The organism is Belnapia arida, from assembly GCF_016773205.1.
Classification (GTDB): domain Bacteria; phylum Pseudomonadota; class Alphaproteobacteria; order Acetobacterales; family Acetobacteraceae; genus Belnapia; species Belnapia arida.
In genome coordinates this window covers 1-53,853 of record NZ_JAETWB010000001.1, presented here as the reverse complement: position 1 = coordinate 53,853, position 53,853 = coordinate 1, and the positions used below count along the sequence as shown (strand labels likewise).

59 protein-coding genes (1 of these 59 only partly in view) are annotated in these 53,853 nt (G+C 70.8%); 19 read left to right on the top strand and 40 right to left on the bottom strand.

The window, feature by feature from the left end; translation table 11 throughout:
- The 7 genes from JMJ56_RS00290 to JMJ56_RS00265 form a co-directional block, all read right to left on the bottom strand.
- On the bottom strand, positions 1-639 hold the 5' portion of the coding sequence (locus JMJ56_RS00290) for a cytochrome c oxidase subunit 3 (RefSeq protein ID WP_202829621.1). The gene continues 213 nt to the left of window position 1, outside the view; 639 of the gene's 852 nt are visible here — the first part of the coding sequence; the start codon lies at positions 637-639; the stop codon falls past the left edge of the window.
- A gap of 86 nt (positions 640-725) precedes the next feature.
- The gene (locus JMJ56_RS00285) at positions 726-1,343 is read right to left on the bottom strand and encodes a cytochrome c oxidase assembly protein (RefSeq protein ID WP_202829620.1); all 618 of its coding nucleotides are present in this window, start codon (positions 1,341-1,343) and stop codon (positions 726-728) included.
- Positions 1,344-1,347: 4 nt separating this feature from the next.
- Positions 1,348-1,476, bottom strand: a complete 129-nt coding sequence (locus tag JMJ56_RS34700; RefSeq protein ID WP_268884915.1) for a hypothetical protein — start codon at positions 1,474-1,476, stop codon at positions 1,348-1,350.
- Positions 1,476-2,399 carry a heme o synthase gene (locus JMJ56_RS00280; protein WP_202829619.1) on the bottom strand — a complete coding sequence of 308 codons (924 nt, stop codon included), beginning with the start codon at positions 2,397-2,399 and terminating at the stop codon, positions 1,476-1,478. The genes JMJ56_RS34700 and JMJ56_RS00280 overlap by 1 nt, the downstream gene beginning before the upstream one ends.
- A gap of 84 nt (positions 2,400-2,483) precedes the next feature.
- Entirely contained in the window at positions 2,484-4,079 is a 1,596-nt protein-coding gene (gene ctaD, locus JMJ56_RS00275; RefSeq protein ID WP_202829618.1) for a cytochrome c oxidase subunit I, read from the bottom strand.
- Positions 4,080-4,110: 31 nt separating this feature from the next.
- On the bottom strand, positions 4,111-5,025 hold the full coding sequence (coxB, locus tag JMJ56_RS00270) for a cytochrome c oxidase subunit II (RefSeq protein WP_202829617.1): 915 nt from the start codon (positions 5,023-5,025) through the stop codon (positions 4,111-4,113).
- Between the two features lie 192 nt (positions 5,026-5,217).
- Positions 5,218-5,544 (bottom strand): ArsR/SmtB family transcription factor, encoded by a 327-nt coding sequence (locus JMJ56_RS00265; protein WP_202829616.1) that lies wholly within the window; start codon positions 5,542-5,544, stop codon positions 5,218-5,220.
- A 136-nt stretch (positions 5,545-5,680) separates the two neighbouring features.
- Here JMJ56_RS00265 and JMJ56_RS00260 point away from each other — a divergent pair, with 136 nt between their 5' ends.
- Together JMJ56_RS00260 and JMJ56_RS00255 are read left to right on the top strand one after the other, a co-directional pair.
- Positions 5,681-6,991, top strand: coding sequence for an Nramp family divalent metal transporter (locus JMJ56_RS00260; RefSeq protein ID WP_202829615.1), 1,311 nt, complete (start codon positions 5,681-5,683; stop codon positions 6,989-6,991).
- Between the two features lie 165 nt (positions 6,992-7,156).
- Positions 7,157-7,816, top strand: a complete 660-nt coding sequence (locus tag JMJ56_RS00255; protein WP_202829614.1) for a lytic transglycosylase domain-containing protein — start codon at positions 7,157-7,159, stop codon at positions 7,814-7,816.
- Positions 7,817-7,825: 9 nt separating this feature from the next.
- On the opposite strand, the gene JMJ56_RS00250 is transcribed toward JMJ56_RS00255, so the two are convergent.
- The 9 genes from JMJ56_RS00250 to JMJ56_RS00210 all read right to left on the bottom strand — a co-directional run bounded on the left by JMJ56_RS00250 (position 7,826) and on the right by JMJ56_RS00210 (position 16,830).
- Complete coding sequence (locus JMJ56_RS00250) at positions 7,826-9,559, bottom strand: ABC transporter ATP-binding protein (RefSeq protein WP_202829613.1); 1,734 nt, start codon at positions 9,557-9,559, stop codon at positions 7,826-7,828.
- 8 nt (positions 9,560-9,567) lie between these two features.
- Positions 9,568-10,254 (bottom strand): class I SAM-dependent methyltransferase, encoded by a 687-nt coding sequence (locus tag JMJ56_RS00245; protein ID WP_407927886.1) that lies wholly within the window; start codon positions 10,252-10,254, stop codon positions 9,568-9,570.
- A 103-nt stretch (positions 10,255-10,357) separates the two neighbouring features.
- Positions 10,358-11,224, bottom strand: coding sequence for a DMT family transporter (locus JMJ56_RS00240; RefSeq protein WP_202829611.1), 867 nt, complete (start codon positions 11,222-11,224; stop codon positions 10,358-10,360).
- A gap of 116 nt (positions 11,225-11,340) precedes the next feature.
- On the bottom strand, positions 11,341-11,787 hold the full coding sequence (locus JMJ56_RS00235; RefSeq protein WP_202829610.1) for a GcrA family cell cycle regulator: 447 nt from the start codon (positions 11,785-11,787) through the stop codon (positions 11,341-11,343).
- Positions 11,788-11,917: 130 nt separating this feature from the next.
- Complete coding sequence (locus JMJ56_RS00230; protein ID WP_202829609.1) at positions 11,918-12,637, bottom strand: LrgB family protein; 720 nt, start codon at positions 12,635-12,637, stop codon at positions 11,918-11,920.
- Positions 12,634-12,975 (bottom strand): CidA/LrgA family protein, encoded by a 342-nt coding sequence (locus tag JMJ56_RS00225; RefSeq protein WP_202829608.1) that lies wholly within the window; start codon positions 12,973-12,975, stop codon positions 12,634-12,636. Before JMJ56_RS00225 ends, JMJ56_RS00230 begins: the two co-directional genes overlap by 4 nt.
- Positions 12,976-13,047: 72 nt before the next feature.
- Positions 13,048-14,655: an ABC transporter substrate-binding protein gene (locus JMJ56_RS00220; protein ID WP_202829607.1), complete on the bottom strand. Its 1,608-nt coding sequence runs from the start codon at positions 14,653-14,655 to the stop codon at positions 13,048-13,050.
- A 118-nt stretch (positions 14,656-14,773) separates the two neighbouring features.
- Positions 14,774-16,399, bottom strand: a complete 1,626-nt coding sequence (locus JMJ56_RS00215) for an ABC transporter substrate-binding protein (protein WP_202829606.1) — start codon at positions 16,397-16,399, stop codon at positions 14,774-14,776.
- Between the two features lie 32 nt (positions 16,400-16,431).
- On the bottom strand, positions 16,432-16,830 hold the full coding sequence (locus JMJ56_RS00210; RefSeq protein WP_202829605.1) for a VOC family protein: 399 nt from the start codon (positions 16,828-16,830) through the stop codon (positions 16,432-16,434).
- Positions 16,831-16,886: 56 nt separating this feature from the next.
- On the opposite strand from JMJ56_RS00210, the gene rph reads away from it, so the two are divergent.
- Both rph and JMJ56_RS00200 read left to right on the top strand, forming a co-directional pair.
- Complete coding sequence (gene rph / locus JMJ56_RS00205; RefSeq protein ID WP_202829604.1) at positions 16,887-17,609, top strand: ribonuclease PH; 723 nt, start codon at positions 16,887-16,889, stop codon at positions 17,607-17,609.
- Positions 17,566-18,210, top strand: coding sequence for a non-canonical purine NTP pyrophosphatase (locus JMJ56_RS00200; protein ID WP_456318774.1), 645 nt, complete (start codon positions 17,566-17,568; stop codon positions 18,208-18,210). Before rph ends, JMJ56_RS00200 begins: the two co-directional genes overlap by 44 nt.
- A 29-nt stretch (positions 18,211-18,239) precedes the next feature.
- Here the strand turns inward: JMJ56_RS00200 and JMJ56_RS00195 are convergent, their stop codons facing one another.
- The 14 genes from JMJ56_RS00195 to JMJ56_RS00130 all read right to left on the bottom strand — a co-directional run bounded on the left by JMJ56_RS00195 (position 18,240) and on the right by JMJ56_RS00130 (position 32,321).
- Entirely contained in the window at positions 18,240-19,262 is a 1,023-nt protein-coding gene (locus JMJ56_RS00195) for an amino acid ABC transporter substrate-binding protein (RefSeq protein ID WP_202829603.1), read from the bottom strand.
- Positions 19,263-19,344: 82 nt separating this feature from the next.
- Positions 19,345-20,052, bottom strand: coding sequence for an ATP-binding cassette domain-containing protein (locus JMJ56_RS00190; protein ID WP_202829602.1), 708 nt, complete (start codon positions 20,050-20,052; stop codon positions 19,345-19,347).
- Complete coding sequence (devC, locus tag JMJ56_RS00185) at positions 20,052-21,335, bottom strand: ABC transporter permease DevC (protein ID WP_202829601.1); 1,284 nt, start codon at positions 21,333-21,335, stop codon at positions 20,052-20,054. The genes JMJ56_RS00190 and devC overlap by 1 nt, the downstream gene beginning before the upstream one ends.
- Entirely contained in the window at positions 21,332-22,372 is a 1,041-nt protein-coding gene (locus JMJ56_RS00180) for an HlyD family efflux transporter periplasmic adaptor subunit (protein WP_202829600.1), read from the bottom strand. The genes devC and JMJ56_RS00180 overlap by 4 nt, the downstream gene beginning before the upstream one ends.
- Positions 22,369-22,584, bottom strand: coding sequence for a hypothetical protein (locus tag JMJ56_RS00175; RefSeq protein ID WP_202829599.1), 216 nt, complete (start codon positions 22,582-22,584; stop codon positions 22,369-22,371). The genes JMJ56_RS00180 and JMJ56_RS00175 overlap by 4 nt, the downstream gene beginning before the upstream one ends.
- Complete coding sequence (locus JMJ56_RS00170) at positions 22,581-23,162, bottom strand: TetR/AcrR family transcriptional regulator (RefSeq protein ID WP_202829598.1); 582 nt, start codon at positions 23,160-23,162, stop codon at positions 22,581-22,583. The genes JMJ56_RS00175 and JMJ56_RS00170 overlap by 4 nt, the downstream gene beginning before the upstream one ends.
- A 68-nt stretch (positions 23,163-23,230) precedes the next feature.
- The gene (locus JMJ56_RS00165) at positions 23,231-24,094 is read right to left on the bottom strand and encodes a lysophospholipid acyltransferase family protein (protein WP_202829597.1); all 864 of its coding nucleotides are present in this window, start codon (positions 24,092-24,094) and stop codon (positions 23,231-23,233) included.
- Position 24,095: 1 nt separating this feature from the next.
- Positions 24,096-25,085: a tetraacyldisaccharide 4'-kinase gene (lpxK, locus tag JMJ56_RS00160; protein ID WP_202829596.1), complete on the bottom strand. Its 990-nt coding sequence runs from the start codon at positions 25,083-25,085 to the stop codon at positions 24,096-24,098.
- Positions 25,086-25,103: 18 nt separating this feature from the next.
- Positions 25,104-26,417, bottom strand: coding sequence for a 3-deoxy-D-manno-octulosonic acid transferase (locus tag JMJ56_RS00155; protein ID WP_202829595.1), 1,314 nt, complete (start codon positions 26,415-26,417; stop codon positions 25,104-25,106).
- Positions 26,414-27,103, bottom strand: coding sequence for a lysophospholipid acyltransferase family protein (locus JMJ56_RS00150; RefSeq protein WP_202829594.1), 690 nt, complete (start codon positions 27,101-27,103; stop codon positions 26,414-26,416). The genes JMJ56_RS00155 and JMJ56_RS00150 overlap by 4 nt, the downstream gene beginning before the upstream one ends.
- 147 nt (positions 27,104-27,250) lie before the next feature.
- Positions 27,251-27,436 (bottom strand): hypothetical protein, encoded by a 186-nt coding sequence (locus JMJ56_RS00145; RefSeq protein WP_202829593.1) that lies wholly within the window; start codon positions 27,434-27,436, stop codon positions 27,251-27,253.
- Positions 27,437-27,569: 133 nt separating this feature from the next.
- Complete coding sequence (locus JMJ56_RS00140) at positions 27,570-28,517, bottom strand: TIM44-like domain-containing protein (protein ID WP_202829592.1); 948 nt, start codon at positions 28,515-28,517, stop codon at positions 27,570-27,572.
- Between the two features lie 62 nt (positions 28,518-28,579).
- The gene (locus tag JMJ56_RS00135) at positions 28,580-29,911 is read right to left on the bottom strand and encodes a TldD/PmbA family protein (protein WP_202829591.1); all 1,332 of its coding nucleotides are present in this window, start codon (positions 29,909-29,911) and stop codon (positions 28,580-28,582) included.
- Positions 29,912-29,978: 67 nt separating this feature from the next.
- The gene (locus JMJ56_RS00130; RefSeq protein ID WP_202829590.1) at positions 29,979-32,321 is read right to left on the bottom strand and encodes a xanthine dehydrogenase family protein molybdopterin-binding subunit; all 2,343 of its coding nucleotides are present in this window, start codon (positions 32,319-32,321) and stop codon (positions 29,979-29,981) included.
- Positions 32,322-32,436: 115 nt separating this feature from the next.
- Between JMJ56_RS00130 and JMJ56_RS00125 the strand changes: the two genes are divergently transcribed.
- Positions 32,437-33,699 carry an NAD(P)/FAD-dependent oxidoreductase gene (locus JMJ56_RS00125; RefSeq protein ID WP_202829589.1) on the top strand — a complete coding sequence of 421 codons (1,263 nt, stop codon included), beginning with the start codon at positions 32,437-32,439 and terminating at the stop codon, positions 33,697-33,699.
- Between the two features lie 17 nt (positions 33,700-33,716).
- Entirely contained in the window at positions 33,717-34,307 is a 591-nt protein-coding gene (locus JMJ56_RS00120; RefSeq protein WP_202829588.1) for an NADPH-dependent FMN reductase, read from the top strand.
- Between the two features lie 10 nt (positions 34,308-34,317).
- On the opposite strand, the gene JMJ56_RS00115 is transcribed toward JMJ56_RS00120, so the two are convergent.
- Genes JMJ56_RS00115 through JMJ56_RS00105 form a run of 3 tightly spaced genes read right to left on the bottom strand, consistent with a single transcriptional unit; the run spans position 34,318 to position 35,891 of the window.
- Positions 34,318-35,085 carry an SIR2 family NAD-dependent protein deacylase gene (locus tag JMJ56_RS00115; RefSeq protein WP_202829587.1) on the bottom strand — a complete coding sequence of 256 codons (768 nt, stop codon included), beginning with the start codon at positions 35,083-35,085 and terminating at the stop codon, positions 34,318-34,320.
- Positions 35,086-35,088: 3 nt separating this feature from the next.
- Positions 35,089-35,679 (bottom strand): DUF938 domain-containing protein, encoded by a 591-nt coding sequence (locus JMJ56_RS00110; protein WP_202829586.1) that lies wholly within the window; start codon positions 35,677-35,679, stop codon positions 35,089-35,091.
- Positions 35,676-35,891 carry a hypothetical protein gene (locus JMJ56_RS00105; protein ID WP_202829585.1) on the bottom strand — a complete coding sequence of 72 codons (216 nt, stop codon included), beginning with the start codon at positions 35,889-35,891 and terminating at the stop codon, positions 35,676-35,678. The genes JMJ56_RS00110 and JMJ56_RS00105 overlap by 4 nt, the downstream gene beginning before the upstream one ends.
- Positions 35,892-36,033: 142 nt before the next feature.
- Between JMJ56_RS00105 and JMJ56_RS00100 the strand changes: the two genes are divergently transcribed.
- The 6 genes from JMJ56_RS00100 to JMJ56_RS00075 all read left to right on the top strand — a co-directional run bounded on the left by JMJ56_RS00100 (position 36,034) and on the right by JMJ56_RS00075 (position 42,553).
- Positions 36,034-36,198 carry a hypothetical protein gene (locus JMJ56_RS00100; protein ID WP_202829584.1) on the top strand — a complete coding sequence of 55 codons (165 nt, stop codon included), beginning with the start codon at positions 36,034-36,036 and terminating at the stop codon, positions 36,196-36,198.
- Positions 36,199-36,209: 11 nt separating this feature from the next.
- The gene (gene thrC / locus JMJ56_RS00095) at positions 36,210-37,610 is read left to right on the top strand and encodes a threonine synthase (protein ID WP_202829583.1); all 1,401 of its coding nucleotides are present in this window, start codon (positions 36,210-36,212) and stop codon (positions 37,608-37,610) included.
- A gap of 82 nt (positions 37,611-37,692) precedes the next feature.
- On the top strand, positions 37,693-38,955 hold the full coding sequence (locus JMJ56_RS00090; RefSeq protein WP_202829582.1) for a M16 family metallopeptidase: 1,263 nt from the start codon (positions 37,693-37,695) through the stop codon (positions 38,953-38,955).
- Between the two features lie 124 nt (positions 38,956-39,079).
- A complete protein-coding gene (locus JMJ56_RS00085) occupies positions 39,080-40,039 on the top strand; it encodes a sugar-binding protein (RefSeq protein ID WP_202829581.1) in 960 nt (319 codons plus the stop codon).
- A 1-nt stretch (position 40,040) separates the two neighbouring features.
- Positions 40,041-41,567 carry a sugar ABC transporter ATP-binding protein gene (locus JMJ56_RS00080; protein WP_328702214.1) on the top strand — a complete coding sequence of 509 codons (1,527 nt, stop codon included), beginning with the start codon at positions 40,041-40,043 and terminating at the stop codon, positions 41,565-41,567.
- Positions 41,567-42,553, top strand: coding sequence for an ABC transporter permease (locus tag JMJ56_RS00075; protein WP_202829579.1), 987 nt, complete (start codon positions 41,567-41,569; stop codon positions 42,551-42,553). The genes JMJ56_RS00080 and JMJ56_RS00075 overlap by 1 nt, the downstream gene beginning before the upstream one ends.
- Here the strand turns inward: JMJ56_RS00075 and JMJ56_RS00070 are convergent, their stop codons facing one another.
- Positions 42,554-43,720: an acyl-CoA dehydrogenase family protein gene (locus JMJ56_RS00070; RefSeq protein WP_202829578.1), complete on the bottom strand. Its 1,167-nt coding sequence runs from the start codon at positions 43,718-43,720 to the stop codon at positions 42,554-42,556.
- A 129-nt stretch (positions 43,721-43,849) separates the two neighbouring features.
- Here JMJ56_RS00070 and JMJ56_RS00065 point away from each other — a divergent pair, with 129 nt between their 5' ends.
- From JMJ56_RS00065 to JMJ56_RS00040, 6 genes are read left to right on the top strand one after another with little or no spacing between them, the layout of a single operon-like run.
- Positions 43,850-44,134, top strand: a complete 285-nt coding sequence (locus JMJ56_RS00065; protein WP_202829577.1) for an acyl carrier protein — start codon at positions 43,850-43,852, stop codon at positions 44,132-44,134.
- Positions 44,135-44,138: 4 nt separating this feature from the next.
- Entirely contained in the window at positions 44,139-44,591 is a 453-nt protein-coding gene (locus JMJ56_RS00060; RefSeq protein ID WP_202829576.1) for a 3-hydroxyacyl-ACP dehydratase FabZ family protein, read from the top strand.
- Positions 44,588-45,715: a beta-ketoacyl-ACP synthase gene (locus JMJ56_RS00055; RefSeq protein WP_202829575.1), complete on the top strand. Its 1,128-nt coding sequence runs from the start codon at positions 44,588-44,590 to the stop codon at positions 45,713-45,715. The genes JMJ56_RS00060 and JMJ56_RS00055 overlap by 4 nt, the downstream gene beginning before the upstream one ends.
- Positions 45,715-46,950, top strand: a complete 1,236-nt coding sequence (locus JMJ56_RS00050) for a beta-ketoacyl synthase N-terminal-like domain-containing protein (RefSeq protein WP_202829574.1) — start codon at positions 45,715-45,717, stop codon at positions 46,948-46,950. The genes JMJ56_RS00055 and JMJ56_RS00050 overlap by 1 nt, the downstream gene beginning before the upstream one ends.
- Before the next feature lie 11 nt (positions 46,951-46,961).
- Positions 46,962-47,969, top strand: a complete 1,008-nt coding sequence (locus JMJ56_RS00045; protein WP_236037362.1) for a zinc-binding dehydrogenase — start codon at positions 46,962-46,964, stop codon at positions 47,967-47,969.
- Between the two features lie 2 nt (positions 47,970-47,971).
- Positions 47,972-48,847: a lipid A biosynthesis lauroyl acyltransferase gene (locus JMJ56_RS00040; RefSeq protein WP_202829572.1), complete on the top strand. Its 876-nt coding sequence runs from the start codon at positions 47,972-47,974 to the stop codon at positions 48,845-48,847.
- 119 nt (positions 48,848-48,966) lie between these two features.
- Here the strand turns inward: JMJ56_RS00040 and JMJ56_RS00035 are convergent, their stop codons facing one another.
- From JMJ56_RS00035 to JMJ56_RS00015, 5 genes are all read right to left on the bottom strand, one after another.
- Positions 48,967-49,107 (bottom strand): hypothetical protein, encoded by a 141-nt coding sequence (locus tag JMJ56_RS00035; protein ID WP_202829571.1) that lies wholly within the window; start codon positions 49,105-49,107, stop codon positions 48,967-48,969.
- Between the two features lie 116 nt (positions 49,108-49,223).
- On the bottom strand, positions 49,224-49,877 hold the full coding sequence (locus JMJ56_RS00030) for a hypothetical protein (RefSeq protein ID WP_202829570.1): 654 nt from the start codon (positions 49,875-49,877) through the stop codon (positions 49,224-49,226).
- A 76-nt stretch (positions 49,878-49,953) separates the two neighbouring features.
- Entirely contained in the window at positions 49,954-50,181 is a 228-nt protein-coding gene (locus tag JMJ56_RS00025; RefSeq protein WP_202829569.1) for a hypothetical protein, read from the bottom strand.
- A gap of 70 nt (positions 50,182-50,251) precedes the next feature.
- Positions 50,252-50,650, bottom strand: a complete 399-nt coding sequence (locus JMJ56_RS00020; RefSeq protein WP_202829568.1) for a hypothetical protein — start codon at positions 50,648-50,650, stop codon at positions 50,252-50,254.
- Between the two features lie 76 nt (positions 50,651-50,726).
- Positions 50,727-51,623: an SDR family oxidoreductase gene (locus tag JMJ56_RS00015; RefSeq protein WP_202829567.1), complete on the bottom strand. Its 897-nt coding sequence runs from the start codon at positions 51,621-51,623 to the stop codon at positions 50,727-50,729.
- 59 nt (positions 51,624-51,682) lie between these two features.
- Here JMJ56_RS00015 and JMJ56_RS00010 point away from each other — a divergent pair, with 59 nt between their 5' ends.
- On the top strand, positions 51,683-52,327 hold the full coding sequence (locus JMJ56_RS00010; RefSeq protein ID WP_202829566.1) for an HD domain-containing protein: 645 nt from the start codon (positions 51,683-51,685) through the stop codon (positions 52,325-52,327).
- Between the two features lie 124 nt (positions 52,328-52,451).
- On the opposite strand, the gene JMJ56_RS00005 is transcribed toward JMJ56_RS00010, so the two are convergent.
- On the bottom strand, positions 52,452-53,853 hold a 1,402-nt coding region (locus JMJ56_RS00005), incomplete at its 5' end, for a DUF4214 domain-containing protein (RefSeq protein WP_236037361.1).

The window sequence follows — 53,853 nt, the reverse complement described above, 5'->3', positions numbered from 1 at the left end:
GAAGGTCGAGGGATAGACGCCGCCGGTGAACTTGAAGGGCGCCTCGGCATACTCGACCACCTGGAAGGCGGTGAAGGAAAGGCCGAGTGCGACGGTCAGGGCGAGGCCGGCGATCAGCGACTTCCGGTCGTTGTGCAGCAGCGCGTGATGGGCCCAGGTCACCGTGCAGCCGGAGAGCAGCAGGATCATCGTGTTGAGGAAGGGCAGGCCGAAGGGGTCGAAGGTGAGGATGCCCTTGGGCGGCCAGATTGCCTCCACCGCGCCGGAGACGTGCTGCGGGTAGAGGGCATAGTGGAAATAGGCCCAGAAGAAGGCGACGAAGAACATCACCTCCGAGGCGATGAAGAGCATCATCCCGTAGCGCAGGCCGATGCGCACGACGGGCGTGTGCATGCCCGGCGTCCGGGACTCGCGGATGACGTCGCGCCACCAGAAGAACATGGTCGCCAGCACGCTGGCGACGCCGAGATAGAGCATCCAGTGGATGCCGTAATGCGCCAGCAGCACGATGCCGAGCACCAGGGCCCCACCGGCGAAGGCACCGGCCAGCGGCCAGGGCGAAGGATCGACCAGATGGTAGGGGTGCTTGTGGAGCGGCGCGGGTTCCGCGGTCGCCGTCATGTCGGTGGAACTGGCCATTGCGCGTCCTGATCTCTGCGGGAGGAGGCCCGCCGGTCGGGGCGCATCAATCCCCAAAAACCGGCCGTTATCAAGCCCTGAGGCGGCTACTCGGTGGTCGTGCGGGCCGGGCCGACGTGCTGGCCGGCATTGGCCAACGCGCCGGAGCGGGCGGCGTCGTCCAGACTGCGGAAGAAGGTGTAGCTGATGGTGATGGTGCGGATGCCGCGCGTGTTCGGGTCATCGGCGATGGCCGGATCGATCCAGAAGGTGAGCGGCATATCGACCCGCTGGCCCGGCTCCAGCGTCTGCTCGTTGAAGCAGAAGCAGGCGGTCTTGTGAAAATACTTGCCCACTACCTCGGGCGTCACGTTGTAGGTGGCGACGCCGGTGACGGGGCGATCGGAGAGGTTCTCGGCACGGTAGAAGCCCAATCCTTCCTCGCCGACGCGGAGCGAGACATTCGCCGCCTCCGGGACAAAGCGCCACGGCAGGCCGGGATGGGTATTGGCGTTGAAGCGGACGGTCATCGACCCGGCATTGGCTGCGGCGCCTGGCGCGGCGGGGCCGCCGGTCTGCACGGTGCCGTTATAGCCGGTGGCCCGGCAGAACATGTCGTAGAGCGGCACCGAGGCGAAGGCGAGGCCGACCATGCAGGCGACGCCGCCGCCGACGACGAGGCCGAGGCGGCGGTTGCGGCGGCGGAGAGTCTCGGCAGGCGTCATAGGATCAACCCCTCAAGACGCGGGCGGTGCTGATGGCGAAGAACAGCACCACGAGCGCAACAAGCACGCCGAGCACCGCCCAGTTCTTCTGGCGACGCCGGCGCTCGAAATCGATGCGCTGCTCGGGCGTCATCAGCCGAGCAGGGCCTTGTCGGCGGCAAGCGCCACGAAGAGCAGCGCGAGGTAGAGCAGGGAGTAGCGGAAGGCCTTCTTGGCCGGCTTGTCGCCGGTGAGGCTGCGGCCACCCTCATCCTGCTCGTCGCGCCAGACGGCGACGGCGTGGCGCAGGAACTCCGCCCCGAGCAGGACGGCGGCGGCGGCATAGAGCCAGCCGGCGAAGCCGAGCAGCGTCGGCAGCAGCGTCAGCGGCAGCAGCACCAGGGTGTAGACCAGCACCTGCTTCCGCGTCTCCCGCGCGCCGTGGGTGACGGGGAGCATGGGCACGCCGACCTTCTCGTAATCGGCATGGGCGAAAAGGCTGAGCGCCCAGAAATGCGGCGGCGTCCAGAAGAAGATGATGGCGAAGAGGATCATCGGCGCCAGCGTCACGTCGCCGGTGACGGCGGCCCAGCCGATGACCGGCGGGAAGGCGCCGGCGGCGCCGCCGATGACGATGTTCTGCGAGGTCCGCCGCTTCAGCCAGGCGGTATAGACGAAGACGTAGAAGGCGATGGAGAGCGCCAGCACGCCGGCCGCGACCCAGTTGGTGGCGAGGCCCATGATGAGAACGGAGGCGACGGCAAGTCCGACGCCATAGGTGAGCGCAGCCCCCGGCTCGATCCGCCCGGCAGGGATGGGCCGGTTCTGGGTGCGGCGCATGACCGCATCGATGTCGCGGTCGTACCACATGTTGATGGCGCCCGAGGCACCGGCGCCGAGCGCGATGCAGAGCACGGCGGCGATGGCGAGCGTCGGGTGCAGGTGGCCCGGGGCGACGAGCAGGCCGCAGATGCCGGTGAGGACCACCAGCGAGATGACGCGCGGCTTGAGGAGGGTGACCCAGTCCTTGACCTCGGACAGATCCTGCGGCGGTGCGGCTGCGGTGACGTCGCTCATGGGGGGCGATGTAGGCCCTCCCCATGAAAAACGCCACACCCCGGGCCGCGGGATGTGGCGCTTTCTCTGTGATCTGACGCGGGCTTAACGAACCTGCGGCAGCTCCTCGAAGGTGTGGAAGGGCGGCGGGCTGCTCACTTGCCACTCGAGGGTGGTCGCCCCCTCGCCCCAGTAGTTGTCGGCCAGATGCTCCTTCGAGGTGAGGGTCTTCCAGCAGACATAGAAGAAGACGAACATCGAGGCGGTGGAGATGTAGGCCCCGGCCGAGGAGACCAGGTTCCAACCCCAGAAAGCGTCAGGATAGTCCGGGTAGCGGCGCGGCATGCCCTGGGCTCCCAGGAAGTGCTGCGGGAAGAATACCAGGTTGGCGCCGATGAAGAGCGTCCAGAAATGCACCTTGCCCCAGAACTCGGGGTAAGGCTTTCCGCTCATCTTGCCGATCCAGTAGTAGAAGCCGGCGAAGATCGAGAAGACGGCGCCGAGCGACAGCACGTAATGGAAGTGCGCCACGACGTAGTAGGTGTTGTGCAGGATCACCGTGACGCTGGCATTGGCCAGCTTGACGCCCGTCACGCCGCCGACCGTGAAGAGGAAGATGAAGCCGATGGCGAAGAGCATCGGCGTCCTCAGGTCGAGGGAGCCGCCCCACATGGTGGCGATCCAGGAGAAGATCTTGATGCCCGTCGGCACGGCGATGACCATGGTCGCGGCCATGAAGTAGGCCCGCGTGTCCACGTCGATCCCACTGGTGAACATGTGGTGGGCCCAGACCACGAAGCCGACCACGCCGATCGCCGTCATCGCATAGGCCATCCCGAGATAGCCGAAGACGGGCTTGCGGCTGAAGGTCGAGATGACGTGGCTGACGATGCCGAAGCCCGGCAGGATCATGATGTAGACTTCGGGGTGGCCGAAGAACCAGAACAAGTGCTGGAACAGCACCGGGTCACCGCCGCCCTCGGGCTTGAAGAAGGCCGTGCCGAAGTTGCGGTCGGTGATCAGCATGGTGATGGCGCCTGCCAGCACCGGCACCGCCAGCAGCAGCAGGAAGGCGGTGATCAGCATCGACCAGACGAACAGCGGCATCTTGTGCAGGGTCATGCCCGGCGCGCGCATGTTGAAGATGGTCGTGATGAAGTTGGCCGCGCCCATGATGGAGCTGGCGCCCGCAAGATGGAGGGCGAAGAGGGCGAGGTCCATCGCCGGGCCCGGGTGGTAGGCGCTGTCGGAAAGCGGGGTGTAGATCGTCCAGCCCGCGCCGGCGCCCTCGCCGATGAACAGGCTGGCGCCGAGCAGCAGGAAGGCCGGGACCAACAGCCAGAAGCTGATGTTGTTCATCCGCGGGAAGGCCATGTCCGGCGCGCCGATCATCAGCGGGACGAACCAGTTGCCGAATCCGCCGATCAGCGCCGGCATGACCACGAAGAACACCATGATGAGGCCATGGGCGCTCACCACCGTGTTCCAGGACTGGCCGCTGCCGAAGAACTGCAGGCCGGGCTGCTGCAGCTCCATCCGCATCAGCATCGACAGGGCGACGCCGATCACCGAGGCGAAGATCGAGAAGATGAGGTAGAGGGTGCCGATATCTTTGTGGTTGGTGCTGAACAGCCAGCGCGCGACGAAGCCGGGGGCGTGGTCGTGGTGGCCGTCGTGATGTGCGTCTGTGGCGTGCGCCATGGGTCCGCCTCTGGATGAAAGGGTCAGCCGGTTACCGGCTCAGCTCGGCAATGCGGGTGCTGGCCTCGGCCGGCATGCCATCATTCGCCGCGTATTTCTTCTTGGCCTCCTCGACCCAGGCCTGGAACTCGGCCTGCGGCACGGCGCGGACCATGATCGGCATGAACCAGTGGTTCGTCCCACAGATCTGGTTGCATTGGCCATAATAGACACCCGGCTGATCAGCGCGGAACCAGGTCTCCAGCGTCCGCCCCGGGATCGTATACTTCTGCACGCCGAGCGAGGGGACGAAGAAGCTGTGGATCACGTCCTGGCCCGTCGTCAGCACGCGGATATTGGCGCCGACCGGGATGACCAGCGGCTCGTCCACCGCGAGGTTGCGGAGCTGGTCCGGCTTCAGGTCCTCGTCCGGGATCGGGCGGCTGTCGAAGGCGAAGTCGCCGTTATCCGGGTAGGCGTAGTGCCAGTACCACTGCCGGCCCTGGACGTTGATCGTCAGGTCCGCGTCGCGCGCCCGGTCCTCGTAATAGATCAGCCGGAAGGAAGGGATGGCGATGACCAGCAGGATCAGCACCGGCACCACCGTCCAGGCGATCTCGAGGACGGTGTTGTGGCTGGTGCGGGACGGATTCGAGTTCACCGAGGCGCGGAAGCGCCAGATGCAGTAGGCCAGCAGCGCCATGACGAAGAGGGTGATGGCGACGATGATCCACAGCACCAGGGTGTTGAAGTCGTGGATGGCCTCCTTCACCGGGCCGCCGGCCGGCTGCAGGCCGAGGCCCCAGGGGATGGGGGCACCGAGGGACGAATGCGTCTCGCCCACCGTGCCGCCGGAGCTGCGATTATCCTGCGCCAGGGCCGTCCCCATAACGCCACCCAGGGCGAGCAGGCCGGCCAGCGCCAGCCTCGATGCCCACCCGAACCCCTGACCAATCACCCGCTGCATTCCGTGTCCCGCCCGCCGCGCGCGGTGCGCGCACCGCCTGAGAAAGGTCCTGTCGTCCGGGCTTGCCGGCCGACGCGCCGCCGCGCCCTGGGGGCGCTGAGGCGACGCGGCCGGACCATAGTCGCCCAGCACCGCACCGCACAAGTGAGGGCCGACGCGCGAAGCGCAAGTCCGGCCGGGGGAGAGGGCAATTCAGGGGGCGGCTTCGGCCTCGGCGTCGACCTCGGCGACATGGTCCACCATGTCGGACAGCATGGAGCGGATATGCTCGTCCATCACCGCGTAGAAGACCTGGCGGCCGCGGCGGTCGGCCTGGAGCAGCCGGGCGGCGCGCAGCAGGCGCAGGTGGTGCGAGACGAGCGAGGCGGAGATGCCCAGGCGCTCCGCCATCTCGCCCACCGCCGCCGGGGCGTCGAGGCAGGCGAGGATGATCTTCAGCCGCGTCGGGTCGCTCATCAGGCGGAACATTTCCGCCAATTCCACAACCTGGTCGTCACCGATCCGGATTCGTGCGCGCATCTGCCCCTACCCCTGCCCCATGCCTTGACAGGAAAGCATCGCGAGCGCAACTGGACCATAACGAATAAGCCACTGAAAAACAAGGAACCTTTCAACAGTTGAAGACCTGTTCAGCCATCTGCGCGAGAATGGCCGCATGCTGAGGCCGCCGCCCTCCGACCTCAGCCTAGCCGAGATGCATGCCAGCGTCCGCATCCCCCATGCCGCGGGCTGGCTGCGCCGGCTCGGCGCCTTCGTCGGCCCCGGCTATCTTATCGCCGTCGGCTACATGGACCCGGGCAACTGGGCGACCGCCCTCGCCGGCGGCTCGGCCTTCGGCTACACGCTGCTCTCGGTGGCGCTGGCCTCCTCGCTGATGGCGATGCTGCTGCAGGCGCTCTGCGCCCGGGTCGGCATCGCCACCGGGCGCGACCTGGCGCAGCTCTGCCGCGACCGCTTCCCCCGGCCGGTGAACCTGGTGCTCTGGGCGCTGGCGGAGGTGGCGATCTGCGCCACCGACCTCGCCGAACTGATCGGCACGGCGATCGCTCTCAACCTGCTCTTCGGCATCCCGCTGCTGGTCGGCGTGGTGCTGACGGCGCTCGATGCGTTGCTGATCCTCTGGCTCCAGCACCGCGGCGTGCGCTGGCTGGAGGCGTTGGTGGCGGGGCTGATGGTGCTGGTCTTCGGCTGCTTCGCGGCGCAGATGGTGCTCGCCCAGCCGGACTGGGCAGCGGTGCTTGGCGGCTACGTGCCGAGCGGCTCGATCCTGACGAATGAGAACCAGCTCTACATCGCCATCGGCATCCTCGGCGCGACGGTGATGCCGCACAACCTCTACCTCCACACGGCGGTGGTGCAGTCCCGCGCCTATGGCGAGGGGGTGGAGGACCGGCGCGAGGCGATCCGCTTCGCTACTATCGACAGCTCCATCGCGCTGACCCTGGCGCTGTTCGTCAACTCGGCGATCCTGATCACCGCGGCGGCGGTCTTCCATGCCGGCGGGCGGACGGAGGTCGCCGAAATCCAGGAAGCCTACGAGCTGCTGGCGCCGATGGTCGGCACGGCGGCGGCGGCGACGCTCTTCGCCGTGGCGCTGCTGGCCTGCGGGCTGAACGCCACCGTCACCGCGACGCTGGCCGGGCAGGTGGTGATGGAGGGGTTCCTGGGCCTTCGCCTGTCGCCGGTGATACGGCGGCTGGTGACGCGGCTGATCGCCATCGTCCCGGCGATCATCGTCACCTGGCTTTATGGCGAGAGCGGAACGGCGGAGCTGCTGGTGCTGTCGCAGGTGGTGCTCTGCCTGCAGCTACCCTTTGCCGTGATCCCGCTGATGATGTTCGCCGGGGACAAGGTGCGGCTCGGGGCGCAGGCGGCGCCGCGCTGGCAGGTGGTGCTGGGCTGGGCCTGCACGGTGGTGATCGTGGCGATGAACCTGAAGCTGCTTTGGGGATTTTTCATGGGCTAGAGCAAACTCCGATCAGGTGGAATCACCTGATCGGAGTGATTTGCCCGCTGAAACAACACGCTAGAGAGCGGGGGTCCGGGAGCCAGTGCGAACGGAAACCGCTCTAGCCGCGCCGGGCCCATGCCGGGCTGACGGCACCGGGCGGTAGTCGCTACGCTGCCGCCCATGCGCTGGCTCGTCCTCTGCCTCCTCCTGCTCGCCGCCGGCCCCGCCCGGGCACAGGAGGATCCGTGGACGGCCTGCCGCCGCGCCATCGCGGTGGCCGAACGTGGCTCCGGGCTGCCGCCCGGCCTGTTGCTGGCGATCGCGCTGGTCGAGACCGGGCGCGGCGATGCACGCAGCGGCCGTTTCGAGCCCTGGCCCTGGAGCTGGAACGCCGGGGGCGAGGGCCATGCCGAGGCGACGCGGGAGGCAGCCGTGGCCGCGGTCTCCGGCCAGCTGGCGCGCGGCCAGCGCTCTGTCGATATCGGCTGCATGCAGGTCAACCTGCTGTACCACCCGGAGGCCTTTCCCGGCGTGGCTGAGGGCTTCGACCCGGCCACCAACATCCGCTACGCGGTGCGCTTCCTGTTGGAGTTGCGGAGGCGGACGGGGAATTGGGCGGATGCCATCGCGCAATACCATTCCGGCGATCCGGAGCGCGGGGCGGGGTATCAGCGGCGGGTGATGCTGGCGCGGCTCGGGGCGGCCTGGGCCAGGGGCGGCAGCGTCCCCCTTCCCACCCGGAGCCTGGCCGGGCTTTGCGCGCCCGGGCGGCAACCGGCGCTCGTCATCCGGCGGGGCGGCGGCGGGGTGAGGCCGAGGGTCGCCTGCGGACGGGGCTGACCGGCGCCGTCAGGGCGAGGCCAGGCGCTCCGGGCTAAACTGCGCCTCATGCAGCGAGCGATAGGCGCCGTGGCCGGCGAGCAACTCAGCATGGGTGCCCTGCTCGACGATGCCGGCCTCGGTCACGACCAGGATCCGGTCCGCCCCGCGGATGGTCGCCAGGCGATGGGCGATGACGAAGGTCGTCCGTCCCTGCGCCAGCTCGGCGAGCGAGGCCTGGATGGCGCGTTCCGTCTCGGTGTCGAGGGCGCTCGTCGCCTCGTCGAGAATCAGCACGGGGGGATTCCGCAGGAAGACCCGGGCGATGGCGAGGCGCTGCTTCTGCCCGCCGGAGAGCCGGACGCCGCGCTCTCCGACCGAGGTGTCGAGCCCCTGCGGCAGCTCGGCGACCAGCCCGTCGAGCCTCGCGCGCCGCGCCGCCTCGGCGATCGCGGCATCGGTGGCGCCGAGGCAGCCATAGGCGATGTTCTCCCGGATCGTCCCGGCGAAGAGGAAGACATCCTGCTGCACGATGCCGATCTGGCCGCGCAGGCTTGCGAGCGTGATGTCGCGGGTCTCGATGCCGTCGATGGTGATGCGGCCGCTCCAGGGCTCGTAGAAGCGCGGCAGCAGGGAGCAGAGCGTGGTCTTGCCGGCGCCTGAGGGCCCAACCAGCGCGACGGTGGTGCCGGGCGCGACGTCGAGGTCGATGTTGCGCAGCACCGGCCGGCCCGGCGCATAGCCGAAGGTCACCCCCTCGTAGCGGATGGCGCCGCTGAGGCTGGGGGCCGGGCGGGCGCCGGGGCGGTCGGCGATCTCGGCTGGCTGCGCCATCAGCTCCAGGTAGCTTCGGAAGCCGGCGATGCCCTTTGGATAGGTCTCGATCACGGCGTTGATCTTCTCGAGCGGCCGGTAGAAGACGCCCACCAGCAACAGGAAAGCGACGAAATCCCCGACCGAGAGCGCACCGCGGGTGATCAGCACCGCGCCCGCCAGCATGACGGCAAGCTGCACCAGCCGCATGCCGAGGTAGTTCAAGGTCTGGCTCGCCGCCATGATGCGGTAGGCGTCGAGCTTGGTCTGCCGATAGCGGTCGTTGTCGGCGGCGAAGAGGGCGCGCTCATGCGCCTCATTGGCGAAGGCCTTGACCACGCGGATGCCACCGACGGCCTCCTCGATCCGGGCGTTGAAGGCGCCGACCCGGCCGAATTGCGCCTGCCAGTTCTGCGTCATCCGCCCGCCATAGCGCGCGACGACCACGCCCACCGCCGGCACGATCAGCGCCGTCAACAGGGCGAGCACCGGGTTGACCCAGAGCATCAGGGCGAAGGCGCCGAGGAAGGTCAGCAGCGCGATCAGCAGGTCCTCCGGACCGTGATGCGCGACCTCGCCGATATCCTCGAGATTCTTGGTGAGCTGGCCGACCAGATGGCCGGTCTTGCCCTCGTCGAAGAAGCGGTGGGAAAGGTTCAGCAGGTGGTCGAAGGCGCGGCGGCGCAGCTCCGTCTCGATGGCGATGCCGAGCACATGACCCCAGTAGGTGACGATCGCCATCAGCGCGGCGTTCGCCGCATAGACCGAGAGGAGCGCCAGCACGGCCAGCAGGATCAGCTGCATGTCGCCGACCGGGAGGAGCCGGTCGATGAAGGCGCGCACGGCGATGGGGAAGCCGAGCTCCAGCATGCCCGACAGCGCCGCGCAGCCGAAGTCGAGCGCCACGAGCCGGAGATGCGGCCGGTAGCATGCGAGGAACTGACGCAGCATGGCGGGCCTCAGCCCTGGTTCGGCACCCGCACCAGGGTGAAGAGGCCGAAGGGCGGGCAGGACTCGATCTCGGCGGCCTGGCGGGGGTCGTCTAGCAGGTCGGTCAGGGCGAAGTCGGGGTGCCAGCCGAGCACGCGGGAGAGCGGCGCGAGCGTCCGCTCGGCCCACCAGCGCAGGCCGCCCTCGGCGGCGAAGTGGTTGACGAAGAGCAGCTCGCCACCCGGGCGGACGACGCGGCGCATCTCGCGGAACAGGCGGCGCGCATCCGGCACCACGGTCGCGGTGAACATGGCGACGGCGATGTCGAAGCTGTCATCCTCGAAGGCCATGGACTCGGCGTCCATCTCGAGCAGGCCGGTGACGTTGCCGAGGCGCTCTTTGGCGACACGGTCGCGGGCGCGGCGCAGCATGTCGCTCGACAGGTCGATGCCGACGACCTGCTTGCGCTTCTCGTAGAGCGGCAGGGCGAGGCCGGTGCCGACGCCGACCTCCAGCACCCGGTCGCCCGGCAGGCGATTGGCGGCAGCAACGGCGCGACGGCGGCCGGCGCCGGAGACGCCGCCGAAGACCTCGTCATAAACGCCCGCCCAGCGGCGATAGGCGTCCCGTACCGCGCCGGCGTCCAGCGCCGCCCGCGGATGCGGGTCGCGGTCGATCTGCTTGTGGTGGGGCTGTTCCAGCCTGGCGTGAGAAATGACCCGGCTCTCCTCGGTCGAGGCCCATGCGCTAGACCAAGCGCGACTGGGACGCAAGCGGGGGCCGGGGTCGAAGGTTCCGGATGAAACCTCTGTTGATCGATCAAAGCGGCTTCCGATCCGGCAGGGCAACCAGGATGCCGCCGCCGGCGATGACCAGGCCGCCAAGCAGGGTCCAGCCATCCGGCCAGTCGCCAAAGACGAGGATGCCGGAGAGGCTCGCCCAGAGCAGCTGGGTGTAGGAGAGCGGCGCCAGCAGGCTGACCGGGGCGCGGGCATAGGCCAGCACCAGAAGCCCGTGGCCGAGCGCGCCGAACAGGCCGAGCAGCACCAGCAGCGGCCAGTCGAGGGCGGACGGCCAAGTCCAGAAGAAGGGCTGCACCAGGCTGGTCACCACGCAGCCGGCGAAGCCGGTATGCAGGATGGTGGTGCGCGGGTCGTCGATCGCCGCAAGCTTCCGCGTCAGGATCTGGTAGACGGCGAACATGCAGGCGGTGCCGAGCGGCAGGATGGCGGCCCAGTGCGGCGGCTCGGCACCGGTGAGGAAGGGCGGCCGGAGCGCCACCATCACGCCCGCGAGGCCGATGGCGACGCCGGCCCAGCGGCGGGCGCTGACCCGCTCGCGCAGCCAGGCGGCGGCGAGCGCCACGGTGAGCAGCGGCGAGGCGAAGCCGATCGCCGTCGCATCGGCCAGCGGCAGGTAGGGCAGCGCCGAGGAGAACATGAGGTTGGCGCCGGCCAGCATCAGGCTGCGGGCGGCCTGCATGCCGGGCGCGCGGGAGCGCCAGGGCAGCCGGCCCATGGTCAGGCGGAAGAGCAGGGCGACGGCGATCAGGCTGAACAGGAAGCGGGCCCACATCAGCTGCGGCACGGCGTAGAAGGCCGTCATCACCTTCAACAGCGTGTCCATGCAGACGAAGACGGCGAGGGCCGCGACCTGCAGGAGGAGCCCGGCAAGCCAACCGCTCATCGGTTGGCGGATAGGATGAACATTCCGTCAGGATCGCCCTGGCGCCGTCCGGTGGCAACCCACCGGAGCCTTGCCGCGGCCTCGCCCTGGCAACGCGCAGCGTTGTCGTGGGGGATCTAGGCCGCGTCCTCCCGGCGGTCACGGGCCTTCACATAGGCGACGGCGGCATGTTCCTGGCAATAGGGCTTGCTGGTCAGCGCATCACCCGAGCAGAAGCGGAATTCAGGCGTGCCCGGCTCGCCGAGCGGCCAGCAGCAGGTCCGTGCGGAGACGCGCTGGAAGGGGCGGACGACCGCGGCGGGCTGCGCCAGGGACTGGTCCAGGCGGCGGAGCGGGGCGCCGTCGCGCGCCGGCGGCGTGGCGCGACGGGGCTGAGCGGCGGGACGTTCGCCGCCCTCGGCCTCGCGGCGGATCGGGCTGGGACGCGCGTCGAGGTTGAGGCGGTGGGCCTTGCCAACGACGGCATTCTTGGAGATGCCCATCCTTCGGCCGATCTCGGCGGTGGAGTGGCCCTCCGCCCAGAAGGCCCGGAGTTGGTCGATAGCCTCTGCCGTCCACTCCATGTGGTTCTCCCCTGCCTTGGCCTACCAGATATCGTCGCCTACTAGATACGGTAGGATATCGCGCAAGGGCACCACAAGTTCTGGCAGATCGTCGCGCCTGTGAATCCTGGGGAAAAGCGCTGTTTTGGTCTCAACCAGCGAGCGCATGCCACAGTAGGGGCAGCAGGAGGGCGCTGGCGAGGGCGTTCAACCCCATCGCCAGGCCGCTGAAGGCGCCCGCCGCGGCGCTGACCGAAAGCGCGCGGGCGGTGCCGATGCCATGCGATGCAGTCCCGATGGCGAGTCCCCTCGCGCGCATATCCTCGACTCGCGCCAGATTCAGGACCAAGGGGCCGAGCGCCGCGCCGGTGATGCCGCTGGCGATGACAAGGGCGGCCGTCAGCGAGGGCAGGCCGCCGATCCGCTCGGCGATGCCCATGGCGACCGGCGTGGTGACGGAGCGCGGGGCGAGCGAGGCGACGACCTCCGGCGCAGCACCCAGGGCAAGGGCGATGCCGACACCGACCGCCGCGGCGAAGAGGCCGCCGGTGACGACGGAGACGGCCGCCAGGAGTGCGGAGCGGCGGACGGCCTCCCATTGCCGGTGCAGCGGTACCGCCAGCGCGACGGTGGCCGGACCGAGGAGGAAGTGGACGAACTGCGCGCCCTCGAAATAGCTGCGGTAGTCGATGCCGCTCAGCAGCAGCCCGGCGGCCAGGATCAGTACGGCGAAGAGCACGGGATTGGCCAGCGGGTGCCGCCGGCAGAGACGTTGCAGCCGGAGCGCGCCGAGCCAGGCGAGCAGCGTCGCCGTCAGCGCCGCCAGCGGCTCCCGCGCCAGGTAGACCCAGATCTCGCCGAGTTCGCTCATCGGCCGCGCAGCAGCCTCTGCGCTAGGCGGCCGGTGAAGGCGATGGCGGCCAGCGTCCCGGCCAGGACGCCGAGGGAAAGCGGCGCCCAGTCCCGCGCCAGCACCGGCAGGTAGAGCATCACCCCGACGCCAGCCGGGACGAAGAGCAGGCCGAGATTGCCGAGCAGCGCGTCGGCCGTGGCGTGCAGGGCGGGCGGGGCCTCGCGGCCGCGCAGCAGCAGGCCAGTGAAGAGCAGCGCCATGCCGATCACCGGGCCGGGGACTGGCAAGTGCAGCGCGCGGGCGAGAACCTCGCCGGCGAGTTGGCAGGAGAGCAGCGTGGTGAGGGCGCCGATCATGCGCGGCGCCCTTCCTTCTGCAGCAGGGTCATGGCGGCAGGCCTCCTTCCCGCCGCCATGATCCGCCCTGGCCTATTGAAGGTCCACCGTCACCAGATCCTGGAACCAGGACTGTGCGGAGGTGAACCCGCGCACGCGACGAGACATCGCCCGCGGGTTGAGGTCGTGGACGATATAGAGCCAGGGCGGGTTGTCCACCAGCCGCTCATGCGCCTTCGCATAGGCGGCGTCATAGGCTGCCGGGTCGCGGGCATTCTCCAGGGCGGCGAAGGCCTCCTCGAATTGCGGGTCGTTCCACTGGCCCCAGTTGAAGCCGTTCGGCGGGGCGAAGGCCTGCAGGAAGTAGCGCGCCGCGACCGCCGGGTCGGAGGAGGGCGAGGAGGGGTTGACCGAAGTGGAACCGTTCAGGATGGGCGCGTCGGGCGCCTGGCGGACGGCCGTCAGCAGCGTGTTCCACTCGGTCACCTCGAAGGTGACCTCGACGCCGCAGGCTTCCTTCAAGGCCTGCTGCATGTACTCGTTCATCGGCAGCGGCAGCATCTGGCCGGAGCCGCTGGCCGAGATCATCACCTTGAAGCGCAGCGGGTTCTGCGCGGTGAAGCCAGCCGCCGCCAGCAGCGCCTTGCCCTTCGCAGGGTCGAAGCCGTAGCGGTTCTGCGGCGTGCCGAAATGCGGGTCGGAGGGTTTCAGCCAGCCGACGGAGGGCTCGGCCGTGCCGTTCAGCAGCTCGACCAAGCCGGCGCGGTCGACGCAGTAGTTGAGGCCCTGGCGCACGCGGACGTCGCGGAAGGGCGTGGTGCTGCCGCCCATCTGGTAGAACCAGGGCCAGACATGCGGGTAGCTGTTGGTGACGACCTGGAAGCCGGCCCCTTTCAGGCTCGGGATGGCATCCGGCGGCGGCACCTCGATCCAGTCGACCTGGCCGGAGCGCAGCGCGGCGAGGCGGCTGTTCGCCTCCGGGATGGGCAGCAGCAGCACGCGGTCGAGCTTGGGGATGCGGGCCTGGTCCCAGTACTCGGCATTCTTCGACAGCTCCGCCGAGACGCGGGGAGTGAAGCGGGAGAGGCGGAAGGGCCCGGTGCCGGCGGGCGGCAGCGCCGCGACCTTGGCCCAGTCGCGGCCGCCCTGCTCGAAGCTCTGCGGGCTGATCATCAGGATGTAGACCGCCATGTAGGGGAAGTAGCTGGCGACCCGGGTGGTGGTGATCGAGACGGTGAAGTCGTCGATCTTGCGATAGCTGGCGAGGATGGGGATGCGGGCGCGGGCGATCCCGCTGCCGGCTGCGTCGAATTGGGGGCTGTCGTTCTTCCAGAAGCGGTCGAGCGTCCAGATCACGCTGTCCGCGGTGAAGGCGGTGCCGTCATGGAACCTCACCCCGCGACGGAGGTGGAAGACCCAGGTCTTCGGGTCGGCCGGGTCCTGCTCGTAGCGCTCGGCGAGGCCGGGGCGGAGCGCCGCCGGCCGGTCGGCGCGGGAGAGGCCCCAGAGCACCAGCCCCTCGAAGGCGGGATAGCCGAGGAAGCGGACGCCCTCGAAGCCGTTGTTCGGCGCGCCGGTCGTCGTCGGCACGTCGGCGGCGGTCATGGCGATGCGGAGCACCTTCGGCGCTTGCGCATCGCCGGGCGAGGCGCCGAGCAACGCAGCGAGGGCGAAGGCGCCGATCAATCCCAGTTTCTTCATATGTGGTCCCGTCCCCGGATTGGTCCGCCCCAGTGATGCAAGCGCCATGCAAGGCGTCCGGCCGGGACCGAACCCGAGCCGTCGAACGCCCCTGCCCAAAACAATGGCATCCGGCGCCTCATTGCAGGTCCACGCGCGTCAGGTCCTGATACCAGGACTGGGCCGAGTTGAAGCCGCGCACGCGCCGGGTCATGGCGCGCGGGTTGAGGTCGTGGACGATGTAGAGCCAGGGGGCGCCGTCCACCAACCGCTCATGCGCGCGGCGCAGCGCGGCGCGGATGCGCTCCGGGTCGCGCTCCGTCTCCACCGCGGCGAAGGCGGCGTCGAACTCGGCGTCGCGCCAGTGGCCGGCATTGGAGCCCGCCGGCGTCGCGTTGGAGGAGAGGAACCAGCGCGCCATCTGCGAGGCGTCGGAGGAGACGAGGCTGATGTTCAGCGCATCGGCGCCGAGCCATTGCGGCGCGCCGGGCTCGGCGCGCAGGCCGGCGAGCAGCGTATTCCACTCGACTACCTGGAAGCCGATCTCGACGCCGCAGTTCTCCTTCAGCGACTGCTGCAGGTACTCGTTCATCGGCAGCGGCAGCATCTGGCCGGAGCCGCTGGTGGAGATGCCGATGGTGAGCTTCAGCGGCCGCTGCGGCCCGTAGCCGGCCTCAGCCAGCAGCGCCTTGCCGCGGGCGGCGTCCAGCCGGTAGCGGTTCTGCGGCTGGCCGAAGAGGGGGTCGTTCCCCTTGTAGAAGCCGATGGAGGGTTCCGCCGTGCCGTTCAGCAGGGTCGTCATGCCGTCACGATCGAAGCAGTAGTTGAGCGCCTGGCGGACGCGCACATCGGCGGTCGGGCTGCCCGGCTTGCCGGCCGCGAAGATCCAGGGCCAGACATGCGGGTAGGAGTTGATGATGACCTGGAAGCCGCCCGAGCGCAGCGAGGGGATGGCATCCGGCGGCGGTACCTCGATCCAGTCCACCTGGCCGGACCGCAGCGCGGCGAGGCGGGTATTCGCCTCCGGCATGGGCAGCAGCAGGATGCGGTCGAGCTTCGGCTTGCGCTCAGGGTTCCAGTAGGCGTCGTTGCGCGAGAGCTCGGCCGATTGCCGGGGGACGAAGCGGCTGATGCGGAAGGGGCCGGTGCCGGCGGCGCCGGCTGTCGCCACCTTGGACCAGTCGCGGCCGTTCGCCTCCCAGCTCTGGGGCGAGGTGAAGAGGATCCAGGTGAGGAGATAGGGCAGGTAGGAGACGGGGCGCGAGGTCTCGAGCTCGACCGTGCCGTCGTCGATCTTGCGGTAGCCCGTCATGATGGAGACGCGGCCGCGGGCAAGGGCGGCGCCGGCGGCATCGAATTGCGGGCTGTCGTTGCGGTAGAAGCGGTCGAGGTTCCAGATCACCGCCCCGGCGTTGAAGGCGCTGCCATCATGGAAGCTGACGCCCTGGCGCAGGGTGAAGCGCCATTTGCGCGGATCGGCGGCATCCTGCTCCCAGGCGGTGGCGAGGCCGGGGCGGATATCGGCGGGCTTGTCGGCGCTGGTGAGGTCCCAGTCGACCAGCGGCTCGAAGACCGGGAAGCCAAGGAAGCGCATGCCCTCGGAGCCGTTGTTCGGCATGCCGGATGTGGTCGGCACGTCGGAGGCGGTCATGGCGATGCGCAGCACCTTTTGAGGCACGGCGGGCTGCTGCGCGGCGGCGGGGAGCGGCAGGGCGATGGCGGCGCCCAGGGCGAGGGGGATGGCGAGGCGGGTGGCGAGGCGCAAGGCGGGCTACTCCGATGGATGCCTCCCCTGCCCTAGCAAGGATCGTGCTCAGCGGGCCGCTCCAGCAACTCGACCATCACTCCCTCCGGGCCGCGGATGAAGGCGAGGCGGAATGCGCCGGCCGCGAGCGGCCCGATGGCGATGTCGGCGCCGAGGCTGCGCAGCTGCGCGCAGGCGGCGTCCAGGTCATCGACGCCGAGGCCGATATGCTCGAGCCCGAGATGCGGAAAGCCGGGGGCGGGTTCGGCCGGGAAGTCCGGGTTGGACGGGGCGATCAGCAAGAGCTGGCCGTCGAGGGTCAGCTCGTAGCGGCCGTCGCGGCCCTCGGGGCGGCATTCGGCGCCGAAGAGGTCGACGAAGAAGCGCGCCATCGCCGCCGGGTCGCGGGCGCGGAGATGGATGTGGTCGTAGCGGAAGCGGAGTATGGCCATTGCGGTAGTATAGCGCCCCCTCGCCTTCCCCGCCCGCCGGTGCTACCCCGCGCGCCATGAACCGTCCCTCTGGTCGCGCGCCCGATGCGCTGCGCTCCGTCATCCTCGAGCCCAATGTCGCCCGGCATGCGGAGGGCTCCTGCCGCATCCGCATGGGCAATACCGAGGTGCTCTGCACCGCGAGCGTCGAGAGCCGGGTGCCGCCCTTCCTGCGCGGCACCGGCCAGGGCTGGGTCACGGCCGAGTACGGCATGCTGCCGCGCGCGACGCATACGCGCTCCGACCGCGAGGCGGCGCGGGGCAAGCAGTCCGGCCGGACGCAGGAGATCCAGCGGCTGATCGGCCGCAGCTTGCGGGCCGTGACCGACCTCAAGGCGATGGGCGAGATGTCCATCACCGTCGATTGCGACGTGTTGACGGCCGATGGCGGCACGCGCTGCGCCAGCATCACCGGCGGCTGGGTGGCGCTGCACCTCGCCTTCCGGCACTGCATGAAGATGAATGTCATCGGCACCGTGCCGCTGCGCGACCAGGTGGCGGCGGTGTCCTGCGGCATCTGGCAGGGCACGCCGGTGCTCGACCTCGACTATGACGAGGACAGCAAGGCGCAGACGGATGCCAATTTCGTCCTCACCGGCAAGGGCGGCATGGTCGAGGTGCAGGGCACGGCGGAGGGCGAGCCCTTCTCCGAGGCGGAGCTGCTGGCGCTGCTGAAGCTAGCGCGGCAGGGGACCAATGAACTGTTCAAGCGGCAGCGTGCGGCGGTTGGCATTGGCTAGGGTTCTTCAGCGTGGACGGCTGGTGATCGCCACCCACAACGAGGGGAAGCGGCGCGAGGTCGCCGAACTGCTCGCACCTTTCGGCATGGAGGTCGTGGCGGCCGGGGCGCTCGGCCTGCCGGTGCCGGAGGAGACCGAGGACAGCTTCCTCGGCAACGCACGGATCAAGGCGCTGGCGGCGGCGCGCGCAACGGGGCTGCCGGCGCTGGCCGATGACAGCGGCTTCTCGGTCGCCGCGCTCGGCGGCGATCCGGGGGTGAGGACGGCGGACTGGGCCGAGCTGCCGGGCGGCGGGCGGGACTATGCGATGGCGATGGCGAAGGTCGCCGCACTGGCCGCGCCCTTCCCCGACCGCCATGCCTGGTTCTCCTGCGCCCTCGTCCTGGCCTGGCCGGATGGGCACAGCGAGGGCTTCCTCGGCGAGGTGCATGGCACCTGGGTGCATCCGCCGCGCGGCGAGCGGGGCTTCGGCTACGACCCGATGTTCCTCCCCGAAGGCGGCGCGGAGACCTTCGGCGAGATGGAGCCGGCGGCGAAGCACGCCATCAGCCACCGGGCGCGGGCCTTCGCGCTGTTGCGGGAGGCCTGCCTCACCGCTTAGGCCTCCGGCGATCCGGATGGCTCCATGCTTCAGCGCATCGGCAGGGCGTAGACGAGGCCGCCTTGGGTCCAGAGCCGGTTCGGCCCACGCGGCAGGTCGATATTCGTCTCGGGGCCGAAGGAGCGGTCGTAGAGCTCGCCGTAATTCCCGAGGGCGCGGACCGCGTTGTAGGCCCAGCTGCGGTCGAGCTTCAGCGCCTCGCCCAGCTCGGGCGTGACGCCGAGCAGGCGGCGGGTGTTGGGGTTCGGACTGGTGCGGCGCATCTCCTCGGCATTGGCCTGGGTGACGCCCTGCTCCTCGGCCTCGATCAGCGCCGTGGTGTACCAGCGCACCACGTCGAACCATTGCTGGTCGTCGCGGCGGATATAAGCGCCGTAGGGCTCCTTGCTGAAGCGCTCCGGCAGGATGGTCCAGTCGGCGGGCTTCGCCATGGTGGAGCGGACGCCGGCGAGCTGCGAGGCATCGGTGCCGAAGCTGTCGCAGCGGCCGGCCTGGAGCGCCGCCGTCGCCTGGTCGGTGCGCTCGAAGAGCAGCGGGCGGAAGGGCGTGTTGATGCTGCGGAAGTAGTCGGCCGTGACCTGCTCGTTGGTCGTGCCCTGGACGAGGCAGATGGTCGCGTCGCGCATCTCGGCCACCTTCTGCACCGAGTTGGCGCGGACGATGAAGCCGTGGCCGTCATAGAAATAGGTGACGACATGGCGGAGGCCGAGCGTCACGTCGCGCAGCATGGTCTGGGTGCTGGTGCGGAACAGCACATCGACCTCGCCGGCGCCGAGGGCGGTGAAGCGCGTCGAGGAGGAGAGCGGGACGAAGCGGACCTTGTTGACGTCGTTGAAGATGGCGACGGCGAGGCCGCGGCAGAGGTCTATGTCCATGCCCTGCCAGACACCGCGGCTGTCCGGCAGGCCGAAGCCGGCGACGCCGGTGCCGATGCCGCAGACGAGCTGGCCGCGGGCCTTGATCGCCTCCAGCGTCTGCTGGGCGCGGGCGGTGGCGGGGCCGAGCAGCGCGCAAGCGAATGCGGCCGCGGCGATGATGCCTCGTGTCAGCATGATGTTTGGCCTGCCCTGTTTGATCCTGGGGGCGATGCTCGCGGTTACGCCTTCGTCATGTCAACGCGAAGCAGCGGGCAATTCAGTGCGCCTGGACGGCATCTGCCTCGTTTGCAGGCAGGATGCGCCCATCTTCCATCGCAATGATGCGGTCGGCGATGTCGAGGATGCGCGGGTCGTGCGTCACCATCAGGATCGGCACGCCGCGGCGGCGGGCAAGGTCGCGCAGCAGGCGGACGACATCGCCGCCCGATTGGCGGTCGAGCGCCGCGGTCGGCTCGTCGGCGAGGATGAGGCCGGGCTGGCCGGCGAGCGCGCGGGCGACGGCGACGCGCTGGCGCTGGCCGCCGGAGAGCTGGTCCGGCCGGCTCTCGCATTTGTCGGCGAGGCCGACGGCGGCGAGCATCTCCCCGGCGCGGGCGAGGCGCCCGCGCTCGGTGGTGGCGGGGTCGAGCTCGAGGGCCATCGCCACGTTCTGGCGGGCGGTGAGGAAGCCGAGCAGGTTGTGCTGCTGGAAGATGAAGCCGATGCGGCGCCGGAGCGCGGTGCGCTCGCGCTCCGAGGCGCCGGCGAGTTGCTGGCCGAGCACGGTGGCGCTGCCCTGCTGCAAGGCGCGGAGTGCGCCGATCAGCGTCAGCAGCGTGGTCTTGCCGCTGCCGGAAGGGCCGGTGAGCAGCACGACCTCGCCGGGAGCGACGGTGAGATCGACATCGCGCAGCACCGGGCGGGCAAGGTCGCCGGTGCCGTAGGCGTAGGTGACCCCGCGGAGGGCGACGGGGGACGGCGTCATCAGAACATGTCGGCCGGGTTGGCGTCGCGGAGCTTACGCATCGCCAGCAGCCCGGCCAGTCCGCACATGGTGAAGATCATGGCGAAGACGCTGAGCGCGCGCGAGGCGTCCATCTCGAGCGGCAGGAAGGTCCCCTTCCCCACCACGTCGTAGAGCAGCGTCGAGATGGCGAGACCGGGGAGGAAGCCGAGCACGGCGAGGATCAGCGCGGCCGAGAGCACGGCGCGGCCGAGGAAGAAGTTGGAATAGCCGATGGCCTTCAGCGTGGCGTATTCGCGCAGGTGGCTGGCGATGTCGCTGAACAGGATCTGGTAGACGATCACCATCCCGACGATGAGGCCCATCAGGCTGCCGAAGGCGAAGATGAAGCCGATCGGCGTCGCCGTCTCCCAGTAGTTGCGCTCATGAGCGACGAGCTGGGGCTGGCTCATCACCATGACATCGGCGGGGAGCAGGGCCCGCAGGCGGGCGACGGCGGCCTCGCGGTCGGCGCCGGGGCGGAGCCTGATGGCGACGAGATCGACCTGGCTCGCCTGGCGCTCCTTCACCACGCGGCGGAAATTCACCTCCGACATGACGATGTTGCCGTCGGCGCCGAAGGAGGGGCCGATCTCGACCAGGCCCACGACCTCCATCTGGCGGTTACCGACCTGGACCTTGAAGGGGCCGCGCTCCGCCAGCAGGCGGGGGACGGCGCCGAATTCGGGGCGGGAGCGGCGGTCGAAGGCCATGGCGTCGGGGCGCTTCAGCGTCTCGATCAGCGGGGCGAGGCCGGGGAAGTTCATCACTCCGGATTCGGTGTCGAAGCCAACGAGCTGGACGGGGCGGCGGGTGCCGTCCTCCGGGTTCCGCCAGGTGGCCTGCGCCAGATAGACGGGGACGGCGGCCTGCACTTCGGGCAGCGCCATGGCTTGGCTGGCGCGGATGCGCGGCAGCATCTCCGGCTTGAAGCTCACCGTGGTCAGCGGGTGCATCAGGAAGATGTCGGCGCGCATCGCCGAGAGCAGCGCCGTCGCGCTGTCGAACAGGGCCGAGCGGAAGCCAAGCTGCATGAAGACGAGGACGCAGGCGAAGAGCACACCGGCGATGGCCGAGGCGAGACGGGCTCGCTCGGCGCGGAGCTGGCGCCAGGCGAGGCGCAGCGGCAGCCAGAGCGCGCCGAGGACGGGCGTGGCGCGCGGCGGCGGCGAGGGCGCGGCCGCCGCGGCGTCACCGGTGAGCTCGGGCGCCCAGGGCAGCAGGGTGGCCTCGGCCGCCGGCGCGGTGCGGGGGACGGCGTTCATGGCTGGATTGAGACCTGCACCTGCATGCCGGCGCGGCGCTCGAGCGCGGCACGGCCCTCAGGCGAGAGGGTGAGGCGGACCTCGACCGTGCGGGCATCGACGGCGGCGACCGGGTCCGTGCCGGCCTGGGTGGTGCGGCGGACCAGCCAGCCAATCTCGCGCAGCTCGGCCGGGTAGCGCCGCGGGTCGCCGGGGACGATGACCTCGGCGGGGGCGCCCTGGCGGAGGCGGGGGACATCCGTCTCGTAGACATCGGCGACCACGTCCAGCCGGGTGAGGTCGGCGAGGTCGAGCAGTCCGTCGCTGCCGACCTGGTCGCCGGGGCGGGCATAGATCTTGAGAATGGTGCCGGCGATGGGGGCCGTCACGCGGGAGAGGGTGGCATCCGCCCGGGCCTTGGCGAGGGCGGCCTCGGCGGACAGGACCTCGGTCTCGGCGACGGCGAGATCCTCCGGGCGCGGGACCAGCAGGCGCTGCAGCGTGGCCTCGGCCTCGGCGCGCTCGGCGGCGGTACGGGCGGCGGCGAAGCGGGCCCGCTCGGCCGGCGCCGCGCCGCCGGCGCCGGAGGGGACCAGCGCCTCGGCCCGCTCGGCGTCGCGGCGGGCACTCGATTCGGCGAAGCGGAGCGCGTCGATCCGGGCGCGCTGGGCGGCGACCTCCTCCGGCCTGCCGGCGGCGCGGATGCGGGCCAGCTCGGCGCGGCTTTGGGCGAGCTGCGCCTCGGCTTGGGCGATGGCGGCCTCCTTCTGCGCCAGATCGCCGAATTCGGCGATGAGCTGGCCGGCCTCGACTCGGTCTCCCTCGGTGACCAGCAACCGGTCCAGGCGGGTAACGGCCATGCCGCCCGGCGGGTTGAGGCGGCGGATGCGGCTGGCGGGCTCCACCCGGCCGAGGGCGCCGACGCCGGGCGGCGGCAGGGGCGCGGCCTCGGCGGAGGTGATGGGCGCGGCCTCGCGGGCGGAGAGGCGGACCCAGGCGAGGCCGGCCCCCGTCAGGGCCACCAGCAACAGGCCGAGCAGGGCCGCGCGGCGCTTCACTGCGAGGGCGCCTCGGGCTCCAGCAGGGCCAGGAATTCCGCCTCGTCTAGCACGTCGAAGGCGAGCAGCGCGCTGTCCGGCGGGCCACCGCGCAGGCAGTTACCGATCAGGCCGAAGAGGCCGGGCATGACGGGGTGGTACTGCGTGCCGGCGGCGGCGCCGGCCGCCAGCATGGTGAGGAAGGCGCCGGCGAGCGCGGTGGACAGCCTCATGGCAGGGCCTCCTCGATCAGGCGGGAGAGGGTGGCGTGCATGGCATCCAGCTCCTCGGGCAACGGGGTGTAGGTGCCGAAGATACGCGCGACGAACAGCCCATCCCCTGCGGCCATGACGACGCCGCCGATGCCGGGGGGCAACCCGTCCTCCGCAACCTGCCGACGCATGCCGGCGATGACGGCACGCACCGGGTCGAGCAGGGCCGGGTCGTGATGGAAGGTGGCGAGGAAGACGGCGGCGGCGCGGTCGCAGCGCTCGTTCATCGCCTCCGGCGTCTGACCGAAGCCCCAGGCGAGCATGGCGCGGGCAACGCGGCCGGGACCTTCCGGCTGGGCGGCAACGCCAGCGGCGAAATCCTCCGCCATGAACTCGGCCATGCGGGCGATGAGGCCGGTCAGCAACGCCTCCTTGGAGGCGAAATGGTAGAGCAGCCCGCCTTTCGAGACGCCGGCGAGGCGGGCGGCGGCTTCCAGAGTGAGGCCGGCGACGCCCTTGGCGCGAACCAGTGATTCGGCCGCATCGAGGATGCGGGTGCGGGCATCGACCGGCGTTGGGTGAATCGAACCATCCATCATGGTGACAACACTATACCGGCTGGACGGTTCGTCAAGCAAACCGTCCAGCCGGTATAGTCACACCGCCGTCAGGCCGGCCAGCGGCGGTGCAGCCAGAGCCATTCGGCCGGGCGCTCAGCGATCCAGGCGGAGAGGCGGTCGTTGACCGCCGTGGTCAGCGCTAGGATCTGCGCCTGGCGGTCCTCGCCCGGCGGAACCGGGAGGGGCGGCTCCACCACTAGGCGAAAGCGGCAGGGGCCGAGGCGCTGGACGCGGCCGGGGATGATCGGGCAGCCGAAGCGCAGCGCCAGCTGGGCCGGCGCCGGGGCGGTCATCGCCGGCAGGCCGAGCAGCGGGACGGCGATGCCGTCGTTCAGCTTCTGGTCGGCGAGCATGCCGAGGACGCCGCCTTGCGACAGGTAGCGCAGCGCGGCCCGGGCGCCGGCGGAGCCCTTCGGGAAGAGCGGCAGCGGATCGCCGGCCACGGCCTCGGCGCGGCAGGCGGCGATGAGGGCATCGACCTCGGCGTTGTCGGCTGCACGGTAGACGCTGCCCATGCGGATGCCCATGGTGGCGAGCGCGGGGGGCAGCACCTCCCAGTTGCCGATATGTCCGGAGACGAGGATGGCGGGGCCGCCGCACTCGGCGATGGGCTCGAGGTGCTCCCTCCCCTCCATCTCCCACTCGAGCGCCGGCAGATGGGCCAGCTCGGCGGCAGTGCGGCCCAGATTCTCCCACATGGCGCGCACCACGCGGTCGCGCTCGGCAGCGGCGAGGCCTGGCAGGGCGCGGGTCAGGTTGCGGCGGGCGGTGCGGGTGACGGGCAGCAGCGGGCCGATGCTGCGCGCCAGCCAGCCGCCGAAGTCGGAGGCGCGGCGAGGGCCGAGCCGGCGCGAGAGGCCGAGCAGCAGCCGGGCGGCTGCGGTCTCGAGCCGGTGCTGGAAGCCGCTCATGTCAGGCCGGGATCGGCACCCGCTGGGCGAGTGGGTCGAGCAACGCCTCGATCGCTGCCGTGTCCTCCCATTCCAGGCCGATGTTCACCACCGTCACCCGGCTGCGGAACGCGGCCGGGATGCGGACGAAGTCCTTGCGGGTGGTGACGGGGATGGCGCGCAGCCGGTCGGCCTCGGCCAGGATCTCGCGCATGTCGCCCTCGTCGAAGGGGTAGTGGTCGGCGAAGGGCGCGCGGCCGGCGACGACGGCGCCGACCTCGGCCAGGGTGGCGAAGAACTTCTTCGGGTTGCCAATGCCGCAGAAGGCGTGGACCGGCTGGCCGGCGAGCATCGATGCCTCGGGCGCAGGGCGCTGATAGGCGCGGAGGATGCGGGTGCCGGGAGGCAGCAGGCTCGCCGCATCGGCCTCGTCCTCGCCGATGATGATGGCGGCGCGGCAGCGGGCGGCGGCGGCGGCGACCGGCTCGCGCAGCGGCCCGGCGGGGATGATGCGGTTGTTGCCGAAGCCGAAATTGCCGTCGACGATGAGGAAGGAGAGGTCCTTCTCCAGCGTCGGGTTCTGCAGCCCGTCATCGAGGATGATCGCCTGGGCGCCAGCGGCGATGGCGGCCCGGGCGCCGGCGGCGCGGTCGGCCGAGATCCAGGCCGGGCGCTCGGCGGCGAGCAGCAGGGCCTCATCGCCGACCGCCTGGCTGTCATGGATGGCGGGGTCGACGCGGACGGGGCCACGCAGCTTGCCGCCATAGCCGCGGAGGAGGAAATGCACGGCGATGCCGCGATTGGCCAGGCGCTGGCCGAGATCGAGCGAGACCGTGGTCTTGCCGGCGCCGCCCGCGGTGGCGTTGCCGCAGCAGATCACCGGCACCGGGGCCTGCCAGCCGGGCTTCGCCATGCGCCGCGCCGTCGCCGCGCCATAGAGCGAGGCGATGGGGGAGAGCAGCAGCGGCAACAGGCCGGAGCCGTCGCCGCCCCAGAAATCCGGGGCGCGCATCAGGCGGTGGTCATCGCGTCACTGGGCATCGGGCGTCGATCGGTCCTCATCCCCGGCGGCTGGCAGCAGGTGCAGCAGCGCCTCGGCCACCTGGTCCGGCAGGGTGGCGGCCGGCGCGACGGCGGCGGCGGCGGCCTCTGCCAGATTTCGGCCATGATCCGGGTTGGATAGCACGGCGCGGATGGCCTCTGCCAGCGCCCCCGGCTCGGGCGGGCTGACCAGGCGAGCACCGCCGGCGGCCAGCAACCTCGACGCGATATCGGCGAAATTGCCGGTGTGCGGGCCGAGCAGGATGGGGCAGCCGAGCCGGGCCGGCTCCAGCGGGTTCTGCCCGCCATGCGGCACGAGGGACCCGCCGACCAGGGCGACATGGGCCAGGCGGTAGAAGAGGCCGAGTTCGCCCAGCGTGTCGGCGACGTAGAGAGCCATCCCCGGCCCCGGGAGGGCGCCGGTGCTGCGGCAGATGGTGGGAAGGCTGCCGGCCCCGGCGGCGACGGCGGCGCCGCGCTCGGGGTGACGGGGGACGAGGATGGTCAGCAGGCCGGAGAATTCGGCGGCAAGCTGGTGATGGGCGGCGATCAGCATCGCCTCCTCACCCGGGTGGGTAGCGGCGCCGAGCAGGACCGGACGGGAGCCGATGGCGGCCCGCAGCGCCGCGAGGGCCGCGGGGTCAGCCGGAAGCGGAGGCGCGGCCTCCTTCAGGTTGCCGGGGGCACGGACCTCGCGGGCGCCTAGAGCGGCGAAGCGGGCGGCGTCGGCACCGCTCTGTGCCAGGATCAGGCTGAAGGCGGCCATCAGCTCCCGCCCCAGCTCCGGGGCGAGGCGCCAGCGGGCGGCGGAGCGGGCGGAGAGGCGACCATTGATCAGCACCAGCGGCAGGCGGCGGGCGCGGGCGGCGCGGATCAGGTTCGGCCAGAGCTCCGATTCGACGAGGCCGGCCGCGTCGGGCCGCCAGGCGTCGAGGAAGCGGGCAACCCAGGCAGGGACGTCGAGCGGGACGAAGCGATGGATCACCCGCGGGCGAAGCGCGGCGGGAAGGCGGCGTTCGAGCAGCGCGGCGCTGGTGACGGTGCCGGTGGTCAGCAGCATGGTGAGGCCCGGGGCGCGGGCGGCGAGCGCATCCAGCACGGGCAGCAGCGAGAGCGTCTCGCCGATGCTGGCGGCGTGCAGCCAGAGCAGGGGCCCGGGCGGGCGGGCGGCGGCGAGGCCGCGGCGCTCCGGCAGGCGGGCGGCGATCTCCTTGCCGCGGCGCCGGCGGAGGCGCAGCCAGAACGGCAGCAGCGGGGAGGCGAGCGTCGCGCCGCATCGCCAGGCGAGGCCGGCAAGGCTCATCCGGCGGCGACCCAGGCATCGGCAGCATCGCAGGCCGCGGTGAGCGCGGCCTCGATCGCCGGCAGGGCGGCGAGCGGGGCGGCGCGCTCCACCGGGACGGGCGGGCCCATCACCAGCACGCCGCGGGCGAAGGGTAGCGGCAGCACCATCCGGTCCCAGCTTCGCAGCAGGCGGGCGCGGCTGCTCTGGGCGGCGCAGGGCAGGACGGGAACGCCGGCCAGCGCCGCCAACTGGGCGACGCCGGGGGCGGCGCGGCGGCGCGGGCCGCGGGGGCCGTCCGGGGTGATGACGACCATATCCCCCTGCCCCAGCACCCGCAGCAGCTGGCGCATGCCGGTGGCGCCGCCGCGCGAGGTGGAGGCATGCACCAGTTCCAGCCGGAAGCGCCGCACGATGTCGCCGATGAAGCGGCCGTCGCGGTGGCGGGACACCAGTACATGGGCGCGGACGGTGGCGAGGCGAGGCTCGGCGGCGCGGGCGCGCAGCCAGAGCATCGGCATCATCGGCAGCCGCTCATGCCAGAAGGCGGCGAGAATGGGGCGGCCTTCGGCGCCGAGGGCGGCGGCCAGGTGGGGCTCGCCCAGCAAGGTCCAGCGCGTGGTGCGGAAGACCAGGGCCAGATAGAGGCCGAGCGCCTTGGCGAAGGCCGCCTGGGTCGTGGGATGCCGGATCAGGCGGCGGAACATGGCGGGCGAGGCATGGGGCCCGCCGCCCTAGCACGCCCCATGCGGAGCCGGAATAGGGAGGGCGAGGCGCGCCTTCATGGCTGCGCCATGGGAGACACGGAAACTCCAGGGTCAACGCAAAGCCGCCAGGCGGCTTTGCGGAGAGGTCTAGGCGAAGACGCTCGTCCGGCGCAGCGCCAGGACGGCGGCGGCAAGGCCGCTGGCAAGGGAGACGAGGCCGAGCAGCGGCGCGGCCAGCAACAGGGCCGAGGCGGCTGCGGTGCTCAGGGCGAGGCCGACGGCGGCAAGGCCACCGACGGCGGCAAGGACGGCCAGGAAGCAAAGCGGGATCATAACGGGCCTCCGGCGAATGGGACAGGGTCTGCCATGGTTATGCCATGATTTGGTCCCAGCCGGCCACAATTACGACTGCGCCGCCACTCCTAACCGGAATGGCGGCGCGTTTGTGACGGAATGTTGAAAGTTCTCAGCCGGTCTGCTGGATCGCCGAGAGCATCCAGGGGCCGCCCTGGACCCGCAGGAAGGTCCAGAGTTCGGTCGCCTCGGTGCGGCGGTTGGGGTCACCCTCGACCACCGTGCCGTCGCTGACCCGGCGGGTCACGTCGATCATCGAGAAGCGCATGGCGACCGTGGCGAACTCCCGGCTGCCCTCGCGCCAGGCCTCGGCGAGGTCGCCCTGCTCCAGCTTGATGTCGCGGGTCTCGTTGCGGAGGCCGCGGCGGTCGAGATCGGCCAGGTCGTCGCCGAAGTAGCGCAGCATCTCAGGCGTGGCGACGGCGCGCATCCCGGCCTCGTCGTGGCTGTTCCAGGCCGCGTTGATGCGCTGGAGGGCCGCTTCGAAGGCCTGGAAGTCGGCCGGCGTGACCTGGATGGCGGCGGAAGGCGCGCCGCCGGCGCCACCGACCGGGCGCGGGCCGTCCATCGCCTCGCGGGCCATGCCCTGCGGCATGCCGGCCATGGCCGGCTGCGGCTGGCGGCGGCGGATGAAGCCCATCACCAGCCGGACCAGGAGAAAGATCAGCCCAATCTGCAGCAGCAGGCCGAAGATGGAGCCGATGCCGGTGAAGCCGCTGAACAGGCCATTGCCGAAGAGCAGGCCGCCGAGGCCGACGCCGATCAGGCCGCCCATCATCCCGGCCATGAAGGGCGAGCGGGAGAAGAAGCCGCCGGCCGGGTTGGGTTGGCCGATCGGCGGGCGGGTGGCCTGCTGGCCGGCGGTCGCAGCCGGGCGGCCGGCGTCCATCGAACGCTCCATCGGCCGGGCGGTATTGGGCGCCGTGCTGGTGGCCGGCGGGGCGCTGTAGGTGCGGCTGCCGCGGCTGCCGGTCGAGGTGCCGCCACCCGGCCGAGCATCCGCCAGCGCGGGGGCCAGCGCCAGGACGGCGGCGGCGAGGAAGAGGGCGGGGCGACGCATCAGGACCGAATCTCCATATTTCTGAATTATCGGCAATATAGGGAGCTGCGCCGCCAATTGCATCATCCGCCTGCCATGGTCAGGCCCTCGACGCGCACCGTCGGGCTGTCGGTGCCACGGCGGAATTCGAGGTCGTCCGCCGGCGTCATGTGGAGCAGCATGTCCTTCACGTTGCCGGCGATGGTGACCTCGGAGACCGGCTCGGCCAAGACGCCGTCGCGGATCATGAAGCCGGCGGCGCCGCGGCTGTAGTCGCCGGTGACGCCGTTGACGCCCATGCCGATCAGCTCGGTGACGTAGAGCCCCTCGCGGATATCGGCCATCAGCGCGGTCGGCGTCAGGCTGCCCGGGGCGAGGTAGAGGTTGGTCGGCGCCGGGCCGGGCGGGCCGCCGGTGCCGCGGCTGGCATGGCCGGTGGAGGCCATGCCGAGCTGGCGGGCGCTGCGCCAGTCGAGGATCCAGGTGGTGAGCACCCCGTCCTCGACGATGCTGCGGCGGATGCCCTGCATCCCCTCGCCATCGAAGGGCCGGCTGCGGAAGCCGCGGCGGCGGGTCGGGTCGTCGATCACCGAGAGGCCGGCGGCCATGACGCGCTGGCCGAGCCGGTCGCGCAGGAAGCTCGTCCCTCGCGCCACGGCGGCGCCATTGATGGCACCCGCGAGGTGGCCGAGCAGCGAGGTTGCGACGCGTGGGTCATAGACCACGGGGATGCGGGCAGTCTTCGGCCGGGTCGGGTTGAGGCGGGCGACCGCCTTCTCGCCGGCGCGGCGGCCGATGGCGGCGGCATCCTCCAGGTCGGCGAGGAAGACGGCGCTGCTGTAGTCGTAGTCGCGCTCCATTCCCGTCCCCTGCCCGGCCAGGGCGGTGGCGGAGATGGAGTGGCTGGTGCGGGCATACTCGCCGGCGAAGCCGTTCGAGGCGGCGAGGGCAATCGTGTAGCGGGAGAAGCCGGCCTCGGCGCCCTCGGAATTGGTCACGCCGGCGATGGCGAGCGCCGCATCCTCGGCGGCGGCGCAGCGGGCGATGAGCGCCTCGGCGCTGGGCTCCGACGGGTCCTCCAGCTCGAGGGCGGAGGCGATCAGCCCGTCCGGCGCGTCGGGCAGGCCGGCGAAGGGGTCTTCCGGCACGACGCGGGCCATGGCGACGGCGCGCTCGGCCAGGGCCTGGAAGCCGCGCGGCGAGGGGTCGGTCGAGGAGACGATGGCCTGGCGCTGGCCGAGGAAGACGCGGAGGCCGAGGTCGAAGCCTTCCGCCCTTTCCAGCTGCTCGATCTTGCCGAGGCGGCGCTGGACGGAGAGCGAGGCGGAGGCGACCAGCAGCGCATCCGCGGCATCGGCGCCGGCCCGGCGGGCGGCGGCGACCAGGTCCTGGAGGAGTTCGGCATGGGAGGTCATGGCCGCACCCTAGACCAAGCCGGGCGGGGGCGAAGCAGGCAAATGCCTGGGCCCCGCCCCGCAGGCCTCAGCCGGCAGCGCCCTGGAGCGCGGCCCAGACCCGGGGCGGCGTCAGCGGCATCTGCAGGCGAAGGGCCGCCGCCTCCTGGCCGGCGCGGGCCAGCGCATCGGCGATGGCGCTGACCACGGCCGGCGTCGCGCCGATGGTGCCGAGCTCGCCGACGCCCTTCACCCCAAGCGGGTTGGTGCGGCAGGGGATCGACTGGTCGAGCTGCGTGACGTAGCCATGGGCGAGGTCGGCGCGCGGCATGCCGTAGTCCATGAAGCTGGCCGAGAGCGGCTGGCCGTTCTCCGGGTCGTAGGCGACCAGCTCGGAGAGCGCCTGGCCGATGCCCTGCAGCGCGCCGCCGACGATCTGGCCCTCGACGATCAGCGGGTTGACGACGCGACCGGCGTCATTGGCCGAGACGTAGGAGAGCACTTCGACCTCGCCAGTGTCGGGATCGACCTCCACCTCGCAGATGTGGCAGCCGTTCGGCCAGGTGGGGCCGGAGACGGAGTGGCTGATGTCGACGAGGATGCGGCCCTCCGGCTGCCGCGCGGCGAGGTCGTAGAGGCCGATGCGGCGGTCGGTGCCGGCGACGCTGATGACGGCGTCGCGGTATTCGAGGTCGGCGGCGGCGGCCTCCAGCGCCTCGGCGGCGAGGTCCTTCGCGGTGTCGACCGCGCGGTCGGAGGCGACCTTGATCGCCGAGCCGGCGGTGAAGAGCGAGCGCGAGCCGGCGCTGCCGAAGCCGCTGCCGCGGTCGGAATCGCCGAGCACCACCTTGATCTGCTCGATGGGCACGCCGAAGACGTCGACGGCGAGCTGGGCGTAGCTGGTGGCGATGCCCTGGCCCATGGCCTGGGTCGTGGCGTAGACCTCGATCTCGCCCTCGCCCTTCACCGCGACGGTGACGCGCTCCTCGAAGACGTTGCCGCCGGTCCATTCGAGGAAGGTGGCGATGCCGCGCCCGCGCAGCCTGCCCCGTGTCCCCGAGGCGTCGAAGCGGGCGGGGAAGCTGCCCCAGTCGGCGGCCTTCAGCCCCTCGTCGAGGATCCGGGCGAAGCTGCCGCTGTCATAGGTCTGGCCCATGGCATTGGTGTAGGGCATCTGCTCCGGGCGGATCATGTTGCGGCGGCGCAGCTCCGCCGGGTCCATGCCCATCTTCCGCGCGGCGGCGTCCATCAGCCGTTCGATCAGGTAGATCGCCTCCGGCCGTCCGGCACCGCGATAGGGCGCGGTCGGCGTGGTGTTGGTCAGCAGCGCGGTGAAGCGCAGGTCGATCGTCGTGATGTCGTAGATGCTGGTCGAGACCCAGGGGCCGATCATCAGCTGGATGGCGACGCCCGAGGCGCGCTGGTAGGCGCCCATATCAGCGAGCGTCTTCACGCGGAGGGCGAGGACCTTACCCTCGGCATCGAGGGCGAGCTCGGCGCGGCTCTCGGTGTCGCGGCCATGGGTCGCGGAGAGGAAGTCCTCGAGCCGCGTCGCCGCCCACTTCACCGGGCGGCCGAGCTTGCGGGCGGCGAAGGCGACGACGCCGTCCTCCGGGTAGAGGCCGGTCTTCATGCCGAAGCCGCCGCCGACATCGCCGACCAGGACGCGCACCTGCGCGGGGTCGATGCCGAGGATCTCCTTTGCCAGCGTGTCGCGCGCGCCGGAGGGCATCTGGCTGCTGAGGCGGAGGGTGATGCGGCCGCTCGCCGCGTCGAACTCGGCGAGCGCCATGCGCGGCTCCATCGAGGCCGGGGCGAGGCGCTGGTTGACGATATCGAGCGAGACGCTGTGCGCGGCGCGGGCGAAGGCCGCTTCGGCGGCCGCCGTGTCGCCGTAATGGGTCTCGGCGACGACGTTGCCGGTGGCGGCCGGCCAGACCAGCGGGGCGCCCGGGGCGCTGGCGCGGGCGAGGCCGATGACGGCGGGCAGCTCCTCGTACCCGACCTCGACGGCCTCGGCGGCGTCGCGAGCCTGGCCGGGGCTCTCGGCGATGATGGCGGCGACCGCCTCGCCGGCGAAGCGGACCATGTCGGTCGCCAGGATCGTCCGCGGCGGGGCGGCGAGCGGCGAGCCGTCCGGCCGCTTGAAGGGCAGCGCGACGCCGAGCGGCTTCACCCCGGCCTCCGTCAGCTCGGCGCCGGTGATGACGGCGAGGACCCCCGGCATCGCCAGCGCCGCCGCCGTGTCGATGCCGGTGACGCGGGCATGGGCATGGGGCGAGCGGAGGAAGACGCAATGCGCCTGGCCGGGCAGCGAGAAGTCGTCGGTGAAGCGGCCGGTGCCGGAGAGCAGCGCCTCATCCTCGATGCGCCGCACCTTCTGGCCGCTGCCGAAGCGGCCGAACCCGGCCTCCATGCCATCCGCCACCATACCCGCGCTCCTCGACCCGTATCGTCGGGGCCGAGCCTAGCAGCGGCCGGGCGGGGGGCGACAGCCCCGGCGGGGCGATGTAGCCTCGGCCTGCACTCATCAGCGGAAGGACGGGATGCCTCGATCAGCCATCGTGCTCGGCGCCGGGATGGTCGGCGTCTCGGTCGCGCTGCACCTCCGGCGGCGCGGCTACGACGTGGCGCTGGTCGACCGGCGGGAGCCCGGCGAGGGCGCCTCCTTCGGCAATGGCGGGCTGATCCAGCGCGAGGCGGTCTTCCCGCATCCCTTCCCGCGCGGGGTGGGCGAGATCGGGCGGGTGGCTCGGAACCGCTCGATCGACGTGCGCTACCACCCGCTCGCCATGCCCGGCGTCATGGCGCCGCTGCTGCGCTACTGGTGGCATTCCGAGCCGGCGCGCTACGCGGCGGCCGTCGAGGGCCATGCGGCGCTGATCCGCACCTGCCTCGACGAGCACCTGGCCCTGGCGCGCGGCACCGAGGCGATGGCGCTGCTGCGGCCGATCGGCTGGATGCGGCTCTACAGTTCGACCCCGATGCTGGAGGCGGCGCTGGCCCAGGCGGAGCAGGCGCGGCGCGAGTATGACGTCAATTTCGTTGCCCTCGACGGCGCGGCGCTGGCCGAGGCGGAGCCGCACCTGCTGGCGGCGCGGGCGGGGGCGATCCATTGGACGGACCCGCTCTCGGTCAGCGACCCGCATGCGCTGACCTTGGCCTATGCCGGCTTCTTCCGCGCCGAGGGCGGCGCCTTCCGGATCGGCGATGCGGCGACGCTGCGGCGCGCGGGCTCGGGCTGGACGGTGCGGACCGCGGAGGGCGAGGTGGAGGCGGCCGAGGTCGTCATCGCCCTCGGCGCCGCGGCGGGCGAGGTGACGCGGCCGCTCGGCTATGCGCCGCCGCTCTTCGGCAAGCGCGGCTACCACATGCATTACGGCCTCCGCGGCAACGCGGTGCTGCACCGGCCGATCCTCGACACCGAGAGCGGCTTCCTGCTGGCGCCGATGCGGGCCGGCATAAGGCTGACGACGGGGGCGGAATTCGCCCGGCCCGGTGCGCCGCCGACCCCGGTGCAGCTCGAGCAGGCGGAGCCGGTGGCGCGCGGGCTGCTGCCGCTCGGCGAGCGGGTGGAGGGCATGCCTTGGATGGGCGTCCGCCCCTGCACGCCGGACATGCTGCCGGTCATCGGCCGGCTGCCCGGGCAGGTGGGGGCGTGGTGCGCCTTCGGCCATGCGCATCAGGGGCTGACGCTCGGGCCGACGACGGGGCGGATGCTGGCCGAGATGATGACGGGCGAGCAGCCTTTCGTCAGCCCGGAGGCCTACCGGGCGGAGCGGTTCCTGCGGCGCGGGATGGCGGCCTGACGCAAGGGAGATAGTCGATGGCACGGTCGATCCTGGTCTTCTACGGCTCCTACCGGTCGGACCGCACCGGCATCCGGCTGGCGCGCTACGTGACCGAGGGCTTCGCCGCGCGGGGCGACGCGGCGGAGCTGATCGACGCGCAGGCGGTCGGGCTGCCGATGCTGGACCGGATGTACAAGGAATACCCGAAGGGCCAGGCGCCGGAGGCGATGGAGGCGCTGGCCGGCAAGCTGCGCCGGGCGGACGGCTTCGTCTTCGTCACCGGCGAGTATAATTGGGGCGTGCAACCGGGGCTGAAGAACCTCACCGACCACTTCCTCGAGGAGTGGTTCTGGCGGCCGGCGGCGATCGCCAGCTACTCCGCCGGGCGGCTCGGCGGGGCTCGGGCCAACCTCGTCTGGCACGGGACGCTGTCGGAGATGGGGATGGTCGTCATCTCGAGCACGCTGATGGCGGGGCCGGTCACCGCGGCGCTGAATGCGGAGGGCAAGCCCACGGGCGATGTCGGGGCGGCGCTGGAGCGGGCCTTTCCGCGCTTCGCGGCCGATTTCGAATGGTGGGTGGATGCAGGGAGGGCACAGCGGGAGCGGCAGGCGCCGCCCTACTGAGCCGCCCGCCTCAATTCACCCCGACCGCGCCGCCGAGCACGTCGCCAATGCCGCGGTGGATGACGAGGTCGGCGACGTCGTCGAGCCCGGTCTCCTGGTTGTTGACGATGGCGAGCTGCGCGCCGATGCGCTTCGCCAGCTCCGGGAAGCCGGCGGCCGGGTAGACCACCAGCGAGGAGCCGAGGACGAGGCAGAGATCGGCGGCCAGCACCGCCTCCTGCGCGCGGCGCATCGGGCCTTCCGGCATGGACTGGCCGAAGCTGATGGTCGCGGTCTTGATGAGGCCGCCGCAGCGGCGGCAGTCGGGGATGTCGCCGCTGCGCTCGAAATCCTCGCGCAGCTCCCCGATCGAGTAGCGGGCGGCGCAGTCGAGGCAGGCGCCGTAGGTGGTGTTGCCGTGCAGCTCGATCACCTGCGCTTCCGGTACGCCGGAGGCCTGGTGCAGGCCGTCGATGTTCTGGGTGATGACCTCGGCGACCTTGCCCTCGCGCACCAGCCGGGCGACGGCGCGGTGGCCGCGATTGGGCTCGGCGGCGCGCAGCCGGGCATCGGCGGCGAAGCGGCGGCGCCAGCTCTCGCGCCGGGCCTCGGCGGAGGCGAGGAAGTCCTGGAACATGATCGGCTTCATCTGCTCCCACACCCCGCCGGGGCTGCGGAAGTCGGGGATGCCGGATTCGGTGCTGATGCCGGCGCCGGTGAAGACGACGACGCGGCGCGCGGCCTCGATCATGCCCCGAAGGTCAGCGATGTCACGGTCGGCGATGTCGCGGTCGTCCATGGCTCAGCTCCGGTGAAAGACCAGGGTGAGGTTGTTCGCCGGCATGGGCTCGACAATGGGCGGGGCGAAGCCTTCCGCCGCCGCGGCCTCCGCGACCGCCTCGAGGTCGCGGAGGCCCCAGGCCGGGTCGCGGGCGCGGAGGTCGGCATCGAAGGCGGCATTGCCCGGCGCGGTATGGGCGCCGCCCCGCTTGAAGGGGCCGTAGAGGATCAGCGGCCCGCCGGGCGGCAGGCTGGCGGCGCCGCCGCGCATCAGGCCGAGCGTCGCCGCCCAGGGCGCGATGTGGATCATGTTGACGCAAAGTACGGCATCGGCGGCCGGCCAGCCGGGCTCCGTCGCGTCGAGCAGGAGGCCTGGGCGGCAATTGGGCAGGCCGGCGCACCAGGCGTCGATGCCGGGCACCGCCTCCGGGTCGCGCTCGGTCGGTTGGAAGGCGAGATGCGGCAGGGCGGCGGCGAGGAAGGCGGCGTGCTCGCCGCTGCCGCTGGCGACCTCGAGGACGAGGCCGGTGGCGGGCAGGTGGCGGCGGAGGGTGGCGAGGAGCGGCTCGCGGTTCCGAAGCGTTGCAGGGGCGTGGCGGCGGAGGTCGGTCATGCGAGGCCGAGGGGGATGGCGATCCGTTCCCGCATCTGGCGCAGTTCCTCGGGCGTGATCCGCGCCCCGGTCCGCCGCGCCTGCCGCTTGGAGATTGCCATCACATGGGTGGCGAGGATGACGCTCGGCTTGGCGCAGCCCTTCCGGGGCGATGCTTCGATTCGCAGGGGCAGGGCCGGCATGCCGAGCCGGACGGAAACCGGGGCACTCATGGCACATGACTCCAACAGCGCCCGCAACCTAGTCATCTGATGTAACAGGTTCAATACGGTGCGGCCGCCCTCACTCGGGCCTGGTATCCCAACCGCGTCCAGCGGCCGGGCCGGCGGCGAGCGCAGGAGCAGGGCGAGCGCCGTGCCGACGCACGAACCGACGGCGAGGCCAAGGCCGGTTGAGCCGGCGGTGCCGTGGGACGGCCTATTCGCCGCCGGGCCGAGGATCGATCCGGAAGCGATGTTCCTGGCCTGGATCGAGCTTGTCTTCGGCCCGCCCCTCCCGCCGGAAGCTCGGACCGACTAGATTGGCCCGCGATGCAGTATCTCAGCACCCGCGGCGAGGCCGCGCCCCGTGATTTCGAAGGCGTCCTGCTGGCGGGCCTCGCCGAGGATGGCGGGCTTTTCCTGCCCGAATCCTGGCCGAGCCTGTCGGCCGCCGAGTGGCGGGGGCTGCGCGGCCTGCCCTATGCCGAGCTGGCGGCGCGGCTGATCCACCCCTTCGCCGGCGAGTCCCTCTCCTTCGAGACGCTACGTAGGATGACGGGGGAGGCCTATGCCGGCTTCGGCCACCCGGCCATCGCGCCGCTCGTCCAGCTCGATGCGCGCTGCTTCGCGTTGGAGCTGTTCCACGGGCCGACGCTCGCCTTCAAGGACATGGCGATGCAGCTGCTAGGGCGGCTCTTCGACCATGCCCTGGCGCAGCGTGGGGAACGCATCACCATCGTCGGCGCCACCTCCGGCGATACCGGCTCGGCGGCGATCGAGGCCTGCCGGGACCGCAGCGCCATCGACCTCGTCATGCTGCACCCGGAAGGGCGGACCTCCGAGGTGCAGCGGCGGCAGATGACGACGGTGCTCTCGCCGAACGTCGCCAACCTCGCCATTCAGGGCAGCTTCGACGACTGCCAGGACCTGGTGAAGGCGATGTTCAACGACGCCCCTTTCCGCCTGGAGATGCGGCTGGCCGCCGTCAACTCGATCAACTGGGCACGGGTCGCGGCGCAGATTCCCTACTATGCCCATGCGGCGCTGGCGCTCGGGGCGCCGGACCGGCCCGTCGCCTTCTCGGTGCCCACGGGGAATTTCGGCAATGTGCTCGCGGCCTGGGCGGTGCGGCAGATGGGGCTGCCGGTGGAGCGACTGATCATCGGCGCCAACCGCAACAACATCCTGGCGCGCTTCCTCGCCTCGAACGACATGTCGATGCGCCCGGTGGAGCCGAGCCTCTCGCCGAGCATGGATATCCAGGTCAGCTCCAATTTCGAGCGGCTGCTCTTCGAGCTGCTGGGCCGCGACGGGGCGGCGACGGCGGCTGTGATGGGGCGCTTCCGCGCCGAGGGGCGGATGCCGGTGCCGGATGCCGCCTGGCGCGAGGCGACGGGGCTGTTCCACGGCTTCACCCTCGACGATGCAGGGACGCTCGGCGAGATCCGGCATCTCTGGCAGGCGGCGGGGTACCTTGCCGACCCGCATACCGCGATCGGCACGGCGGCGGCGCGGGCGCTGGCGCCGGAGGACCGGTCGATCCCGGTGGTCGTCGCGGCCACGGCGCATCCGGCGAAATTCCCCGATGCGGTGGAGGCGGCGATCGGCCTCCGCCCGCCGCTGCCGCCGCGGCTCGCGGATCTCTACGAGCGGGAGGAGCGCTACAGCATCGCCACTCCCGATCTCGGCACGGTGGAGGCGCTGGTGCGCAGCCATGCAAGGCGGAATTAGCCGGCTGGCCCTATCCCTCGCCGAAGCCCGGCCACCGCCCCATATCCTTCCGATGACCTCTTCCCCCAGCACAAGGTCCCCCATGTCCGAAGCCATCCGCGTCACCCGCCTCGCCAATGGCCTTACCGTCGTCTCCGAGGCCATGCCGCGGGTCGAGACCGTGTCCTTCGGCGCCTATGTCTCCGCCGGCACCCGCCATGAGAGCGAGCCGGAGAACGGCGTCTCCCACTTCCTCGAGCACATGGCCTTCAAGGGCACGGCGACGCGCGACGCGGCTGCCATCGCCCGCGAGATGGAGAATGTCGGCGGCCACCTGAATGCCTACACCGCCCGCGAGCAGACCGCCTATTACTGCAAGGTGCTGAAGGAGGACCTGCCGCTCGCCGCCGACATCATCGGCGACATCCTGACGCATTCGACCTTCATCCCGGACGAGCTGGAGCGCGAGCGCGGCGTCATCCTGCAGGAGATCGGCCAGGCCAACGACACGCCGGACGACATCGTCTTCGACCACTTCCAGGCCACGGCCTATCCGGGCCAGCCGATGGGCCGCCCGACCCTCGGCACCGAGGATGTCATCAAGCGGATGAAGCGCGAAGCGCTGACCGGCTACATGCAGCACCATTACGGGCCGGAGCGCATGGTGGTCGCCGCCGCCGGCGCGCTCGACCACGACCGGCTGCTCGGGCTGGTGGAGCAGCACTTCCGCGACCTGCCGACCGTCGCCCCTCCCCCGCCCGAGGCCGCGCGCTACGCCGGCGGCGAGTTCCGCGAGGAGCGCGACCTCGACCAGGTGCATATCGTCCTCGGCTTCCCCTCCTGCGGCTACAAGGACCGGCTGCACTATCCCTCGCTGCTGCTGAGCACGCTGCTCGGGGGCGGGATGTCCTCGCGGCTGTTCCAGGAGATTCGCGAGAAGCGCGGCCTGGTCTACTCGATCTACTCCTTCGCACATCCCTTCGACGACAGCGGCCTCTTCGCCGTCTATGCCGGCACCGGCGAGGCGGAGGCGGAGGAGCTGGTGCCCGTCACGCTCGAGGAGCTGCGCAAGGTGCAGACCTCCGTGACGCAGGACGAGCTCAACCGCGCCAAGGCGCAGCTCCGCGCCAGCCTGCTGATGAGCCTCGAGAGCACCGGCAGCCGCACCGAGCAGCTGGCGCGGCAGATCCAGGTGCATGGCCGCATCATCCCGATCGAGGAGACCAAGGCGAAGATCGCCGCCGTCACTATCGAGCAGGTGCAGGAGGCGGCGAGCCTCGCCTTCCGTGGCACGCCGACGCTGGCCCTGCTCGGCCCGGCGGGGAAGGTGCCGGGCGTCGGGGAGATCGCTGCCAGCCTCCGCTGACGGACGCGCGAGCGAATATTTGAGTATTCAATCGCGCTGCATCCCCCCTACCCTCCCCTGAGCGAGAGCCCCGGCCAACGGGGCGCACGGTGCGACAGTGCCGGGACGTTCAAGGGAGTGAGGCATGAAGCGGCGCGATTTCCATTTGCTGGCGGGTGGCAGCCTGGCTTTCGGCTTGGCCGCCCCGGCGGTCCGGGCGCAGGCCAGGAAGAGCCTCGCCTTCGTCGTCAATGTCTCGGCCGATTTCTGGACCATCGCGCGGCGCGGGATCGAGAAGGCGAACCGCGAGCATCCCGATTTCGACATGGAGATGATCATCCCGAGCCAGGCGAGCGCCGCGGAGCAGCGCCGCATCCTGGACGAGCTGCTGGCGCGCAAGGTCGCGGGCGTCGCCATCTCCGCCATCAACCCGGCGAGCCAGACCGACGTGCTGAACCGCGTCGCCGAGCAGTCGGTGCTGTTCACCACGGACAGCGACGCGCCGGCGAGCAAGCGCATGCTCTATATCGGCACGGACAACGTCGCCGCCGGGCGCCGCGCCGGCGAGCAGATGAAGCAGGCGATGCCCGAGGGCGGCCGCGCCATGCTCTTCGTCGGCACCATGGATGCCGACAATGCGCGGGAGCGCGTGCAGGGCATCCGCGAGGCGCTGCAGGGCGGCAACATCCAGATCGCCGACATCCGCACCGACGAGAGCGACTTCGCCCGCGCCCGGCGCAATGCCGAGGATGCGCTGTCGCGCGAGCGCGACCTGAAGATGATGGTCGGCCTCTGGGCCTACAACACGCCGCAGATCTACCAGGCGGTGCGCGAGGCCGGGCGGCAGGGTCAGGTGAAGATCGTCGGCTTCGACGAGGATGCGCTGACCTTGCGCGGCGTCGCCGACGGTACCATCCACTCGACCGTGGTGCAGCAGCCCTACGAATTCGGCTACCGCTCGATGAAGGGGCTGATCCGCGTGGTCAACGGCGACCGCGGCTGGATTCCCGCCGGCAAGCAGGACATCGTCGAGACCAAGGTCATCGACAAGACCAATGTCGGCGAGTTCCAGTCCTACATGCGGGGCTTGCTGCGGAGCAGCTAGCGTGCTGCTCGAGCTGGAGGGGATCGGCAAGTCGTATCCCGGCGTCCGCGCGCTCGACGATGTCTCGCTGCATCTTGCAGCCGGCGAGGTGCTCGGCCTGGTCGGCGAGAACGGGGCCGGCAAGAGCACGCTGATGAAGGTGCTGGGCGGCGTGGTGCGGCCGGATGCCGGGCGCATCCGCCTGCACGGGCGGGACTTCCCGCAGCTCAGCGTCGCCGAAGCGGGGGCGCAGGGCATCGCCTTCGTCCATCAGGAGCTCTCGGTCTTCGACAACCTGGATGTCGCGGCCAATGTGCTGATGGGGCGGGAGCCGGTCTGGGGCGGGCCGCTGCGGCTGGTAGACCGGCGGGCGGCACGGGCCGCCGTCGCGCCGCTGCTGGCGCGGCTCGGCGCGGATTTCGGGCCGGAGGCGCCGGTCGCCACGCTCTCCATCGCCCAGCGGCAGATGGTGGAGATCGCCCGCGCGCTGTCGATGCAGGCGCGCATCATCATCTTGGACGAGCCGACCAGCAGCCTGACGCTGTCGGAGACGGACCGCCTGCTGGCGACCATCGCGGCGCTGCGCGAGGCAGGGACGGGCATTATCTACATCAGCCACCGGCTCGGCGAGATCACCACCTGCGCCGACCGCGTCACCTGCCTGCGCGACGGTCGGGTCGTCGGCCATCTGGCCCGCGGCGAGATCAACCATGCGACGATGACGCGGCTGATGATCGGGCGCGACCTGAAGTCGCTCTACACCCCGCCTGCCGCGGTGCCGCGGGAGGGTGGCGGGTTGCGCATCGAGGGGTTGGTAACGGAGGCCTTCCCCGACCGCAGCATCGACCTCGCCTTGCGGCCGGGGGAGATCCTCGGCCTCGCCGGGCTGGTGGGCGCGGGGCGGACCTCGCTGGCGCGGGCGCTGTTCGGCGTGGAGCCGGCGCTGGCCGGGCGGATCAGCCTCGGCGGGGAGGAGTTGCGCATCGGCAGCCCACGCGAGGCGATCGCGCAGGGCATCTACCTGGTGCCGGAGGACCGCAAGCGCTCCGGCCTCGTGCTCGACATGTCGATCGCCGAGAACGTCTCGCTGCCCGACCTCGACGGCCATGCCCGGGCCGGGCTGGTGAGCGGCGGCTCCGAGGCGCGGGCGGCGGAGGCGCAGCGGCAATCGCTGCGGATCCGGGCGCCGGGCGTCGCGGTGCGGGCGGGCACGCTCTCGGGCGGCAACCAGCAGAAGGTGGTGCTCGGCAAGTGGCTGGCGATGCGGCCGCGCGCGCTGATCTTCGACGAGCCGACGCGCGGCGTCGATGTCGGCGCCAAGGGCGAGATCTACGCGCTGATGCGCGGCCTCGCCGACCGCGGCGTCGCCGTGCTGATGATCAGCAGCGACATGGAGGAGGTCATCGGCGTGAGCGACCGGGTCGCGGTGATGCATGAGGGCCGGATCGCCGGCACTCTCGCGCGCCATGAGGTGAACGAGCCGAACATCCTCCGCCTCGCCACCGGGCAGCGGCCGGAGCAGCACATGGCAACCGTGGAGGCGGTGTGATGGGGCGGAAGGAACTCGGCCTCGCGGTCCTCATCGTTGCCATCGCGGCCATTACGGCGACGCTGAATCCGCAATTCCTCTCGACCGTCAACCTGATGAACATGGCCAACCTCATCGGCCTGTTCGGCATCTTCTCGATCGGCCAGGGATTGATCGTCATCACCGGGGGGATCGACCTTTCGGTCGGCTCGATGTTCGCGCTGCTCGGCGTGGTCTTCCTCGATCTCACCGCGAATATGGGCGTGGCCTGGCCCATCGCCGTGCTCGTCGTGCTGGCGCTCGGCCTGCTGATGGGGCTGGTGCATGGGCTGCTGGTCACGCGGCTCGGGCTGCAGCCCTTCGTCGTGACGCTCTGCGGCCTGCTGATCTACCGCGGCGCGGCGCGCTACTACACGGGCGATTCCACCATCAGCCTCGGCTATGCCGAGGGGCTCGACGGGCTGGCCTGGCTGGCGGCGGGGCGCAGCTACGGCGTGCCGCACAGCTTCTTCGCGCTGGTGATCGTCGCCGTCATCGTCGGCGTGGTGCTGCATCGCTCGGTCTTCGGGCGGTACCTCTTCGCCGTCGGGCGGAACGAGGAGGCGGCGCGGTATTCCGGCATCCGCACCGGCGCGGTGGTGACGGGCGCCTATGTGCTGGGCGGGCTGCTGGCGGGGATCTCGGCGCTGCTGCTGGTCTTCTACACCAGCTCCGTCTCGCCCTCCTCCTTCGGCAATTTCTACGAGCTCTATGCGATCGCCGCCGCCGTGCTCGGCGGCTGTTCGCTGCGCGGCGGCGAGGGCAGCGTGCTCGGGATCGTGCTGGGGACGGTGCTGCTGCAGGTCCTGCAGAACCTGGTGAACATCCTCGGCATCCCCTCCTCGCTCAATTTCGCGGTGATGGGCGGCGTGATCCTGATCGGCGCGCTGGCCGACCGGCAGCTCGCGCGGCGCAGGTCGGCGCCGGCGCGGGTGGCGGCGAAGGGGGCGGTGGCGGCCGCCGAGTGATCAGTAGCTCTTCGGCTGCTCCAGCACGCGCTCGGCGATGAAGGAGAGGATCATCTGCTCCGAGACGGGCGCGATGCGGCAGATCATCACCTCGCGCAGCAGGCGCTCGACCACGTATTCGCGCGCATAGCCCATGCCGCCATGGGTCAGCATGGCGCGGAGGCAGGCCTCGTAGCCGGCCCGCGCGCCGAGCAGCTTCGCCGCATTGGCCTCGGCGCCGCAGGCGCGGCCGGAGTCGTAGAGCCAGGCTGCCTTCATCGCCATCATCCAGGCGCTCTCGAGCCCGGTCCAGCATTCGGCGAGCGGGTGCTGGATCGCCTGGTTCTGGCCGATCGGCCGGCCGAAGACGCTGCGCTCCCGCGCATAGCGGCTGGCGCGGTCCAGCGCGTCGCGGCCGATGGCGATGGCCTCGGCGGCGATCAGGATGCGCTCGGGGTTCAGGCTGTCGAGGATGTAGGAGAAGCCGCGGCCCTCCTCGCCGATGCGGTCCTCCTCCGGGATGAACAGGTCGTCGATGAAGATCATGTTCGAATCGACGGCGGCGCGGCCCATCTTCGGTATGCGCTGCACCTCGACGCGGGTGCGGTCGAGGTCGGTGTAGAAGAGGGTGATGCCCTGCGAGGGGCGCCGCGCCTCTTCCTTCCGCGTGGTGCGGGTCAGCAGCATGATCTTGTTGGCGACCTGGGCCGTCGAGGTCCAGATCTTCCGGCCGTTGACGCGGTAGCCGCCGGGCACCTTCTCCGCGAAGGTGGTGATGCTGGTGGTATCCAGCCCCGCATTCGGCTCGGTGACGCCGAAGCAGGCCTGGTCGGTGCCGGCGACGAGGCGGGGGATCCAGCGCGCCTTCTGCTCCGCGGTGCCGTGGACGACGATCGGGTGCGGGCCGAACATGTTGATGTGGAGTGCCGAGGCCGCACCCATCGCCCCGCCATGGCGGGCGACGGTGTGCATCATCAGCGCCGCTTCCGTCACGCCGAGCCCGGCGCCGCCATGCTCGGCCGGCATGGTGATGCCGAGCCAGCCGCCCTCGGCCATGGCGCGGTGGAACTCGCGGGGGAAGCGGGCCTCGGCCTCGCAGTCGCGCCAGTAGTCGTCGCCGAAGCGGCGGCAGACGGCGGCGACGCCCTCGACGATCGCGTCCTGCTCGGGGCTGAGGCCGAAATCCATGGTGATCCTCCCGCGGTTGCCGGGAGGATCGGCCGGACCGGGCGGCAGGGCAAGCTCCCGCCCTGTTTGCTTGCCAAGGGCGGCGGTTCGGGCCAAGACCCCCTGACCAGCCCCTGCCCGGAGACAGCCATGGCCTCGGCGTTCGACCGCGTCGCCGACATCATCGCGGAGACCAGTGACGTCCCGCGCGAGACGATCCGGCCGGAAAGCCACGTGATCGAGGATCTCGGCATCGACAGCCTCGACTTCCTCGACATCGTCTTCGCCATCGACAAGGACTTCGGCATCAAGGTGCCGGTGGAGACCTGGACGCAGGAGGTGAATTCGGGCGCCGCCCCGGCCTCGCGCTACTTCGTCATGGAGAACCTGGCGAAGCGGATCGAGGAGCTGGTGGCCGCCAAGTCCGGCGGTTAGCGCCGTGCAGCTCGAATATTTCCGGATGATCGACCGAGTTGTCTCGGTCGATGCCGAAACCATCGTCGCCGAGGCGGTGGTGCCGGAGGCGAGCCCGGTCTTCGAGGGGCATTTCCCCGGCCATCCGCTGGTGCCCGGCGTGCTGTTGCTGGAGACCATGGCGCAGGCCGCGGGCTACCTGCTGCTGGCGCGGCTCGGCTTCGCCCGCATGGCCTTCCTGATCGGCAGCAGGGAGCTGAAGCTGCGCCGCTTCGTCCGGCCGGGCGAAAGGCTCTCCGTGACCGCCCGGCTGGTGCATGAGGGCTCGGGCTATGCCGTCGCCGATGCCGCCATCACCGGTGCCGACAATCGCATCTGCGAGGTGCGCGAGATGAAGTTCAGCCTGCAGGACTTCCCCGCGCCGGCGCTCGCCGAGGCGATGCGGGCGCAGGCGGCGCGGATCGGGCTCGGGGCATGAGCGAGGCGGTCTGGATCACCGGCATCGGCCTTGCCTCCTCACTCGGCGAGGGGGCGGAGGTGCATCGGGCGGCGCTGCGCAACCTGGCGGCGCAGCCGGTGGTGGATGCGGCGAGCTTCGCCCCCTTCCCCGTCCATCCGATGCCCGCCCTCGCCTTCGACGCGCAGATCCCGAAGAAGGGCGACCAGCGGCAGATGGAGCCCTGGCAGCGGCTTGGCACCTATGCGGCGGGCCTTGCGCTCGACCATGCGGGGGCGCGGGGGCTGGTGGGAGAGATGCACCTGCTTGTCGCGGCCGGCGGCGGGGAGCGGGACGTGGTGCTCGACGAGGCGATCTGCGCCGAGCTGGCCGCGCTGCCGCCCGAGGAGGCGGGGCCGCTGCTCAATGCGCGGCTGGCGAACGGCCTCCGGCCGACGCTGTTCCTGGCGCAGCTCTCCAACCTGCTGGCGGGCAACATCTCCATCGTGCATGGCGTCACCGGTTCCTCCCGCACCATCATGGGCGAGGAGGCGGCGGGGGCGGAGGCGGTGCGCATCGCGGCCGCCAGGCTCGCCGAGGGGCGGGGCGAGGTGGCGCTGGTCGGCGGGGCCTATGTGGCGGGGCGGTGGGACATGCTGCTGCTGCACGCGGCCTCGGGTGGGTTGTGGCGTGGGGACTGGGCGCCGCTGGCCGAGCGGCCGGGCGGCGGCATGGTGACGGGGAGCATCGGCGCCTTCCTCGTGCTGGAGACCGGGCGGCATGCGCGGGCGCGCGGCGCGCCGTGCCTTGCGCGGCTGGCGGCGGTCAGGAGCGGCGCGGCGCGGCGCCAGCGCGAGGACAGCGCGCGGGCGAGCGCGGCCGCGCTGGCCGAGGGGCTGGCGCTGCGGCCGGGCCATGCGGTGGTCTCCGGCGCGAGCGGGATGCCGGAGGCGCTGGCGGAGGAGCGGGCCTTCCTCGCCGGGCTGCCGGAGCCGGGGCCGATGCACTTCACCGCCGACCTGCTGGGGCATGGGGTGGAGGCGAGCTTTCCGGCCAGCCTGGCGCTTGGCGCGCTCGCCCTCGGCGAGGGCCTGGCGGGGCAGGCGCTGGTGACGGGATTCGGCATCTGGCGCGGCGAGGCGCTGGCCCTGCTGGAGGCGGCGTGATGCGCGACCATCTGGGCCGGCCCGTGGTGGCCGTGACGGGAATGGGGCTGGTGACGCCGCTCGGCTTCGGCGTGGCGGAGAGCTGGGCTGGGCTGCTCGCCGGGCGCTCGGGCATCCGCCGGATCACTCGCTTCCCGACCGATCACCTGAAGACGAGGATCGCCGGGCAGGTCACGCTGCCGGGGGAAGAGGCGCTGGCCTCGCCGGAGCGGGTGGAACGGATGGCCGCGATGGCGGCGGCGGAGGCGGTGGGGCAGGCCGGAACCGGCGGGCGCTTCCCCGGGCCGCTCTTCCTCGGCATGCCGCCGGTCGAGGTGGAATGGCCGCAGCGGCTGGCGTTGGCGCGGGCGGGTGCCACCTATCCGGCGATGGCAGAGGCGGCGACGGGGCAGCGGGCGCTGTTCGAGACCTTCCTCTTCGGCGGGATCGGGGAGCGGCTGGCACAGCGCTTCGGCACGCGCGGGGTGCCGGTTTCCGTCACCACCGCCTGCGCGACGGGGGCTTCGGCGATCCAGCTCGGGCTGGAGGCGATCCAGCGGGGCGAGGCGGCGGCAGCGCTCTGCATCGGCGCCGAAGGCAGCGTGGCGCCGGAGCCGCTGGTGCGCTTCTCGCTGCTCTCGGCGCTGTCCACGCGGAACGACGAGCCGGAGCGCGCCTCGCGGCCCTTCGAGAAGACGCGCGAGGGCTTCGTCCTCAGCGAGGGCGCGGCGGCGCTGGTGCTGGAAAGCCTCGAATCGGCGCAGGCGCGGGGGGCGGAGGTGCTGGGGCTGGTGCTCGGCGCCGGCGAGCGTGCGGACAGCTTCCACCGCACGCGGAGCAACCCGGATGGCGGGGCGATCATCGGCGCGATGCGCAGCGCCATCCTCGATGCGGGGCTGGCGCCGGCCGACATCTCCTATGTCAACGCGCATGGCACGGGGACGCCGGAGAACGACAAGATGGAGACGCTCGGCATGCGCGCCGTCTTCGGCGAGGCCCCTCCCCCTATTTCGTCGAACAAGTCGATGATCGGGCACACGCTCTCGGCGGCGGGGGCGATCGAGGCGGTGGCGAGCCTGCTCTCGATCCGCGACGGGATGCTGCCGCCGACGATCAACCATGAGCTGCCCGACCCGGCGATCGCGCTCGACCTGGTCCCGAATGTCGCGCGTGCGGCGAAGGTGGAGCGGGTGCTGTCGAACAGCTTCGGCTTCGGCGGGCAGAATGTGTGCCTGGTGCTGGGGGCGGCGCCATGAGAGCGCTTCAATTGTTCGCCGACAGGGACACGCGGCTGGCCGAGGTTGCGGAACCGCCGCCGCCGGGGCCGGGCGAACTGCGGCTGCGGATGCGCGCGGTGGCGCTCAACCACATCGATGTCTGGGGCTGGCGGGGGATGGCCTTCGCCAGGCGCCAGCTGCCGCTGACGGTGGGGGCGGAGGCGGTGGGCGAGGTCGTCGCCATCGGCGAGGGCGTCGAGGGCTGGCAGGTCGGGCAGCTGGCGGTGCCCTATGGGGCGCAGACCTGCGGGCAATGCCGGGCCTGCCGCGAGGGGCGGGACAATCTCTGCGAGAATGTCTCCGGGGTGAAGGGATTCCATCTCGACGGCTTCGCGCAGGAGATCGCCAACCAGCAGGCGCGGCTCTGCGTGGCGGTGCCGCAGGGCATCGCCGTCGAGGATGCGGCCTGCGCGGCGATCACCTTCTCCACCGTGGAGCACATGCTCTTCGACAATGCGCGGCTGGAGGCGGGGGAGACGATCCTGGTGCAGGCGGCAGGATCCGGCATCGGCACCGTCGCAGTGCTGGTGGCGAAGGCGATGGGGTGCACCGTCATCGCGACCGCCGGGTCGGACGAGAAATGCGAGCGCGTCAGGGCGCTCGGGGCGGACCATGTGGTGAACTACACGACGGACCGCTTCGAGAGCGTGGCGCGCAAGGTGACGCGGAAGCGCGGCGTCGATGTGGTCTTCGAGCATGTGGGGGCCATGACCTGGGCGGGGTCGCTGCTCTCACTCAGGATGGGCGGCAGGCTGGTGACCTGCGGTTCGACTTCGGGCGTGTCGGCGGAGACCAACCTGATGATGCTGTTCCAGCGGCAGCTTCGCATCATCGGCAGCTTCGGCGCGTCGATGCGCAACGTCGCCGACGGGCTCGGCAGGATGGCGGGCGGCATCCGGCCGGTGATCGACGGCACGGTGCCGCTGGAGGGCTTCGCCGGGGCCTTGGCGCGGCTGGAGGCGCGGCAGGTCTTCGGCAAGATCGTCGTCATGCTCTGACCATGCGCGATGCGGCGGTGGCGGCGCTGGTGCGGGGGCTCTTCGCGCTCGTCGGGGCGCTGGGGCCGGATCGGGCGGGGGCCCTGGGGGGCGCCGTCGCGCGGCGCCTCGGGCCGCTGGTGAAGGCGCATCGCATCGCGCTCGGCAATGTGGCCGCGGCGTTTCCCGAATTGTCCGCGGCGGAGCATCGCGGGATCGTCGGCGAGGCCTGGGACAATCTAGGGCGGACGGCGGCGGAATACGTGCACCTGGAGCGGATCTGGGATTTCGACCCGGCCAAGCCCGTGGGGCGGATCGAGGTCGCGCCGGAGGCGGTCGCGCGGTTCGAGGCGCTGCGCGAGGACGGGAAGCCGGCGCTGTTCTTCGCGGCGCATCTGGCGAACTGGGAGCTGCCGGCGGTCGCAGCGGCGAAGCATGGGCTGCCTTCGGCGGTGCTCTACCGGACGCCGAACAACAGGGCCGTCGCGGCCGATATCCGTGCGTTGCGCGAGGGGATCATGGGGCGGCTGATCGCGGCGGATGTCGCGGCGCCGATCCGCATGATGGAGGCGCTCGACGAGGGGCTGCATGTCGGCATGCTGATCGACCAGCGCTTCGGGCGGGGGCCGCGGGTGCCCTTCCTCGGGCGGATGGCGGCGTCCAACCCGTTGCTGGCGCGGCTGGCGCGGCGCTTCGACTGCCCGGTGCATGGGGCGCGGGCGATCCGGCTGCCGAGGGGGCGGTTCCGGCTGGAGCTGACCGAGGCGGTGGAGCTGCCGCGCGACGCACGCGGGCGGGTGGATGTGGAGGCGGCGACGGCGCTTCTCAACCGGATCGTCGAAGGCTGGGTCAGGGAGCATCCGGGGCAATGGCTGTGGATGCACAGGCGGTGGCGGTAGGGGTTGAGGAATTGAAGCGGGGCATGGGCCAAGGCCTTGAAATTGGCGAACTTCCTGAGTGGATTTGAGGAAACCAGGATTTTAGGCGGCATCCGCGAATGGATGCGCCCCGGGCCGGGTCAGACCTCCTCGTCGATGCGGTTCTGCTCGATGGCCTCGATGGGCGTGAGACCCGCGTCGAAATACTTCCGCCATAGCGCGGCATCGATGTCGAAGGTCACGACGGCTTCGATTTCGGCGATCCAGGTCTGGAAATCCATGTGCTTGCTCCGGTCGTTCATCAAGTGGCTGCCATGGCCGCCTTGCCGGGTCGCCGATCCAGGGGGAGCTTGCTCGACGGTCCGCGATGGGTCGAGGCTGCATGAGCAGCGCTCGGTCAGGCCACCGCCTGACCCTCGGCCGCCACTGCCGCCGGCAGGGAGCCGTAGGTCGAGACCCAGTCCCAGTCCCTCGCCGTCCAGGCAATCGGCGTCATGTTCGGTCCCAGGAAAACCTGCGGCCAGGTATTCTTCACGTTCACGTCCCAGCCCGGCTTCATGGCGAAGAGCGAGTAGCACCAGGCCAGGATGACGATCCGGTTCTCGCTCAGGTGCCGCCTGATCTCCGCCGTCAGCTTCTCGACCGTGTCGCGGGACCCGTCGCCCACATCCTGCACCACGACATGGATGCCAGGCAGCGCCTGGTTGGCGTTCAGCCGCTGGGCGATCCTCCGGTCGTCGTCCGGGTTGATCGCCGTGTCGGCCGGGCTGTTCGGGTTCCGGGCGAGGATTCGGCCCGTTCTCGTATCCACCTCCTGGCCGAGCTGGTCGCCATGGCGCCCTGCCAGCACCGTGAAGGTTTGCTGCCCCTTGCCATACAGGTCGCGGACGATCTCCTGCCAGGACCCGTCGCCGGTGAAGGTCACCGAGGCGCAGAGGTTGCCCTTGATCATCCAGGGGCAGTCGTCGAAGGACCAGTCACCGCTGTTGAGCTTGTCCCAGACATTCTTCGGCGAGAGAGAGGTGGTGGGCTTGATGTATTTGGCCGCCATCGTCGCTTGCTTCCGGATTCAAATCTTCCGGAAACGATGCCGGTTCACATAAACCGAGGCAAGCCAGGGGCGGTGGTCAGGGCTGGTTCGCCACCGGGGCGGTGACCCAGCCCTGAAATGGCGGCTCGCCGCAGTCGCCGCACCAGAGCTCGCGGTTCAGGCCGATCAGGTGGAGGCGCGCATCGCGCCCGACCAGGGCGATCAGCCGGGCACGGCTAAAGGTGTGGGACCGGCAGCCGCAGCGGAGGCAGAGCGCCTCGTCGCGCGCCAGGTCGTTGACCGTGAGGGCGAAGGCAGGGTCCATGATGAGGACAAAGGTAGAACACCCTCGCCGGTTCCGCAAGCTCGTTCTATCGCTTCCGCATCGTTCCCGGTCACGCCGCCGGGGCGGTGCAGCCCGGGCCGTTGCGGTTGAAGCTGGTGATGCGCCCTTCGCGGGCTTCGAAGACCAGGACACAGCCCTCGGCCCCGCCGCCGTAGCCGCCAAGGCCGAAGCCGAGCCCGGTGCCGACCCCCACGCCGCCGCCGAAGCTGCCGAAGCCGAGGCCGATGCTCGGGAAGATGGCGGGGCGGCTGGAGGGGCGGGCGAACTCGTACTGCAGCAGGCGGCGGCCATCGGCCTCATAGGTGCGGCTCGGGACGCCGAGATTGGCAACGACATCCGCTTCCGGCCGGCCGACATAGGTGCCGATGCGACGGTCGAACTCCGCCGTGGTGCCGGAGGAGCCGCAGGCGGCGAGCAGCAGGGGCAGCAGGAGGAGGAAGCGGTGCATCGGTCGGGGCCCCGTCCGCGGATGGCGGGATTGCCGGCGCGGTTAGCGGTAACGTTCGGCGGCCGGGCTGGATGCATCAGGCGGTGAGCTGGGCGCTGCGGCCGGCATTCACGTCGAGGGTGGTGCCGGAGACGTAGAGGGCGCCGGGGCCGCAGAGGAAGGCGATGGCATCGGCGACCTGGGATGGCGGCAGCACGGGAATCGGGAGCGCATGGCCGGCAAAGGCCGCGGCACGGCGAGGGTCCGGCTGCGGGGCGTCGCCGCCGCGATGCACCATGGGCGTCTCCACCGCCGTCGGGGCGACGGCGTTGACGGTGATCTCCTCCGGGCCGAGTTCGGCGGCGAGCGACTTCATCAACCCGGTCAGCGCCCATTTCGTCGCGGCATAGGCGCCGGAGCCGCGGGCGCCCATCCGTGCCTGGACGGAAGTGGTGATGACGATGCGGCCTCCCCTGCCCCGCCGGCGCATGCCCGCCAGCATCGCCTGGATGGTGTTGAGGGTGCCGGTGAGGTTGACGTCGAGCATGGCCTGCCAGGCGGCGGGGTCCGGCTCGGCGAGGTTGCCGTTGATGGCGATGCCGGCATTGGCGACGAGGATGTCGGGACCGCCGAGCTCGGCATCGAGGCGCTTCGCGGCGGCACGGAGCGCGTCGGCGTCGCGGATGTCGGCGACGAGGGGAAGTGTGCGGACCTGCTCCTCGGCGGTGAGGCGGACGGCCTCGTCCAGCTCGGCGCGGGTGGCGAGGCGGTAGCCGCGCAGCGCCGGGATGGCGTCCGGCTCGGCGATGTCGAGCAGGGCGACATCGGCGCCGAGGCGGGCGAGCGCCAGCGCGGTGGCGCGGCCGATGCCGCGGGCGGCGCCGGTGACCAGCGCCGTGCGGCCGGTGAGCGGGCGCGCGGGCTGGGCCCCGGCCGTGGTCGTGGCGAGGGCCAGGGTCGTGGCGGCGGCGAAAAGCTGGCGGCGTTCGGTCATCGGCATCCTCCGGTGCGGCAACGCGGCGCGGGGCGCTATGCTGCATGCGAGGAGACTTCATGGCGCTTAATGATTTCGCCGATCTGCTCGCAGGGCTGCCGGTGTCGGGAGCGGCACGCGGGGCGCTGGCGGCGCGGATGACGGCGCCGGAGCGGCATTATCACGGAGCAGGGCATCTGGCGGTGCTCTGGGCGCGGCACCGCGAATTCAGCGAAGCGGCGGGTCTCGGCGATGTGGCCACCGGGCGGCTGATCGCCTGCGCGATCGCCTATCACGATGCCGTCTACGACGCGGCGCGGCGGGACAACGAGGCGCGCTCGGCCGAGCTGTGGCATGCCGATGCGGCGGAGGCGGGGCTGCCGGAGGGGGAGATCGACTGGGTGGCGGGGACGATCCTCGCCACGGCGGACCATCTCGGCTACCGCCCTGCTCCCGGTGAGCCGGACGAGGCGGCGAGGCTCTGGATGCTGGATCTCGACCTCACCCCGCTCGGCGAGGCGCCGGAGGCCTTCGACCGCAACACGGCGCTGCTGCGGGAGGAGTACGGCCATCTGGACGCGGCAAAATGGGAGGCGGGGCGCCGGGCCTTCCTCGCCGGGCTCCGGGCCTGGCCGCAATTGTACCGGACGCCGGTGCTGGCCGCCGCCTTCGAGGCGGCGGCGCGGCGCAATATCGCGCGGGAGCTGGGCGGCGCGATGGGGTGATCCCGCGGGGCCTGACGCAACCTTCGATCGGATGGGTGCATCTGATGTGGCTAATCTCCCGAACCAGACAATACATCAAAGCGAGTTCTGCGAGCCGATGCGAATGGCAACTGCCCGATGAAGATCAGGCGTTTCCGAGGAAAACCCAATTGTCGTGCGTAGCAGCGGCAGTGTTGATGCGGTTCTCCAGGCTTTCGGAAAAATTGACGAGGAGTTGCTCCCGACTCAACCCGCTGTCCAATGCGCTCACCTGCGTCTGCAGTCCGATGGTGTCCGGCTCACGGTTCAAGGCATTTTGGTAAAGCAGAGTCGCGAACTGGGTATTATCCGTGTTGCCGTAGAGGCTCTGGAATTCGTTCGATTCGATGAATTTAAGGGCAATGGATTCCAGGCTTTCTCCTCCTTGACGAAGATTAAACCAGAACGGCAACCCAATGTTGTCCGGCGTCCGGTCCAGTGCGGCTCCGTAGAGGCGGTAGATTTGCCCGTAAACGGTATCTCCCGTGGCGCCAAGATTTTTAGTAACGAACTCAAAACTCTCGGCAAAGTTCAATAACAGCTGACCACGGGACAAGCCATTCATGAGTGCAGAAGTTTGAAAGGATATCTCTGCGTTGGAGGCCGTCCGATCCAACGTGTTCTGGTAGAGAAGATTAACATACTGAGCATCGCTGGTGTTGCCGTAAGTGCCGATAAACTCTTGGGATTGAGTGAAGTTGGTGGCGATTTGTGCTTCGCTGCTTAAGCCGCCCTCGATGCTGGCGACATGTGCTTCCAATCCCGGCGCATCAGCCTGCCGATCGAGTGCAGCGCGATAAATCCGTGCAACATCCATTGCTGCTCCCGACGCGTCGAAACGGCCGATGCCGTCCGCGAACAGAATGTACTTGGCGTCCGATAGGGTGATCGAGGAATCGCGGCCACGAACCGTATCCTGGAGGTAAAGCGAGCCGAGCGATGTACTGGCAATCAGATACTCGGTGTGGAGCCCGCCACGCAGCACGTCATTAGGCAGCCCCCCGCCATTGCCCAATCCGACTCCGACATTGATGCCCCCGTCGGCGGCGCGTTGAAAGCCCAGCGCACTTCCCTCGGCGAAACCAGCGTTCACCCCTACCGACCCAACCACGGTGGTATCGTTCAGAAGCTGGATCTGTCCCCCGCTGTATCGTGCCGCTGTGGCCTGGGTCACATTCTCGAAGGTCACTACATCATTGGCATCGAAGCCATCGATGGCGCTCAGCACCGGCACGTTCGCCGCGCCCGTCACGACGAGTCGGCCACCCACCCCAGTGAAATTGATATTGGAGAGCAGGCTGGCATTGGCGAACCCGGACACCTCCAATACACCGCCGTTACCAATGTTGAATGTCGAGAGGCCATTGAAAATGCCTATGTGTCTGTCCGGGAACAGTTTGAGTGATTTGAATCGGTTGTGATTGGCTCCCGGCGGCGATTGCCGGAAGAAGAGTGTGCATGTGGACGTCCGAGAACCGGTCGAAATACGACCGCAGCAAGCTGCGCTA

Excerpts from the sequence above, each read along its gene's own strand:
- ctaD (WP_202829618.1), bottom strand. The coding sequence starts at position 4,079 with ATGGCGCACGCCACAGACGCACATCACGACGGCCACCACGACCACGCC.
- JMJ56_RS34700 (WP_268884915.1), bottom strand. The coding sequence starts at position 1,476 with ATGACGCCCGAGCAGCGCATCGATTTCGAGCGCCGGCGTCGCCAGAAG.
- JMJ56_RS00035 (WP_202829571.1), bottom strand. The coding sequence starts at position 49,107 with ATGGATTTCCAGACCTGGATCGCCGAAATCGAAGCCGTCGTGACCTTC.
- JMJ56_RS00165 (WP_202829597.1), bottom strand. The coding sequence starts at position 24,094 with ATGAGCGGCTTCCAGCACCGGCTCGAGACCGCAGCCGCCCGGCTGCTG.
- JMJ56_RS00200 (WP_456318774.1), top strand. The coding sequence starts at position 17,566 with ATGAACTGTTCAAGCGGCAGCGTGCGGCGGTTGGCATTGGCTAGGGTT.
- JMJ56_RS00030 (WP_202829570.1), bottom strand. The coding sequence starts at position 49,877 with ATGGCGGCCAAATACATCAAGCCCACCACCTCTCTCTCGCCGAAGAAT.
- devC (WP_202829601.1), bottom strand. The coding sequence starts at position 21,335 with ATGAACGCCGTCCCCCGCACCGCGCCGGCGGCCGAGGCCACCCTGCTG.
- JMJ56_RS00265 (WP_202829616.1), bottom strand. The coding sequence starts at position 5,544 with ATGCGCGCACGAATCCGGATCGGTGACGACCAGGTTGTGGAATTGGCG.
- JMJ56_RS00130 (WP_202829590.1), bottom strand. The coding sequence starts at position 32,321 with ATGGTGGCGGATGGCATGGAGGCCGGGTTCGGCCGCTTCGGCAGCGGC.
- JMJ56_RS00240 (WP_202829611.1), bottom strand. The coding sequence starts at position 11,224 with ATGAGCGGTTGGCTTGCCGGGCTCCTCCTGCAGGTCGCGGCCCTCGCC.
- lpxK (WP_202829596.1), bottom strand. The coding sequence starts at position 25,085 with ATGCGCGCCCCGGATTTCTGGGGCGGCGACGGCTCCGGCCTGTTGCCG.
- JMJ56_RS00070 (WP_202829578.1), bottom strand. The coding sequence starts at position 43,720 with ATGGATTTCGGCCTCAGCCCCGAGCAGGACGCGATCGTCGAGGGCGTC.
- JMJ56_RS00090 (WP_202829582.1), top strand. The coding sequence starts at position 37,693 with ATGTCCGAAGCCATCCGCGTCACCCGCCTCGCCAATGGCCTTACCGTC.
- JMJ56_RS00115 (WP_202829587.1), bottom strand. The coding sequence starts at position 35,085 with ATGGACGACCGCGACATCGCCGACCGTGACATCGCTGACCTTCGGGGC.
- JMJ56_RS00145 (WP_202829593.1), bottom strand. The coding sequence starts at position 27,436 with ATGATCCCGCTTTGCTTCCTGGCCGTCCTTGCCGCCGTCGGTGGCCTT.
- JMJ56_RS00140 (WP_202829592.1), bottom strand. The coding sequence starts at position 28,517 with ATGCGTCGCCCCGCCCTCTTCCTCGCCGCCGCCGTCCTGGCGCTGGCC.
- JMJ56_RS00020 (WP_202829568.1), bottom strand. The coding sequence starts at position 50,650 with ATGCACCGCTTCCTCCTCCTGCTGCCCCTGCTGCTCGCCGCCTGCGGC.
- JMJ56_RS00085 (WP_202829581.1), top strand. The coding sequence starts at position 39,080 with ATGAAGCGGCGCGATTTCCATTTGCTGGCGGGTGGCAGCCTGGCTTTC.
- JMJ56_RS00255 (WP_202829614.1), top strand. The coding sequence starts at position 7,157 with ATGCGCTGGCTCGTCCTCTGCCTCCTCCTGCTCGCCGCCGGCCCCGCC.
- JMJ56_RS00010 (WP_202829566.1), top strand. The coding sequence starts at position 51,683 with ATGGCGCTTAATGATTTCGCCGATCTGCTCGCAGGGCTGCCGGTGTCG.
- JMJ56_RS00190 (WP_202829602.1), bottom strand. The coding sequence starts at position 20,052 with ATGACGCCGTCCCCCGTCGCCCTCCGCGGGGTCACCTACGCCTACGGC.
- JMJ56_RS00260 (WP_202829615.1), top strand. The coding sequence starts at position 5,681 with ATGCTGAGGCCGCCGCCCTCCGACCTCAGCCTAGCCGAGATGCATGCC.
- JMJ56_RS00075 (WP_202829579.1), top strand. The coding sequence starts at position 41,567 with ATGGGGCGGAAGGAACTCGGCCTCGCGGTCCTCATCGTTGCCATCGCG.
- JMJ56_RS00025 (WP_202829569.1), bottom strand. The coding sequence starts at position 50,181 with ATGGACCCTGCCTTCGCCCTCACGGTCAACGACCTGGCGCGCGACGAG.
- JMJ56_RS00280 (WP_202829619.1), bottom strand. The coding sequence starts at position 2,399 with ATGAGCGACGTCACCGCAGCCGCACCGCCGCAGGATCTGTCCGAGGTC.
- JMJ56_RS00120 (WP_202829588.1), top strand. The coding sequence starts at position 33,717 with ATGGCACGGTCGATCCTGGTCTTCTACGGCTCCTACCGGTCGGACCGC.
- JMJ56_RS00175 (WP_202829599.1), bottom strand. The coding sequence starts at position 22,584 with ATGAGGCTGTCCACCGCGCTCGCCGGCGCCTTCCTCACCATGCTGGCG.
- JMJ56_RS00125 (WP_202829589.1), top strand. The coding sequence starts at position 32,437 with ATGCCTCGATCAGCCATCGTGCTCGGCGCCGGGATGGTCGGCGTCTCG.
- JMJ56_RS00150 (WP_202829594.1), bottom strand. The coding sequence starts at position 27,103 with ATGTTCCGCCGCCTGATCCGGCATCCCACGACCCAGGCGGCCTTCGCC.
- JMJ56_RS00170 (WP_202829598.1), bottom strand. The coding sequence starts at position 23,162 with ATGATGGATGGTTCGATTCACCCAACGCCGGTCGATGCCCGCACCCGC.
- JMJ56_RS00105 (WP_202829585.1), bottom strand. The coding sequence starts at position 35,891 with ATGAGTGCCCCGGTTTCCGTCCGGCTCGGCATGCCGGCCCTGCCCCTG.
- JMJ56_RS00040 (WP_202829572.1), top strand. The coding sequence starts at position 47,972 with ATGCGCGATGCGGCGGTGGCGGCGCTGGTGCGGGGGCTCTTCGCGCTC.
- JMJ56_RS00155 (WP_202829595.1), bottom strand. The coding sequence starts at position 26,417 with ATGAGCCTTGCCGGCCTCGCCTGGCGATGCGGCGCGACGCTCGCCTCC.
- JMJ56_RS00110 (WP_202829586.1), bottom strand. The coding sequence starts at position 35,679 with ATGACCGACCTCCGCCGCCACGCCCCTGCAACGCTTCGGAACCGCGAG.
- JMJ56_RS00235 (WP_202829610.1), bottom strand. The coding sequence starts at position 11,787 with ATGGAGTGGACGGCAGAGGCTATCGACCAACTCCGGGCCTTCTGGGCG.
- JMJ56_RS00230 (WP_202829609.1), bottom strand. The coding sequence starts at position 12,637 with ATGAGCGAACTCGGCGAGATCTGGGTCTACCTGGCGCGGGAGCCGCTG.
- JMJ56_RS00210 (WP_202829605.1), bottom strand. The coding sequence starts at position 16,830 with ATGGCCATACTCCGCTTCCGCTACGACCACATCCATCTCCGCGCCCGC.
- rph (WP_202829604.1), top strand. The coding sequence starts at position 16,887 with ATGAACCGTCCCTCTGGTCGCGCGCCCGATGCGCTGCGCTCCGTCATC.
- JMJ56_RS00015 (WP_202829567.1), bottom strand. The coding sequence starts at position 51,623 with ATGACCGAACGCCGCCAGCTTTTCGCCGCCGCCACGACCCTGGCCCTC.
- JMJ56_RS00195 (WP_202829603.1), bottom strand. The coding sequence starts at position 19,262 with ATGCTGACACGAGGCATCATCGCCGCGGCCGCATTCGCTTGCGCGCTG.
- JMJ56_RS00065 (WP_202829577.1), top strand. The coding sequence starts at position 43,850 with ATGGCCTCGGCGTTCGACCGCGTCGCCGACATCATCGCGGAGACCAGT.
- thrC (WP_202829583.1), top strand. The coding sequence starts at position 36,210 with ATGCAGTATCTCAGCACCCGCGGCGAGGCCGCGCCCCGTGATTTCGAA.
- JMJ56_RS00055 (WP_202829575.1), top strand. The coding sequence starts at position 44,588 with ATGAGCGAGGCGGTCTGGATCACCGGCATCGGCCTTGCCTCCTCACTC.
- JMJ56_RS00220 (WP_202829607.1), bottom strand. The coding sequence starts at position 14,655 with ATGAAGAAACTGGGATTGATCGGCGCCTTCGCCCTCGCTGCGTTGCTC.
- JMJ56_RS00285 (WP_202829620.1), bottom strand. The coding sequence starts at position 1,343 with ATGACGCCTGCCGAGACTCTCCGCCGCCGCAACCGCCGCCTCGGCCTC.
- JMJ56_RS00225 (WP_202829608.1), bottom strand. The coding sequence starts at position 12,975 with ATGATCGGCGCCCTCACCACGCTGCTCTCCTGCCAACTCGCCGGCGAG.
- JMJ56_RS00050 (WP_202829574.1), top strand. The coding sequence starts at position 45,715 with ATGCGCGACCATCTGGGCCGGCCCGTGGTGGCCGTGACGGGAATGGGG.
- coxB (WP_202829617.1), bottom strand. The coding sequence starts at position 5,025 with ATGCAGCGGGTGATTGGTCAGGGGTTCGGGTGGGCATCGAGGCTGGCG.
- JMJ56_RS00250 (WP_202829613.1), bottom strand. The coding sequence starts at position 9,559 with ATGCTGCGTCAGTTCCTCGCATGCTACCGGCCGCATCTCCGGCTCGTG.
- JMJ56_RS00135 (WP_202829591.1), bottom strand. The coding sequence starts at position 29,911 with ATGACCTCCCATGCCGAACTCCTCCAGGACCTGGTCGCCGCCGCCCGC.